This window comes from Streptomyces sp. LUP30 (genome assembly GCF_001746365.1).
Taxonomy (GTDB): Bacteria; Actinomycetota; Actinomycetes; order Streptomycetales; family Streptomycetaceae; genus Streptomyces.
The window spans coordinates 1-41,214 of the sequence record NZ_MJAJ01000070.1 but is presented as its reverse complement, the minus strand read 5'-3'; the positions used below and the strand labels follow the sequence as shown (position 1 = coordinate 41,214).

Here is a 41,214-nt window from a genome sequence, read left to right as displayed (position 1 = left end):
TCCCACGACCAGGCAGTGATGGCCCGTGCCCGGGCCGGTGGTGCCGACGGACGCGGCGCGCCCGATGAGCGAGTTGCGCAGTCCGCGCCCGCCGCTGCTCGGCACGCGCGCGTGCCTCGCGTTCCGTCCGCGCGGCCCGGTCCAGCGAGTCGGCCCGCCCGGCCAGCCCCCTGACCCGCTCCTCGTGGGTGCGGACCTGCAGCCGCGCCTCCATCTCGGTCTGCCGGGCGTTCGCCCCGTCCGCCGCGAGCCGGTCCCGCACGGAGGTGTCGGGCTCCTCCTCGACCGGCATCTCCTCGGCGACGGCCAGCCGTTCGGCCAGTTCCTCGGCCTCCTCGACGGCCCGTTCCAGCGCGTCCTGCGCCCGCGCCGCGGCCGCCGTGGACCGTTCGGCCTCACCGGCGGCGCCCCGCGCCTGTCCCGCCAGCCGCCCCAACTGCTGGGCCACGGACGACTTCTCCCGGTCGGCGGCCCGCCGCCGCTCCCCCAACTCCTCGACGAGCGCGGCGCACTCCTTGCGCCGCTCCCCGGCCGCGCTCTGCTCCCGCGCCAGCCGCTCACACCGCACCGCCAGCTCCTCCAGCTCGGCGGCGGCCTCGTCGACCGACGCCTGCACCTCCAGCAGACTGGGCGCCCCGGCCGACCCGCCGTGCGCGAAGTGCGCGCCCAGCAGATCACCCTCGGCCGTGACGGCGACCAGATCGGGACGGCCGTAGACGAGCTCCTCGGCGTCCTCCAGAGTGCCGACGACGACGATGCCGCGCAGCAGCCGGCGCACGGCGGGCATCAGCTCGGCGGGACCCCGGACCAGGTCGGCGGCGCGGGGCGGCCCGTCGCCGCGCTGTTCCCCGGAGGGAACCTCCGGAGCACCGCTCAGCAGCAGCGCGGCGCGGCCCGCGTCCTGCTTGCGCAGCAGGCGGATCGCCTCGGCCGCCGACGCGGGCGTCGTCACCGCGATCGCGTCCGCCGCCGCCCCGAAGGCCGCCGCGAGGGCGACCTCGTGTCCCGGGGTCACCGTGAGCAGCTCGGCGGCCGGGCCCAGCAGACCGCTCATGCGGTCGCGCGCGCCGAGCAACGCGCCGGTGCCGTCCTTGCGCCGCAGCCCCAGCGCCAGGGCGTCACGACGGGCCTGGGTCGCGGCGCGACTGCGTTCGGCCGCCGTGGTCGCCTCCCGGGCCGCGGTGAGGGCGGCCTCCGCCTCGGCGAGCTGCCGCCTGGCCGTCTCGTGCCGCTCCCCCAGTTCGTGATCGCCGGCGTCGAGGCCGTCGACCTCCGCCTTCAGCGTCTCGTACTCCTCCTGCGCGGCCACGGCGCGTTCCTGCGCCTCGTCCCGGGCCGCGGCCAGTCGGTCGATCTCGGCCTGGGCGGACGCGGCGCGCGAGCGGGCGGCGTTGACCTGCCCGTTCAACCGGGCCAGTCCCTCGCGGCGGTCGGCGATGGACCGGGCCACGTCCTTCAGACGGCGTTCCTCGACGGCGAGCTCCCGCTCCAGGTCGGCACGGTGGGCGACGGTGTCGTCCAGGGCGTGCTGGGCCGCTTCGAGGGCGGCCTCCAGCTCGGCCTCCTGCTCACGGACCCGGGCGGCCTCGCGCTCCATGTCCTCGGGGTCGCGACCGCGCCGCTCCTCGGGGGGCGCCGAGGTGGCGCTCTTCACCCGCGCGTCGGCGAGCGAGATCGTGCCGCGGACGCGTTCGGCGAGCTGGGACAGCTCGTACCAGGTCTGCTGGGCGCGCTGCAGCCGTGGCGTCAGCCGGCGGACCTCGTCCTCCAGGAGGGCCTCGCGCTGCAGCGCCTTGCGCAACTCCTGCTCCGCGGCCTCCTTGCGCTCCTTCAGGGCGGCCTCGTCGGCGATCTCGCCGCGCAGGGCCTCCCGCAGCCGTACGAGATCGTCGGCGAGGAGACGCAGCCGGGCGTCGCGCAGATCGGCCTGGATGACGGCGGCCCGGCGGGCGACGGCTGCCTGCCGGCCGAGGGGCTTGAGCTGACGCCGCAGTTCGTCGGTGAGGTCCTGCACGCGCGCGAGGTTGGCCTGCATCGCGTCCAGCTTGCGCAGCGCCTTCTCCTTGCGCTTGCGGTGCTTGAGGACGCCCGCGGCCTCCTCGATGAAGGCACGCCGTCCCATCGGGTCGGCGTGCAGGACGGAGTCGAGCTGGCCCTGGCCGACGATGACGTGCATCTCGCGGCCGATGCCGGAGTCGGACAGCAGGTCCTGGATGTCGAGAAGGCGGCAGGTGTCGCCGTTGATCTGGTATTCGCTGCCGCCGTTGCGGAACATGATCCGCGTGATGGTGACCTCGGCGTACTCGATGGGCAGCGCCCCGTCGGAGTTGTCGATGGTCAGGGACACCTCGGCGCGGCCCAGCGGCGGGCGCCCGGTGGTGCCCGCGAAGATGACGTCCTCCATCTTGCCGCCGCGCAGCGACTTGGCGCCCTGCTCCCCCATGACCCAGCTGAGCGCGTCCACCACATTGGACTTGCCCGAGCCGTTCGGACCGACCACGCAGGTGATGCCCGGTTCGAACCGGAGCGTGGTCGCCGAGGCGAACGACTTGAATCCCCGGAGGGTCAGGGCCTTGAGGTGCACGGCGCTGGACTCTACCTTCCGGGGGTGTCTCACTCCATGAACCCGCGGTTTCACCCATGAACGCGCAGGGCACACCAAACGTTAAGAGACTGAAAGGGTGCGTGGGGGAACCATCGGCGGGGGCCACGGAAGCGGCAGGAAAGAAAGAAGGGACGCCGAATCGGCGTCCCTTGCAAACTCTGACAACTTAGCGGTCCGACGCGGTTGGTGTGTGCCGCCCGACCACTGCGATGCCGTTGTACAGCGGTGCAGCGATCAGGTGAGCGCAGGCTCCGCCTGGCGTGCGTCGATGCTCTCCAGAAGCGATTCGTGAGAAGCGGCAGCCGTCAGCGCGTCGTTCTCGGCCTGGATCCGTCCGAGCTCGGATTCCAGATCTTGTACACGCTGCTGGAGCCGTCGCATCTCGGCGAGGAGCCGCGGGTCGGAGCCGCCGACGTAACCGAGAAGCGCCTTTGCCATGATGGATGGTCCTCCACAATGAGTGACCGACCGAAGCGGTGTGGGTCGTGAGGGATTCGCACCCGCGGTGCTTGGCGGGATCTTGTTCGTCCTGCTGTTCATCCATGCCAAACAGCTGAGGTGCGCGGGGTGCTTTCAGCGTCTCACCAAAAAGTTTGACGGTCAACACGATCACGCCCCGTATTGGCGGGCAACCCGGTGGCACGCGGCCGTCACGGCGGCGCTGCGGCTCCTGCGGGGCCCTGGAGGCGTGGCGATCATCCTTGCGTGCGGAGCCTGCCACTGCAAGCGATTCTTGGCAACCACCTGCCGCTTTCCCTTTCCGGCAACTGCCGGTGGCACATCCCCCCGCTTCCGCGGGCTGCCTCACGCGCATTCCTCAGCGGATCGCGAAGCCGTCGTAGCCGCCGCGCGGTGTGTCCCATATCTCGGTGACGCCGTCGACGCGCCCGGGCGTGTCGTCGCCGAGGAGCCAGCCGAGCAGTCCCTCGCAGCCCTCGCGGCGGCCCTCGGCGACCACCTGGACCCGTCCGTCGGCCAAATTGAGAGCAAAACCACTCAGGCCGCCGATCTCCAACGCCTTCGCCCGCGTGAACCAGCGGAATCCCACGCCCTGGACGTGTCCGCGCACCCAGGCGACCAGCCGTACATCCTCGCTCATGGGTGCAACCTAACCGGGCAAAGTCTCTCGGGGCACTTCCTCCCCGGGCGCCATGAGGTACCGTCCCCACCCAACGATTCTCAGATGAAACTCACTCGATCGGGTGAGTCCGGTCGACCAGAGGGAGCAGGAGGCGCGCGACGCCCCGGGCCCCGGCCGACCGTGGGGAAACACCGCTTGGACTGGAAGGCAAGGACATGGGACGCCACCGACGCTCCGCCGCCGGCCGCGCCGCCACGAGCCGCGCCACGGGGGTCACACAGACGCACGGCTCGCACGCGGACGGTCACACCCCGCAGGACCGTTACGGCAGCGACCGCCCCACGATGGGCATCGCGCCGTACCTGAACCCCGAGGCCTACGCCGACTCCGTGGCCCGCAGCCAGGAGTACCTGTTCGCCATGCACGACGAGCACGCGCGTGCCGACACCGCCGTGTTCCCGGCCGGCGGCTTCGCTCCCGGCGGCAGGGTCCCGCGCCCGGGTTCGGGCCGGGACGGCTCGGGCCGCCGTCGCAAGAAGCGGGTCGTCACGCCGGTGAAGACGGGCCTGCTCGGCGTGTCCGCCGCGGTCGCCCTGGGCACCGTCGCGGTGGCCACGGGCGTGGTGCCGGGTCTCGACAGCTACCGGCTCGGCGGCGGCAACGGCCCCGCCGACAAGGTGCAGGCCGCGGGCTCGCCGACCAACTCGGCCGCCGAGCAGGGCGGCACGTCCGGCTCCGCCGAGTCCGACCGCGGCTCCGCGTCGACCAGCCGTCACGCCGGCCGGCCCGCGTCGCCGTCCGCCTCCACGGCCTCCGCGTCCCCCTCCGCCTCCACCTCCGCGCCCTCGGCCTCGGCCTCGGCCTCGCCGAGCAAGACGGCCACCGAGAAGCCGCAGGCCACGCCCTCGAAGCCGGCGCAGAAGCCGCAGAGCACGCCGTCCAGGTCGAAGCCGGCCACCAAGGCGCCGCAGCGCGCCGAGACGCCGGTGACGGTCTCGGCCGAGACCCAGGCGGCGGCCGAGGTGCTGAGCCTCGTCAACGAGGAGCGGGCCAAGGTCGGCTGCAGCGCCCTCTCGGCGAACAGCGCGCTGTCGGACCTCGCCGAGAAGTTCAGCGACGACATGGCCGCGCGAGGCTTCTTCGACCACACCGACCCGGACGGGGCGAGCCCCTGGGACCGGGCGGCCAAGGCCGGCATATCCGACCTCGGCGGCGAGAACATAGCCCGCGGCCAGGCCGACGCGGCCGCGGTCATGGCGGCCTGGATGAACAGCCCCGGCCACAGGGCCAACATCCTGAACTGCGACTTCAAGACCCTCGGCGTCGGCGTCCACCTCGGCCCCGGCGGCCCCTGGTGGACGCAGGACTTCGGCTACTGAGGCTCCCGCCGCCCCGCGCCGGCCGGTTCTGCAGCAGAAACGATCAAGCGGCCTGGGTGCGGCCGGCCAGGAAGGTCCTCGCCGTCTCGGCGACCCTGCGGCCCAGGTGTTCCGCCGTCGCGACGTCGGCCTTGTGCACGGCGTCCGGACCCTCGTCGACGTTGGTCTGCGCGGCCGCGCCGAGGAACACGCCGAGTCGGTTGAGGTCGTTCTCGGAGCCGGTGGAGCTGTTCCAGCCGGGCAGCAGACCGAGGTTGACCCAGTGCATGCCGAGCTGTGCGGCCAGGATCTGGAAGAACTGCAGCGTGTGCAGCTTGTCCCCGCTCTTGGAACCGGAGTTGGTGAACCCGGCGGCCAGCTTGTCCTTCCAGGCCTGGGTGGCCCAGCGGGCGGAGGTCGCTTCCGCGAAGGCGTGGAACGCGCCCGACGCGGTGCCCATGTAGGTGGGCGAGCCGAAGACGATCGCGTCCGAGCCGTCGAGCCGGGTCCACTGCTCCTCGGTGATCTCGTCGACCTTGATCAGGTGCACCTCGGCGCCGGCGTCGACGGCTCCCGCGCGCACGGCCTCGGCGAGGACGGCGGTGTGGCCGTAGCCGGAGTGGTAGGCGACCGAGATGACAGGGACGGCCGGGACGGCAGAGGGGGACATGCTCACTCCTCGTGGACAGAGCTGCGAGCCAGCTCATGGGCAGTGACTGAAGGAAAGCACTAACTTCTAGTTAGTGCAACCTACCGGTTAGCGCTGCCTTGGAGTACGCTCCCGCTTATGACCATCACCCAGGTGGGCGCGGAGGACCGCGACCTCCCGTTCAACGTGTTCGCCAAGGCCTGCCCCTCGCGCGGCACGCTGGAGCACATCACCGGCCGTTGGGGCGGGCTCACGCTCGGCGCGCTGTACGAGGGCTCGCTCCGGTTCAACGAGCTGCGTCGCCGGGTCGACGGCGTGAGCGAGAAGATGCTGTCCCAGACGCTGCACGCCCTGGAACGCGACGGGCTGGTGCACCGCGAGGCGCAGCCCACCAACCCGCCCCGCGTGGACTACGAACTGACCCCGCTCGGGCGCGAGGTGGCCGAACGGCTGCTCAGTCTGATCCACCACCTGGAAGGGCGGATGGACGACGTCCTCGCGGCCCGCGAGCGTTACGACGGTATGCGCGGCGGCGTCTGACACTTCGGGCAGAAGTAGCTGGACCGGTTCATCCACGGACGCCGGCGCATGGGCGTGCCGCACCGCTTGCACGGCAGTCCCTCGCGCCCGTAGGCGTCCAGCGACCGGTCGAAGTAGCCGGATTCGCCGTTGACGTTGACGTACAGGCTGTCGAAGCTGGTGCCGCCGACGGCCAGCGCCGCGTTCATCACGTCCCGGACGTGGCCCAGGAGTTCGCGCGTGCGCGGACGGGTGAGGTTCCCCGTCGGGCGGTCGTAGTGCAGCCGGGCCCGCCACAGGGCCTCGTCCGCGTAGATGTTGCCGACGCCGCTGATCAGCGACTGGTCGAGCAGGGCCCGCTTGATCGTGGTGCGCTTGCGTCGCAGGGCCTGGTGGAACGCCTCGTCGTCGAACAGCGGGTCGAGGGGGTCGCGGGCGATGTGCGCGATGACGTCCGGCAGGCCGTCCGGGGTGGTGTCGTGCAGGGACAGGCCGCCGAAGGTGCGCTGGTCCACGAAGCGCAGCTCGGTGTCCACCTCGTCGGCGAACCGCACCCGGACGCGCAGATGCTTCTCGTCGGGGGCCTCGTGCGGCTGGACCAGAAGCTGACCGCTCATGCCGAGGTGGGCCAGCACCGCCAGGGGGGAGTCCTCCAGCGGCAGCCACAGGTACTTGCCGCGCCGGCTGGGGGTTCCGACGCGATGGCCCGTGAGGCGCTGCGCGAAGTCGTCGCCGCCGGCGATGTGCCGGCGCACGGCGCGCGGGTGCAGCACCTCGGCGTCGGCCACCGTGCGATGGGCGACCCACCGCTCCAGACCGCGCCGGACGACCTCGACCTCGGGCAACTCGGGCATGGGATCCCCCGTACGGAACGCCCGCCTCCCTGCGGGGGCGGGCGCTCGTCTCGTACTGCTGTTCTACTGTGTCGCTGCTGCTGTGCCGGTCAGGCGGAGGCGGACTCGGGGTCCGGCGTGCTGCCTTCGGCGGCCTGGACGGCCTGAGCCGTCTGCTCCGCCTTGGCGCGCTCGTCCGCCGCGGCCCGGATGGACCGCCACGCGGACTCGGCGGCCTGCTGCTCCGCCTCCTTCTTGCTGCGGCCGGTGCCGGTGCCGTACGAGACGCCTCCGACGCGGGCGGCAGCAGTGAAGGTCTTCTCGTGGTCGGGACCGGTCTCCGTGACCAGGTACTCGGGGACGCCGAGCCCTTCGGTCGCGGTGAGCTCCTGGAGACTGGTCTTCCAGTCCAGGCCGGCACCGAGGTTGGAGGACTTCTCGATCAGCGGGTCGAACAGGCGGTGCACCAGTTCGGAGGCCGCTTCGAGGCCCTGGTCGAGATAGACCGCGCCGATCACCGCTTCCAGGGTGTCGGCGAGGATGGACGCCTTGTCCCGGCCGCCCGTGCCCTCTTCGCCCCGGCCGAGCCGGATGAAGGAGCCCAGGTCGAGGCCACGGCCGACCTCCGCCAGCGCACGTGAGTTGACCACCGCGGCCCGAAGCTTGGCCAGCTGGCCTTCGGGCAGGTCGGGGTGGGTGCGGTACAGCGTGTCCGTGACGACGAGGCCGAGCACGGAGTCCCCGAGGAACTCCAGCCGCTCGTTCGTCGGCAGACCGCCGTTCTCGTACGCGTAGGAACGGTGGGTCAGTGCACGCACCAGAAGGGCGGACTCGAGCTGATAGCCGAGCCGCCCTTCCAGAAGCGTGTGGGACGAGGCTGTGGTGTCCGCCTTTTTCTTGGCGGTCGTGTCCGCCTTGGCGTCAGACATGGAGCCTCTCACCAGCCGCTCAGACCTCGAGGACCTGGCGCTTGTTGTAGGTGCCGCAAGACGGGCACGCAATGTGCTGCAGCTTGGGCTCGTGGCAGCGCTCGCACGCAACCAGGGTGGGGACCGCAGCCTTCCACTGCGACCGGCGGTGGCGCGTGTTGCTGCGCGACATCTTCCGCTTCGGAACAGCCACGGCTACTTCTCCTGCTTCTCGTCGGCGGGCGCTGATCGAGGCACGCCGCCGCTCATCTCGTCCTTCTCGCCGTCTTCGAGTGAACCGGCGAGTCCCTGCAGTGCCGCCCAACGGATGTCGGTGGCGTCATGGTTGTGCCCCGGGTCGTCCGCCAGCCGGGCTCCGCACTGGGAGCACAGGCCGGGGCAGTCGTCCTGGCACACCGGCTGCATCGGCAGTGCGAGCACCACCGCATCACGCAGCACGGGCTCGAGGTCGAACAGGCCGTCCTCGAGAAAGAGCCTGTCCTCGTCTTCCTCGGCGTCGTCGGCCGGCTCCGCTTTCACACGGCCCCGGTCGTCGGCGTCAGGGTACGAGAACATCTCCTGGAACTCCGCTTCGAGATCAAGCTCGAGCGGCTCCAGACACCTTACGCACTCCCCCTCGGCCTGTGCACGGGCGGTGCCTGTGACGAGCACCCCTTCCATGACCGACTCGAGTCGGAGTTCGAGCTCCACCGGAGCGCCTTCCGGCACGCCGATGACTCCCAGGATCCCGAGATCCTTGGGAGCGTCGATCTCACGGGTCAGGCGCTGCAGCGCGCCAGGACGCCGCCCCAGCTCGTGTGTGTCGAACACAAGAGGGTTGCGGTGGTCGAGGCGGGCGTTCAGGGCCATTCCTGCTTTCGATCTTCGAGCTCAATGAGGGCCGCTGCCCTCGGTGCTGCGGGCAGCGGCGATCGCGGGCGTATACGAAGACAGCGAAGCGCACACGCGACCGAAGAGCCAGGATACTAAAGCTTTCGTCCACAGCCCAATCGGGTGGGCGCGACGACGTTCCTCCAGGGTTCCTACAGGCCGCGTTCCTGCTCGTACGCGCGCAACTGCTCGGCGCTGATCATGCCGGTGTCGAAGAGGCTGGTCTCGTCCAGGGCGTACCCCTGCTGAGCCTGCTGCTGCGGCTGCTGCTGTGCCTGCTGGGTCTGCTGGGCGGCCTGGTGGGGGTCGTAGGGGGCCTGCGCGCTGTTGTCGTAGCCGTACGCGTAGGGGTCCGCCTGCTGGTAGCCGTAGGCGTCCTGCTGACCGTAGGTCTGCTGTTCCTGCTGCTGGTAGCCGTAGGGGTCCGTCGGCTGCGCGTAGCCGTCCGCCGCCTGCTGGTAGCCGTAGACCGGCTGCGGTTCCCGCTGTTCGTACGGCTGCTGGACGGGCTGTCCGGCGATCGCGTCCTGCTCCGCGAGGGCGGTCAGGTCGGCGAGGTAGTCGGCGTCGGAGGAGTGCTGGAACGTCGTCGTGTCGCCGGCGAGGGCGCCGAGGTCGTCCGTGGCGATGCGGCCGTGCAGCTTCTGGCGGCCGCGGCCGACCGCCTCCAGGGTCTTGGCGAGGACCGCCTCGAAGGCGCCCAGCTTGGTGTCGACGTAGGCGTCGGCGTCACGGCGCAGGGTGGCGGGGTCGTGGCTGCGCTCGGGGGCGTCCTCGTCCTCATAGCCGTTCTCGTCGACGCCCGGGCCGGTGCCGAGGAGCTTCTCGCGACCCCGGCCGACCGAGCCGAGCGTCTTGGTGAGGACGACCTCGAAGTTCGCGAGCTTGGAGTCGACGTAGTCGTCGGCCTCGGCGCGGACCTCCTCGGCCTCCTTGCGGGCCTCGGCGAGGATGCGGTCGGCCTCGGCCTGGGAGCGGCGGGCGATCTCGGTGTCGGAGATCAGGGAGCCGCGTTCGGCGTGCGCGGTGGAGATGATCCGCTCGGCCTCCTGGCGGGCCTGCTCGACCATCTGCTCACGGCCGCCGATCAGCTCCTCGGCCTGGGCCAGCGAGTCGGGCAGGGCCGCGCGCACCTCTTCGAGCAGGGCGAGCAGGTCCGCGCGGTTGACCACGCACGAGGCCGACATCGGCATCGACCGGGCACTGGAGACCGCCGTGACGATCTCGTCGAGCTTCTTCTGCACGTCCACCGGTTGCTCGCCACTCTCTACAGCTGGGTTGGAGACGGACGGGACGACTGTACGGCCACGGGGTGTCCGGCGGACACCGGATGACGGACCGTCAGGAGACCCCGTTCGACGTCAGTCCCGCCGAAGGCGCTCGCCGAGCGCCTCGAGGACCAGCGGGGGCACCAGGTGGGAGACGTCGCCGCCCCAGGTGGCGACCTCCTTGACCAGCGAGGAGGAGAGGAAGCTGTAGGTGGGGTTGGTCGGCACGAACAGCGTCTCGACGCCCGAGAGGCCGTTGTTCATCTGAGCCATCTGCAGCTCGTAGTCGAAGTCGCTGACCGCGCGCAGTCCCTTGACGATGGCCGGGATCTCGCGCTGCTTGCAGAAGTCGACGAGGAGGCCGTGGAAGGCCTCGACGCGGACGTTGCCGTACTCGGCCGTGACCCGGCGGATCAGGTCGATCCGCTCGTCGATCTCGAACAGGCCCTTCTTCGACTTGTTGATCATGACCGCGACATAGACCTCGTCGTACAGACGGGAGGCGCGGGAAATGATGTCGAGGTGTCCGTTGGTGATCGGGTCGAACGACCCGGGACAGACGGCACGGCGCACTTGTGTTCCCTCGCTCTCCGGTCCGGTCATCGCGCGTCTTCGCACGTAGAGGCGGCGCGACCGTACCAAAACGTTCCCTCGCCGTAACGACGGGCCCGGAGCGCTTCGAAGCCGTCCGGCCAGTGGAACTCCCCGCCTCTGGTGCTGCGCTCCACGGTGACGAGGGCATCGGCCGCTAGCCAGCCCCCCGAGCGGAGTGTGAGCAGAATCTCGCGAAGATCGTCGTCAGAGACGGCGTACGGGGGGTCGAGGAAGGCGAGGTCGTACGGTGCGGCGGGCTCGTCCTGGACGACCTGCCGGGCCTTGCCCGCGCGGACCTCCGCGCCGGGCAGGCCGAGGGCCTTCACGTTCTCCCGGATGGTGCGGGCGGCACGGGCGTCCGCCTCGACCAGGAGGGTGTGGCTCGCGCCGCGCGAGAGGGCCTCCAGACCGACGGCGCCGGAGCCGGCGTACAGATCGAGGACGCGCTCGCCGTCCAGGGGGCCGCCGAGAAGCGACTGCCAGGTGGAGAAGAGACCTTCGCGGGCGCGGTCGGAGGTGGGACGGGTGCCGTTCCCCGGCGGCACGGCCAGGCGACGTCCGCCTGCTGCGCCAGCGATCACGCGGGTCATCTCGGGTCCTTGTTCGGCAGCGGTTACGGGTCCAGTCTGGCAGGCGCGGGCGTGAGGGGCCGTGCCGGTCGTGGACGACCGCGGTCGCGCACCCTCGGGCCGGTCGCGACGGCGGCCGGGCGACGGACGCGGCCCTGCGGCCCCCGTCGGCCGCAGCCGTTCAGCCCTTCTCCAGGTATTGCTCCCTCTCCTCGTCCAGGAGGGCGTCCAGGGCCGTCCGCAGGCCCGGGTAGGCGCTGAGCTCCGGGTCCGCCGCGACCACCGCCACGGCCTCCTGCCTGGCCTCCGCGATGACCTCCTCGTCCTCGATCACGGCGAGCACGCGCAGCGAGGTGCGGGCGCCGGACTGGGCCTGGCCGAGGACGTCGCCCTCGCGGCGCTGTTCCAGGTCGATGCGGGAGAGCTCGAAGCCGTCGAGGGTGGTGGCGACGGCGGTGAGCCGCTGCCGGGCCGCGCTCGCCTCCGGCATCTCGCTGACCAGGAGGCACAGGCCCGGGGCCGAGCCACGGCCCACCCGGCCGCGCAGCTGGTGGAGCTGGGAGACGCCGAAGCGGTCGGCGTCCATGATCACCATCGCGGTGGCGTTGGGGACGTTGACGCCGACCTCGATGACGGTCGTGGCGACCAGGACGTCGGTGTCCCCGGCGGCGAAGCGGCGCATCACGGCGTCCTTGTCGTCGGGGTGCATCCGGCCGTGCAGCACTTCCACGGTCAGCCCGCTCAGCGGGCCCTTCGCCAGCTGCTCGGCCACCTCCAGGACCGCGAGCGGCGGGCGCTTCTCCGCCTCGTCCTCGGCGGACTTCCCGCGGCCGGCCTTCTTCGCGTCGGCCGGTTCGTCGCCGTCGTCGCCGATGCGCGGGCAGACGACGTAGGCCTGGTGGCCGGCCGCCACCTCCTCGCGCACGCGCTCCCACGCGCGCGCCAGGAAGTGGGGTTTGTCGGCGGCCGGGACGACATGGCTGGCGATGGGCGAGCGGCCGGCCGGGAGCTGGTCGAGGACGGAGGTCTCCAGGTCGCCGAAGACGGTCATGGCGACGGTGCGCGGGATGGGCGTGGCCGTCATGACGAGCAGGTGCGGGGGCTGTTTGCCCTTGCCTCGCAGGGCGTCGCGCTGTTCGACGCCGAAGCGGTGCTGCTCGTCGACCACGACCAGGCCGAGGTCGTGGAACTGGACCTTGTCCTCGATCAACGCGTGCGTGCCGATCACGATGCCGGCCTCCCCGGTGACCAGGTCCAGCAGGGCCTGGCGGCGGGCGGCCGCGCCCATCGAGCCGGTCAGCAGCACGACCTTGGTGGCCAGCTCCGAGCCGCCGAGCATGCCCCCCTCGGCGAGGTCGCCCATCATCTCGACGACGGAGCGGTGGTGCTGCTGGGCGAGGACCTCGGTGGGCGCGAGCAGGGCGGCCTGTCCGCCCGCGTCGACCACGGCGAGCATGGCGCGCAGGGCGACCAGGGTCTTGCCCGAACCCACCTCTCCCTGGAGCAGCCGGTGCATCGGGTGGTCCGTGGCCAGGTCGTCGAAGATCTCCTTGGAGACCTTCTGCTGCCCCTCGGTGAGGGTGAAGGGGAGGCGGGCGTCGAAGGCGGTGAGGAGGCCGTCGGGGGCGGGCCTGCGGGGGACGGCCGGGAGTTGGGCGTCGGCGTGCCGGCGGCGGGCCAGGGCGACCTGGAGGACGAACGCCTCGTCCCACTTCAGGCGGGCCCGGGCGTCGGCGATGTCGGCCTTGGTGTGCGGGCGGTGGATCTTCAGCAGGGCCTCGGGGAGGGAGACCAGGCCGCGGCCCTCGCGCAGGGAGTCGGGGAGGGGGTCGACGGCGTCCCGCGCGTCGGGCAGGACGGTCTGGATCGCCTTGCCGATCTTCCAGGACTCCATTTTGGCGGTGGCCGGGTAGAGCGGGATGAGGGCGCCGGCCCAGCTCTCGACGGACTCCTCGGTGTCGGCGCGCAGCAGTTCGTAGGCCGGGTGGGCCAGTTGGAGGCGGCGGTTGAAGACCGAGACCTTGCCCGAGAACATCGCGCGCGTGCCGGGCAGGAGCTCCTTGTGGGGCTTGTGCACGCCGCTGCCGAAGAAGACCAGCTGGAGGCGGCCGCTGCCGTCGGTGATGGTCACCTCCAGGCGCTGGCCCTTGCCCCGGGGGGCCTTGGCGGAGGCGAAGCTGTGCAGCCGGGCGTCGGCGACCTGGGCGACCACGGTGACGTGCTCGTCCATGGGGAGGTCGGCGAGGTGTGTGAGCTGACCGCGCTCCTCGTATCTGCGGGGGTAGTGGTGCAGGAGGTCGCCGACGGTGTGCAGGCCGAGGTGCTCGGCCATCACCTTCGCGGTGGCGGGGCCGAGCACTGACTTCAGCGGTCGTTCCAGTGGTTCGTTCAGCGCGGGCACGAGATCCATTGCACACCACGACACTGACATTGCCGTACAGGTGTCCCGAAACCCCTGGTCAGACGGCTCGTTCGGGCCCTAGGATGGCGCGCCCGGCCATCATCCGCGGTCACCGCCCCACCGGGACCGCCCGACCCCGCGCCGTGCTCCTTCCCCAGCCCGCGGCGCTGCAGCGATGGACTCCCAGACCTCACAGTCATCCCAGGCATCCCAGCAGCCTCATACGTTCCAGGTCGACCTGCGTGGCCTGGTGGACCTGCTGTCCCATCACCTCTACTCCAGTCCGAAGGTCTACCTGCGCGAGCTGCTGCAGAACGCGGTGGACGCCATCACCGCCCGGCGGGCCGAGGAGCCCGACGCCCCGGCGCGGGTGCGGCTGTTCGCGGCGGACGGCGGGCTCCGGGTGGAGGACTCCGGCGTCGGGCTCACCGAGGCCGACGTGCACAGCCTGCTGGCCACCATCGGGCGCAGCTCCAAGCGGGCCGAGGGTCTGCAGGACGTGCGTTCGGACTTCCTCGGGCAGTTCGGCATCGGGCTGCTGGCCTGTTTCGTGGTCGCCGAGCGGATCCGGGTGGTCAGCCGCAGCGCCCGTACGCCGGACGCGCCGCCCGTGGAGTGGACGGCGCGCGACGACGGCTCGTACACCGTGCGGACGCTGCCCCACGAGGAGCGCCCCGAGCCGGGCACCACCGTCCACCTGGTGGCACGGGCCGGCGCCGCGGAGTGGCTCGCCGAGCCGCGGGTGCTGGCGCTGGCCCGGGACTTCGGGTCGCTGCTGCCCTACGACGTCCGGGTCGGCGACGAGGCGGTCACCGATCTGCCCGCGCCCTGGGACCGCGCGTACCCCTCCCCCGCCAACCGGCGCGTGGCGCTGGCCCGGCACTGTCACGAGCTGTTCGGCTTCACACCGCTGGACGCGATCGAGCTGGACGTGCCGCTGGCGGGGATCCGCGGCGTGGCGTACGTGCTGCCGTCGGCGGTCAGCCCGGCGCAGCGCGGCGGTCACCGGGTGCATCTCAAGGGCATGCTGCTGACCGAGCGCGGCGAACAGCTCCTGCCCGACTGGGCGTTCTTCGTGCGCTGCGTGCTGGACACCGACAGCCTGCGCCCGACGGCCTCGCGGGAGTCGCTGTACGAGGACGAGACGCTGGCCGCCGTGCGCGAGGCGCTCGGCGGGCGGATCCGGTCCTGGCTGACGGGACTGGCCGCCGGCGATCCGGAGCGGCTCGCGGCCTTCCTGGCGGTGCACCACCTCGGTGTGAAGTCCCTGGCGCGGCACGACCAGGAGATGCTGCGCACGATGCTGCCGTGGCTGCCCTTCGAGACCACCGACGGGCGGCTGTCGCTGGAGGAGTTCGCCCAGCGCCACCCGGTGGTGCACTTCACCCGGACCGTGGAGGAGTACCGGCAGGTCGCGCCGATCGCGTCGGCGCAGGGCGTCGGGGTGGTCAACGGCGGTTACACGTACGACAGCGAGCTGGTGGAGGCGCTGCCCTCGGTGCGGCCGGGGACCGTGGTCGCCGAGCTGGACGCGGACACCGTGACCGCCCACCTGGACGGCGTCGACCCGGCCGACGAGCTGGCGCTGGCGGGTTTCCTGGCGGCCGCGCGGGCGAAACTGCACCCGCTGGGCTGCGACGTCGTCCTGCGGGCCTTCCACCCGCTGTCGGTGCCCGCGCTGCATCTCGACGATCGGGCGGCCCGGCACGAGCAGGCGCGCGCGCAGGCCGAGGAGCAGGCCGACGACCTGTGGGCGGGCATCCTGGGCTCGCTGCGCGGGAGCGCCCCGCGCGCGCGTCTGGTCCTCAACCATCTCAACCCGCTGATCCGGCGGATCGGTTCGCTGCACGATCCCGAGCTGATCGGCACGGCCACCGAGTCCCTGTACGGGCAGGCGCTGCTGATGGCGCAGCGGCCCCTGCGCCCGGCGGACTCGGCGCTGCTGAACCGGGCGTTCATCGGCCTTCTGGAATGGGCCACACATGGGGAGTCGGCCCAACGGGAGCCGACGGAGGGACGGGCGGCCGACGATGAGTGAGATCACCGACTTCGACTCCCTGCGCCGGGCGATGGCGGAGAACGGCGAGCAGCCGGAGGGGCCGGCCCGCAACGCGCGCGCGGAGCAGTTGCTGCTGGAGGCCGAGAAGCTGAAGATCCCGCTGGCCGTGATCGAGGCGCTCGGGCACCAGCTGAAGGTCTACAACTACAGCTCCGAGAAGGCGAAGATGTTCGTCCCGTTCGCGCGGCTGCTGCGCATGTGGGACGAGCGGCCCGAGGACTTCGACGCGTACGAGACGCATTCGCTGCACTGGGTCTTCAAGTGGATGTCGGCGGGGATGCTCGACCAGCCGCACGTGCCCTTGGCGTCGGTGGAGAAGTGGCTCGGCGAGATGGAGCACCGCTACCGCCTCGCCGGGCACTCCGAGCGGGCGGTGCGCAGCGCCGAGTTCAGCGTCGCCGCGCACGTGGGGGACGTGGAGCGGGCCGAGCGGGCTTTCGCCGCCTGGCTGGCCGCGGACCGGGACACCATGGCCGACTGCCACGCGTGCGAGCTGCACGGGCAGGGCTGGTGGGAGGCGGAGCGCGGCCGGGACGCCGAGGCGCTGAGGGTGTGGGCGCCGGTCCTGGAGGGCGAGTACTCGTGCGCGCACGAGCCGCACACCGTGCTCGCCTCGTCCCTGGTGCCGCTGTTGCGGCTGGGCCGCCCGGAGGAGGCCCGCGCCCACCATCTGCGCGGGTTCCGGCTGGTGCGGCCCATGGAGTCGATGCGGGGCGCCTACGCCGACCACGTCGAGTTCTGCGCGCTGACCGGTAACGAGGCGCGTGGTCTGGAACTGCTCGCGGAGCGGCCCGCGTACTTCACCGACGAGGGGCATCCGCGCAGCAAGCTGGAGTTCCTGAGCGTGGTGGTGCTGCTCATGGAGCGGCTGGCCGAGCTCGGGCTGGGCGGTCAGCGGGTGCCCGGGCCGGCCGGCCGGGAGTGGACCGCCGCCGAACTCGCGGACCATGCGCGCGCACAGGCGCTCGCGCTGGCCGCGCGCTTCGACGAGCGCAACGGCACGCGGCACGTCAGCGAGCGGGCACGCGCGCGGATGGCGCAGCGGCCCCTGGTGGAACGGCTTCCCCTGGGGGTACGGGCCGCGCGCCCGGTGTCCGCCGCGGCCGCGGCGACGCCCCCGGCGCAGGCTCCGGCTCCGGCTGTGGAGTCCGGTGAGCCGGAGCTGGCGGCTCTGCTGGTCGAGGCCCGGCGGCTGTCGGACACCCTCCAGCCGCACGCCGTAGAGGCATGGGCGCGGGTGGCCGAGGCGGCCGCGGGTTCGGAGGGCGTGGAGCTGGAGGCGCGTGACCGCGCGGAGATCGCCGACCACGAGGCGATCGGTCTCGGCGCGGAGGGCGCGGAGAGGTTCGAGCGGGCGGCCGAGCTGTACGCGCGGGCGGGCGACCCCGGGGAGGCTCTGGCGGCACGCGCGCGTGCCGCCTACGTGCGGGCGCTCGCCGGCGAGGTCGACGAGGCGGTCGCCGCGGTGGCCGGCCCCTACGACCGGGTCCTCGCCCTGTACGCCGACGGCGGCACGCAGGTGCCGCAGGCGGCAGGCGTGCTGATGGCGCGGGCCCGGATCCTGATGCGGCGCGTCCACGAGGCCGAGGGACCGGCGCAGGACGCCGTCCTGACGGCGGCGGAGGCGGCCGTGCGGGAGCTGCTGGCGCTGGTGGAGGGCCGGGCGGGAGACGACGTACGACTCGCCGCCCGGGTCGCCGAGGGCCACGCGATGCTCGCCGAGCTGGCGGTGCGGTCGGAGGATCCGGAAGAGGGCGTGGAGCTGTTCGCTCGGGCCGCGGACGAGTTCGTCGCGGCGGGCCTGCCGTGGTTCGCCGTGGAGTACGAGGCCCGGCTGGCCGGTATCGCCCACCAGCTGGACGACATGGTGGAGGCGGAGCGGGCGCTGCGGGCGGCGCTGGAGCACGGCGGACCGTTCCTGGAGGCGGTGGGCCGGGCTCAGCTGCATCTGCAGCTCGCCGAGGTGGTCGGGGGCCGGGGAGAGGCAGCCGAGGCCGCGGAACACGCCCTGGAGGCGGCGCACTGGGCCGACGAGGCGGGCGTGGGCCCGACCTTCGGCGCGTGGGCGCGGCACCAGCTCGGCGGATACCTGGTGCGGCAGGGCCGCTGGGCCGAGGCCGCGGAGGTGCTGGAGTCGGCGCTCGTGGACCTGAGCGCCGAGACGCACGGCGACGGCGCGGTCGTCCAGACGCAGTGGTGGCTGGGCGACTGTCTCAGCGAGCTCGGGGACCACCGGGACGCCGCGGAGCGGCGGCTGCAGGCCGCCGAGATCGCCCGGCACTGGCCCGAACAGCACGACCACGCGACCCTGGCGCACCTGGCCGCCGAGTCGCTCGGCCAGGCCGGCCTGCACGCCGAGGCGGACCGGGCCTACGCGCGCGCGGGCGCACTGTGGCGCGAGCTCGGCAACGTCCACGGCCTGGTCCGCTCGCTGCGGGCCCGCGCGTGGCTGGCGTTGCGCGCCGAGGACGGCACGGGCACGGCGCGCGACCTGATGGCGGCCGCCCTGGAGGAGTGCGCGGACGCGTTCGACGCGGCGCGCGACGACGAGGTGCGCCGGCGGCTCGTCGCCGAACTGGGGGACACCCACCGCCAGTTCGGGGATCTGCTGGCCCGCTCCGCCTCCGAGGATGCCGACGACGACTCGATCCGGGCCGCCCTGGACGAGGCGCTCTCCCAAATGGCCGAGGCCGTCGCGGTGTTCGTCGCCCTGGGCGACAGCGCCCTGCACGCCCGGACCGGCGCGGAGCTGGCGGCCGGTTGGCTGGAGAGCGACCTGGGGCGCCCGGCGGAGGCGGCGGCACGCGCGCGTGCGGTGCTGCGCTCCTACGCGGACGCGCAGACGCGCGCCGGGGCGGGCGCCGACGCCGAACACGGCCGGGACGGTGAACACGGTGAACTCGGTGAACTCGGTGGACACGGCGGCGACCGGGCCGGACAGGGCGAGGACGAGACGGCGCGGGCCCGGCGGGCCGAGGCGGAGCAGTTGTTGCAGGTGGCGGAGGAGCAGAAGGGCCACTGAAGGCCCCCCTGTCCCTCTGCCTCCCTGCCCCCTGCCCCCTGTCCCCCGTCCCCGTGGGCACCGGCTCGCGGGGCGGGCGGGGCTACTCGACGCCGATCAGCAGCAGGGCCCCCTGTCGGCCACCCCGGAACACCACCGTGTCCACCGCGAGGTACGCCTCCCGCACCCGTGCCTCCAGGTGCTCGGCGACGCCTTCGGGGGCCTCGTCGCCCAGCACGAGGGTGACGAGTTCGCCGCCGGCCGACAGCATGCGGTTCAGGACCGTCTCGGCGGTGGCGGTCACATCGGACCCGATGACGGCCACGTCGCCGTCGACGAGTCCGAGGACGTCGCCGGCCTGGCAGATGCCGGCCATGGTCCACGACTGGCGCTCGGCCACGACGATCTCTGCGTGGCGGGTCGCGCCGGCCGCCGAGGTCATCGAGACGACGTCCTCGTCGAAGCGGCGGTCGGGCTCGTGGACGGCGAGGGCGGCGATCCCCTGGACCGCCGAGCGGGTCGGGATCAGGGCGACCCGGATGCCCTCCGTGCGGGCCTGCTCGGCCGCCGCGGCGGCGGTGTGGCGCAGGTCGGCGTCGTTGGGCAGCAGGACGACCTCGCGCGCGTGGGCCCGCCGTACGGCCTGGACGAGCTCGCCGCTGGCGGGCGGCTCTCCGGGGCGCGCGAGCACGGTGGTCGCGCCCGCCTCGGCGTAGAGCCCGGCCAGGCCTTCGCCGGGCACGACGGCGACGACCGCGCGCTGGACGCGCTCGCGGGGCGGACGCTCGCTCCCGCGCGTGTGCGCGTCGCCGACGCCGAAGTGCGTGATGCGGATCCGGTAGGGCCGGCCCGCGTCGACGCCGGCCTCCACGGCGGCGCCCGCGTCGTCGACATGCACATGGACGTTCCACAGGCCGTCGCCGCCGACCACGACGAGCGAGTCGCCCAGGGCGTCCAGCCGTCGGCGCAGCCGCCCCACCGCGGCGTCCTCGGCCTCCAGCAGGTAGATCACCTCGAAGGCGGGACCGTCCCCGTCCTGCGGCCCGTCGCCGCAGTCCTCCGCGCGGCCCTCGCCGTCGCCGCCCGGGACCGTCCCCTCGCGCCCCTCGCGCGCGGGGCCCCCGGACGCGACCGCGGAGAACCCGGGCGCCTCCCCGGTGAACGTCTCCACCAGCGCCGCGAGCACCGCGACCAGTCCCCGGCCGCCCGCGTCGACGACCCCGGCGTGTTCCAGGACGGCCAGCTGGCCCGGGGTCGCGGCAAGCGCCGCGCAGGCTCCCTGGTAGGCGGCCCGGGCGACGATCCCGCAGTCGCCCTCCGTGCCCTGTGCTCCCACCGCCGTCTCGGCGGCGTCCGCGGCGGCCGAGGCGACCGACAGGACGGTGCCCTCGACGGGGTGGGCGACGGCCTGGCGGGCGGAGTCGGCCGCACGCCGAAGGGCCAGCCGCAGTCCACGTCCGTCGGTGTGAGAGGCCTCACCTTCGGCGGCGAGCACCTGGGCCATGCCGCGCAGCAGCTGGGCCAGGATCGTCCCCGAGTTGCCGCGCGCGCCTATGAGCGCGCCGTGCGCCATCGCGCGGGCGGCGTCGGCGAGGGCCGGCTTCCCGGCGGGCGCGGAACCGGCGCCCGCACCGGCCTCGTACCCGGCGAACACCGCCTCGACGGCGGTCGCCGCGGACTCGACGGTCAGATACAGGTTGGTGCCGGTGTCCCCGTCCGCGACCGGGTAGACGTTGATCGCGTCGATCTCCTCACGCGCCCGCCCCAGCGCCGCGAGGGCGAGGCCGCACCAGGTGCGCACCGCGAGAGCATCGAAGAATGTCTGCGGCACCTGCGCCACCTGCGCCTCCCTGGCTGCTGGACTGGACGCAGCGTAGACCCCGGGCGGGGGTCCGGCGGAAAGCGGGCCGGGCCGGTCCTGAGGGGACGGGGGCCGCACCGGGCGGGGGCCGGGCCCCTGAGCAGCCATGGTAGTTTCGTTGTACCGGCGCAGCCGTTGTATGCTGCTCCGGTTGCCCGATCCGCATCGGGCCGTCCCCCTGGCACCGCCACTCAGATCCTAGATCCTGATTCCGGCATGCCGGGATCATCCGTAAGTGCATCTGAAGTCTTTGGAGTGACCCGTGGCTGCCAACTGCGACGTCTGTGGCAAGGGGCCGAGCTTCGGCAACAACATCTCGTTTTCGCACCGCCGTACGTCCCGTCGCTGGAACCCCAACATCCAGCGCGTCCGTACCGTGGTCGGCGGGACGCCGAAGCGCGTGAACGCTTGCACCTCGTGCATCAAGGCCGGCAAGGTCTCGCGCTGACGCACATCCCCCTGCTCTCGAGTCCGCTCGAGCTGGGGGGACCCCCATCGCGCGCGGCCACTGCTGGTTCGCTGCATCGAGCCGGTCCACCTGGTGTGGGCCGGCTTTTTGCTGCGCTCGTGGTCTTCGTCGCGGTGCCCGGGATCTGCGCGCCTGCCAGACCCCGGTGAACGCGCTTCGGCATCCTGGGCGGCCTCGACCTCCGCACCGACGACGGCACGCCCGTCGCCCCGTCGCCCCGGCGGCCCGCGGCCCCGCGCCGCGAACACCTCGTCGAGGACGCGGCCCGGATGTCCGCCCCGCCGCTCGCGTCCTGATCGGGGCCGCGGCCGGGGGGCGCTGCTCGGGGACGCGGGCTACGGGGCCACGACGGGCGGCATGGGCACCGGGGTGGCGGTCGTCGGCGCGTATGTCCTGGCCGGTGAGCTCGCGCTGGCCGGCGGAGGTCACCGTACGGCGTTCGCCGCGTACGAGAACCGGATCCGGGACTTCGCCAGGGGCTGCCAGAAGACCTCGGGCGACGCGGGCCCGTTCCTCGCGCCGCCCACCGAGCGGCGGATCCGCAGCCGGGACCGGATGTACCGGCTGCTCGCCTCCCGCCCGATGTCGGCCTTCCTCAAGCGGATCACCGAGAGGTCGGCGACGAACATCACGCTGCCGCAGTACCCCGGGTGAGGGCCCAGCCGTGGTCCACGGGCCCGATGCCCTCGCCGAGCGCGAACCCGGCGGCGATGGCCCCGGTGACGTAGCTCTTCGCCGCCGTCACCGCCTCCGGCACGGACCGGCCCTTCGCGAGCTGCGCGGCGATGGCCGACGCGAGGGTGCAGCCGGTGCCGTGCGTGTGCCGGTTGTCGTGCCGGGGGGCGCGCAGCCAGTGCTCCTCGACGCCGTCGGTCAGCAGGTCCACGGCGTCGCCGGGCAGATGGCCGCCCTTGATCAGCGCCCAGCGCGGCCCGTACGCCAGCACCGCGGCCGCCGCGTCCCTGAGCTGTTCCTCCGACTCGACCCGCACGCCGGTCAGTTGGGCCACCTCGTCGAGGTTCGGGGTGGCGACGGTGGCCAGCGGGAGCAGCCTCGTCCGCACGCCGTCCAGCGCGGAGGACGCCAGCAGGGAGTCGCCGTGCTTGGAGACGCCGACCGGGTCGACGACGACGGGGGCGTCCGTCGCGGCCAGCAACTCGGCGACGGTCTCGACGAGTTCGGCGGAGGAGAGCATGCCCGTCTTGACCGCTTGGACGCCGACGTCGTCGACGACGCTGCGGTACTGGGCGCGGACCGCCTCCGCGGGCAGCTCCCAAGCCCCCTGCACGCCGAGGGAGTTCTGCGCGGTGACGGCCGTGACGACGCTCATGCCGTGCACACCGAGGGCGAGCATCGTCTTCAGGTCGGCCTGGATCCCGGCCCCGCCGCCGGAGTCGGAGCCGGCCACGGTCAGCACCCGGGGCGGGATCCCGCGGGCGGTCATGACTCCATGTCCCCGAAGTGGTCCCAGCCGCCCTTGCTGGTCCAGGGCGCCCCGTCGACCGTCACCTGGGGCAGCGCGGAGGGGTTGAGCACCTCGCCGATCACCTTCCAGCGGGCGGGGAGTTTCACGTCCGGCGGGAAGGTCGCCACGATGGCGTGGTCCTCGCCCCCGGTGAGCACCCACTGGATGGGGTCGACGCCGACGGCCTGCCCGATGTCGTGCATCTGCGTGGGGATGTCTATGGCGCCGGACCGGATGTCGATGCGGACCTTGCTGGCCTCGGCGATGTGCCCGAGGTCGGCGATCAGCCCGTCGCTGACGTCGCACATCGCCGTCGCGCCGAGAGCGGCGGCCGCCGGGCCCGCGTGGTAGGGCGGTTCGGGGCGGCGGTGGGCCTCCACGAAGGCGCGGGGCGAGCGGAAGCCGCGGGAGAGGACCGCGTACCCGGCGGCGGACCAGCCGAGCCAGCCGGTCACCGCGACGAGGTCGCCGGGCTGGGCGCCGCCCCGGGTGACGGGCTCCTGGTTGCGCAGATCGCCGAGCGCGGTGATCGACACCATGATCATGTCGCCCCGCACGACGTCGCCGCCGACCACGGAGGCGCCCGCCACCTGGCACTCGTCGCGCAGGCCGTCCATCATCTCCGACGGCCACGTCACGGGCAGTTCGGCGGGCACCACGAGGCCGAGCAGCAGGGCCGTCGGCACCGCGCCCATGGCGGCGATGTCGGCGAGGTTCTGCGCGGCGGCCTTGCGGCCCACGTCGTAGGCCGTCGACCAGTCGCGGCGGAAGTGCCGGCCCTCCAGCAGGATGTCGGTGCTGGCCACGACCCTGCGGTCGGGCGCGGCGACCACCGCGGCGTCGTCGCCGGGGCCGACCCGGACCGCGGGGGTGGTGGTGAGACGGGAGGTGAGCTCCCTGATGAGCCCGAACTCCCCGAGTTCACCAACAGTGCCCTTCATTTGCCCTTTGGCCCCTTCTGTACCTGTCCGTGCCCGGTCGCGCATACCCAGTGTCCTCGATACGGTCGAGACAGCCGTCGACTTCTGTCGTGCCCCCGCACCCCGGCGCGCGAGCCGTGGTCCTCGTAGGTCTCCCCGCGGCGCGCGGCGACGCGATACCGTGGCGTTCCTTTTCCCCACATGATCCTCGTGGCCGCCCTGGAGGTTCCGTGGTACAGGCGTACATCCTGATCCAGACGGACGTCGGCAAAGCGTCGACCGTCGCCGAGGAGATCGGCAAAATCCCTGGCGTGGTCCAGGCCGAGGACGTGACGGGACCCTATGACGTGATCGTGCGGGCCCAGGCGGACACGGTGGACGACCTCGGCCGCTTGGTGGTCGCCAAGGTCCAGCAGGTGGACGGGATCACCCGCACCCTGACCTGCCCGGTGGTCCATCTGTAGCCCCCGTCTAACCTTGGCCGGTGAACCTTTTCCGTCACCGGTACCGCCCTGTCCTCGGGCTGTGCGCCCTCGTCCTGCTGATCACGACCGCAGGCTGCTCCTCAGCAGACGACAGCGCGTCGACGGCGGTTCCCAGCCCCGGCGTGAACGCCACGCAGCTGTGCCGGAACCTGGACAAGGTACTGCCGTCGAAGGTGGACGGTGAGAGCCGCCACGATCCCGAGCCCGCCTCCGCGCTGACCGCGGGCTGGGGAGGCTCCGCGATCATACTGCGCTGCGGTGTCACGCGGCCGCCGAAGATGATCGACCCGAAGGTCCCGGAGGGGGCGGACCCGGACGCGGTGGCGGGCGGGGTGAACGGCGTCGACTGGCTGATGGAGAAGCGGGACGGTGGGGGAAACCGCTTCACCACGGCCGGTCGGAGCGCCTACGTCGAGGTGACGGTGGCGAAGGACGCCGACAACTCCTCGGTCCTGATCGAACTGGCCCCGGCCATCAAGAAGGCGATCCCCGAGGGGATCGCCGACTAGCGGGTGCTCCGGTTCATCCGGGGATCACCGCAGACCCGTGGACCTGCGCAGCGCGGCCTGCACCAGGCGGTCCACCAGCTCCGGGTAGCTGATCCCGGTCTCCTGCCACATCTTGGGGTACATCGAGATCGGCGTGAAGCCCGGCATCGTGTTGATCTCGTTGATGACGAACTCGCCGTCCTCCGTGAGGAAGAAGTCGGCGCGCACCAGGCCCTCGCAGGACGCCGCGTCGAAGGCGTCCACCGCCAGCCTGCGGACCTCCGCCGTCTCCTCGTCCGTCAGCGGGGCCGGGACGATCCCGGGGGTGGAGTCGATGTACTTGGCGTCGAAGTCGTAGTAGGCGTGCGCGTCCGGCGGCGGGATCTCGGCCGGGACGGAGGCGCGGGGACCGTCCTCGAACTCCAGGACGCCGCACTCGATCTCGCGGCCCCGCAGCGCCGCCTCGACCAGGATCTTCGGGTCGTGGCGCTGGGCCTCGGCGATCGCCTCGTCGAGTCCGGACAGGTCGTCGACCTTGGTGATGCCGATGGACGAACCCGCGCGCGCGGGCTTCACGAAGAGCGGCCAGCCGTGCTCACCGGCGAGGTCGATGATCTTCTTGCGGGCGCCCGGCTCGTCCTGTGCCCACTCACGCGGCCGGATCACCACGTAAGGGCCGACCTTGAGCCCGAAGGAGGTGAACACCCGCTTCATGTACTCCTTGTCCTGGCCGACGGCCGAGGCGAGCACGCCCGCACCCACGTACGGGACGCCGGAGAGCTCCAGCAGGCCCTGCAGGGTGCCGTCCTCGCCGTAGGGGCCGTGCAGCACCGGGAAGACGACGTCGACCTCGCCGAGCGCCTTGGGCACCGATCCCGGCTCGTAGTAGACGACTTCGCGGTTGGCGGGGTCGACGGAGAGCACCACTCCGCCGTCCCGCGACTCGGCGAGCTCGTCGACGTCGGGCGTACGGCGGTCGGTGATCGCCATGCGCTCGGGTTCGTCGGCGGTGAGGAACCAGCGGCCCTCCCGGGTGATGCCGATCGGCAGGACCTCGTACTTGGTCCGGTCGATGGCCCTGAGGACCGCGCCTGCGGTCACCACGGAGATCCCGTGCTCGGAGCTGCGGCCGCCGAAGACGACGGCCACCCGCGGCTTGCGGACGGGCTGCTGAGGGCTCTGGGGGAGGTTCTCGGTGCTCATATCGGCTTGAGAGTACCCGGTGGTAGGGCCGGGAGGCAGCGTCCGCCCACCGGGTTCGCTCAGCGTCGTTCTGGCTTCGCGCTGCGCGACATCAGCTCCCGCAGAGCGACCACCGGCGGCTTGCCCTCGTGCACGATGCCGACGACCGTCTCGGTGATCGGCATGTCGACGCCGTGCCTGCGGGCCAGATCCAGCACCGACTCACAGGACTTGACGCCCTCGGCGGTCTGCCGGGTGACCGCGATGGTCTCCTGCAGCGTCATGCCCTTGCCGAGGTTGGTGCCGAAGGTGTGGTTGCGGGACAGCGGCGAGGAGCAGGTCGCCACGAGGTCGCCCAGTCCGGCGAGTCCGGCGAAGGTGAGCGGGTCCGCGCCCATGACCAGGCCCAGCCGGGTGGTCTCGGCGAGCCCGCGGGTGATCAGCGAGCCCTTGGCGTTGTCGCCCAGGCCCATGCCGTCGGCGATGCCGACCGCGAGGCCGATGACGTTCTTCACCGCGCCGCCCAGCTCGCAGCCCACCACGTCGGTGTTGGTGTACGGGCGGAAGTACGGGGTGTGGCAGGCGGCCTGGAGCCTCTGGGCGACGGCCTCGTCGGTGCAGGCGACCACGGCCGCGGCCGGCCTGCGGGAGGCGATCTCCTTGGCGAGATTGGGCCCGGTGACCACGGCGATCCGGCCCGGGCCCACCTTGGCGACGTCCTCGATCACCTCGCTCATCCGCATGGTCGTGCCGAGCTCGACGCCCTTCATCAACGACACCAGGACGGTGTCCGGGGCCAGCAGGGGCGCCCAGTCGGCGAGGTTGGCGCGCAGCGTCTGCGAGGGGATCGCGAGGACGGCGAAGTCGGCGCCGTCGGCCGCCTCGGCCGGGTCGGCGGTGGCCCGCAGGTTCGCGGGGAGTTCGACGCCGGGAAGGTAGTCGGGGTTGGCGCGCGTGGAGTTGACCGCGTCGGCGAGCGCGGCGCGGCGCGCCCACAGCGTCACCTCGCAGCCCGCGTCGGCGAGGACGGAGCCGAAGGCGGTCCCCCATGATCCGGCGCCGAAGACGGCCGCCTTCACGGACTTGCTCACTTGCTGTTCTCCCCCTCGTGACGGGCTTGCGCGTGGTTCTCCGCACCGGTCTCCGCCTGGGTGCGGCGACGCTGCTCGATCCGCTCCCGGCGCGGGTCGTAGGGCCTCTCGGGCGCCTTCTCGCCGCGGATCTCCTCCAGCAGGGCGGTGACGGCCGCCATGATGACCTCCGTCGCCTCCTTCAGGAGCTCGGGCGTCATGTCGTGGCCGTAGAACCGGGTGAGGTCCACGGGCGGGCCCGCGAGCACATGGTGGGTCTTGCGCGGAAACAGGTTGGGCTTCTTGGCGTACGGCGGCAGCAACTCGTTGGCGCCCCACTGGGCGACGGGGATCACGGGGCACTTGGTCTGCAGGGCCACGCGCGCCGCGCCGGTCTTGGCGGTCATGGGCCAGCCGTCGGGGTCACGGGTGAGGGTGCCCTCGGGGTAGAACGCGACGCACTCACCGCGCTCCACGGCCTCGATCGCGGCCCGGAACGCGCTCAGCGCGTCCGTGCTCTCGCGGTAGACGGGGATCTGTCCAGTGCCGCGCATCGCGGCGCCGACGAATCCCTCCTTGAAAAGCCCGCTCTTCGCGAGGAATCGCGGCACCCGTCCGCTGTTGTACTGGAAATGGGCGTACGCGAAGGGGTCGACATGCGAATTGTGGTTCACCGCGGTGATAAATCCACCCTCGGCCGGAATGTGCTCCATTCCGCGCCAGTCCCGCTTGATCAGAACCACCAGCCAGGGTTTGCAGAGGACCGCTGCGAAGCGGTACCAGAAGCCGATTCTGCGGCGGGGCACGCGGACACCTTCCTCTAGGACTTCCCGAGGCCTGCTCCTGGACCCGGGGCCGCACAAGTGTCGCCCCGGGCCGCTGGTCTGTCGAGAACACCGTACGCCCGCCTCTCCGGCCTGCGGACGGGCCGGGTGACAATGGCCGCGACGAGAAGAGGGACGGTACGCCGGTGCAATGGAGCTTGGTCATACCCCTGAAGCCCTTGGCGCTGGCCAAGAGCAGGCTCGCGGACACCGCCGCCGACGGGCTGCGCCCAGGCCTCGCCCTGGCGTTCGCCGAGGACACCGTGGCCGCCGCGCTGGCCTCGCCCGCCGTGCGGGATGTGGCCGTCGTCACGGACGACGCCCTGGCCGCGCGCGCCCTGGCGGCGCTGGGGGCTCGGATCGTCCCGGACGAGCCGCGCGCGGGCCTCAACGCCGCGCTGACGCACGGGGCGGCCGCCGTACGGGCAATTCGCCCCGGTTCCCCGCTCGCGGCCCTCAACGCCGATCTGCCGGCGCTGCGCCCGTCGGAATTGGCGCGCGTACTGGACGCGGCCGCCGAATTCCCCCGCGCTTTCCTCCCGGACGCGGCCGCGATCGGCACGACTCTTCTCACCGCCGCTCCCGGCCGCGCATTGCAGCCCGCGTTCGGCACGGATTCACGCGCCCGCCATCGCGCCGCCGGAGCCGAGGAACTCCGTCTCGACGCGGTGGATTCCGTGCGCCAGGACGTGGACACGGGCGAGGATCTGCGCGCGGCGCTCGCCCTCGGGGTCGGGCCCCGGACGGCCGCGGCGACCGCGCGGCTGCTGATCCCGGGGCAGTAGGCTGCCGCCATGCAGGCGACCGCATACACGTACGACCCCGCCACGCGCAGCGGACAGGTGCTGCTGGACGACGGCACACCGATCCCCTTCGGCGCGTCGGCGTTCGACGCGGGCGGGCTGAGGCTGCTGCGGCCCGGTCAGCGGGTGCGCATCGAGACGGAGGAGCGCGGCGACGGCTCCGGTCCCCGGATCACGCTGGTGACGCTGCAGACCTTCTGAGCAGGCTTGGAACATGCCGCGGGCCGGGCTCCGAGAGGGAGTCCGGCCCGGCGTGTGAGTGCCCCAGTCGCCCTATGCCTTGCGGGCGGTGGCCTTCTTGGCGGTGGTCTTGCGCGCGGTCGACTTCTTGGCGGGGGCCTTGGTGGCCGTCGCCTTCTTCGCGGCCGGGGCCTTCTTGGCCGTCGTCTTCTTGGCGGTGGCCGACTTCGCGGTGGTGGTCTTCTTCGCGGCCGGCGTCGCCTTCTTGGCCGTGGCCTTCTTCGCGGTGGTCTTCTTGGCGGCGCCCGTGGTCTTCTTCGCCGTGGCCGTCGTCTTCTTCGCCGTGGCCGTGGTCTTCTTCGCGGCGCCGGCCCGCGTCGAGGGGGAGGCCTTCTTCGCGGCGGCCTTCTTGACCGTGGCGGAAGAACCGCCGGTCAGGCTGCCCTTGGGGGCCTTCTTGACGGCGACCTCGCCGCCGCGCGGGAGCTTCTTCGACCCGCTCACCAGGTCCTTGAAGCCCTGGCCTGCGCGGAAGCGCGGAACGGAGGTCTTCTTGACCCGCACCCGCTCGCCCGTCTGGGGGTTGCGGGCGTAGCGGGCCGGCCGGTCGACCTTCTCGAACGAACCGAAGCCGGTGACCGAGACCCGGTCGCCGGCGACCGTCGCGCGGACGATGGCGTCCAGGACCGCGTCGACCGCGTCGGCGGCCTGCTGGCGGCCGCCCACCTTGTCGGCAATCGCTTCTACGAGCTGCGCCTTGTTCACGTCTTCCCCTTCGGAGACATTAGCCGGAACGAAACTGTTCAAGCTTTTTCGCACGTTAGGCAGATATATACCGCAAATCAAACACGAAACGGGCTAATCACCCTTGTGCCGCAACGAAATCGGCTGCTCCGGAGGCGATCAACGCCCCTCTTCGGGCGTTCGCCCTTCGTCGAGGTCCGCCATGAACCGCTCCAGACGCCTTGTCGCATCGGCGAGATCGTGCTTGGCCGCGGCCGTAATGACCAGCAGCTTCCGGGTCAGCGCCATCCGTACGCCCTCCGGGACTTGCAGTGCGCGCACTCTCGCGTGCGCTTCCTTGAGTTGGTTCGCGACCGCCGTATAGAGCTCGAGTTGGCCGTCGTGTTCCATGCACAGATTGTGCCATCTGGGGCGAGTTGTCGCCCGCCCAGGGGGCAACTGCCGCCTCAGACGGCCGTCCGGGCACTTCCGGCGGTCACGTCCTCATCAGGCGCGTACCCCGGCAACACCCCTCCTAACGTGGGAAGTTGACAGCGGCGGCGAGAGCCCGCAGGGCCGAACGGGTGCAGACGCAGCCGTACCCCCGATCGGTGGGATCGGGGGTACGGCGGGGGTGTCGCGGTGGCCGAAACTCGACCTGCCCGGGGCTTCCCGGGCCTCGGGATCAGACCGGGAGCGTCCTCGGCTTGTACGACGGGCGCTTGGCCTCGTAGGCGGCGATGTCGCCCTCGTTCCGGAGGGTGATGGAGATGTCGTCCAGGCCGTTCAGCAGCCGCCAGCGGGAGTTCTCGTCCAGCTCGAAGGAGGCGGTGATCCCCTCGGCGCGCACCTCACGGGCCTCCAGGTCGACCGTGATCTCGGCCTGCGGGTCCTTCTCGCTCAGGTCCTGCAGCGCCTCCACGGTCTTCTGGTCCAGAACGACCGTGAGCAGGCCGTTCTTGAGCGAGTTGCCCCGGAAGATGTCGGCGAAGCGGGAGGAGATCACGGTTTTGAAGCCGTAGTTCTGCAGCGCCCAGACGGCGTGCTCACGGGAGGAGCCGGTGCCGAAGTCGGGGCCGGCGACCAGAACGCTCGCGCCCTGCCGCTCGGGGCGGTTGAGGATGAACTCCGCGTCCTTGCGCCAGGCCTCGAACAGCCCGTCCTCGAAACCGTCCCGCGTGACCTTCTTGAGCCAGTGAGCAGGGATGATCTGGTCGGTGTCGACGTTGGAGCGGCGCAGCGGGACGGCCCGGCCGGTGTGCGTGGTGAATGCTTCCATGACTGATCAGACTCCAGCGGGCGTACGGGTCTCGGCGTCGGACAGGTCGGCCGGGGAGGCCAGGTGGCCCAGGACGGCCGTAGCGGCCGCGACCTGCGGCGACACCAGGTGGGTGCGACCGCCCTTGCCCTGTCGGCCCTCGAAGTTGCGGTTGGAGGTGGACGCGGAGCGCTCACCCGGCGCCAGCTGGTCGGGGTTCATGCCGAGGCACATCGAGCAGCCCGCGTGCCGCCATTCGGCGCCGGCCTCCTTGAAGACGACGTCCAGGCCCTCGGAGACGGCCTGCAGACCGACCCGCGCGGAGCCGGGGACGACCAGCATCCGCACGCCGTCGGCGACTTTGCGGCCCTCGACGATGGCCGCGGCGGCCCGCAGGTCCTCGATGCGGCCGTTGGTGCAGGAACCTACGAAGACGGTGTCCACGTTGATGGAGCGCAGCGGCTGTCCGGCCTCCAACCCCATGTACTCCAGGGCCTTTTCGGCGGCGAGGCGCTCCGAAGCGTCTTCGTACGAAGCGGGGTCGGGGACGTGGGCCGAAAGCGGCGCGCCCTGGCCCGGGTTGGTGCCCCAGGTGACGAACGGCGACAGCGCGGCGGCGTCGATGACGACCTCGGCGTCGAACTCGGCGTCGTCGTCCGTCCTCAGCGTCTTCCAGTAGGCGACGGCGGCGTCCCAGTCCTCGCCCTCGGGCGCGTGGGCGCGGCCCTCGAGGTACGCGAAGGTGGTCTCGTCGGGGGCGATCATGCCCGCGCGGGCGCCGGCCTCGATCGACATGTTGCAGATGGTCATCCGGGCCTCCATCGAGAGCTTCTCGATGGCGGAGCCGCGGTACTCCAGGATGTAGCCCTGGCCGCCGCCGGTGCCGATCCTGGCGATGATCGCCAGGATCAGGTCCTTGGCGGTGACGCCGTCGGGCAGCTCGCCCTCGACGGTGATCGCCATGGTCTTGGGGCGGGCCAGCGGCAGCGTCTGGGTGGCCAGCACGTGCTCGACCTGCGAGGTGCCGATGCCGAACGCCAGCGCGCCGAAGGCGCCGTGCGTGGAGGTGTGCGAGTCGCCGCAGACGACGGTCATGCCGGGCTGGGTCAGACCCAACTGCGGGCCCACGACGTGCACCACGCCCTGCTCGACGTCGCCGAGCGGGTGGAGCCGGACGCCGAACTCGGCGCAGTTCTTGCGCAGCGTCTCCAGTTGGGCGCGGGAGACCGGGTCGGCGATCGGCTTGTCGATGTCGATCGTCGGGGTGTTGTGGTCCTCGGTCGCGATGGTGAGGTCGAGACGGCGCACCGGGCGGCCGTTCTGACGGAGGCCGTCGAAGGCCTGGGGGCTGGTCACCTCGTGCAGCAGGTGCAGATCGATGAAGAGGAGGTCGGGCTCGCCCTCGGCGCGCCGGACGACGTGGTCGTCCCAGACCTTCTCCGCGAGTGTCCTACCCATCGCTTTCCCTCCGGCCGGCAAAGGAGCACCGGCCCAACTAGAGATCTTGTGGAGGCGACGCCCTCGCCCCTGTAAGCCGGGCACCCGCCGCCAGGCCCGTTGGTCTGCGGGCCGCCATGTCTCCAAGGGTTGCGCGTCTCACGGAAAAATGAACTTGCGTTTCACAGAGTGAGACGGGAGTATCGTTTCATGGACAACAGTAGCGGCGTCGGCGTCCTGGACAAGGCAGCCCTTGTCCTGAGCGCCCTGGAGTCCGGTCCGGCCACCCTCGCAGGCTTGGTCGCTGCCACCGGACTCGCACGACCCACGGCCCACCGCCTGGCCGTGGCATTGGAACACCACCGTATGGTGGCGCGGGACATGCAGGGGCGCTTCATCCTTGGCCCCCGGCTCGCCGAGCTGGCCGCGGCCGCCGGCGAGGACCGCCTGCTGGCCACGGCTGGCCCGGTGCTCACCCACCTGCGCGACATCACGGGCGAGAGCGCGCAGCTCTACCGCCGCCAGGGCGACATGCGCATCTGCGTGGCCGCGGCGGAACGCCTGTCCGGTCTTCGGGACACGGTCCCGGTGGGCTCCACGCTCACGATGAAGGCCGGCTCCTCGGCGCAGATCCTCATGGCCTGGGAGGAGCCCGAGCGCCTGCACCGCGGTCTGCAGGGCGCCCGCTTCACGGCGACGGCCCTGTCGGGCGTGCGGCGCCGCGGCTGGGCCCAGTCCATCGGCGAGCGCGAGCCGGGCGTCGCCTCGGTGTCGGCTCCCGTGCGCGGGCCCTCCAACCGCGTGGTGGCCGCCGTCTCCGTCTCGGGTCCCATCGAGCGCCTGACCCGTCACCCCGGCCGTATGCACGCCCAGGCCGTCATCGACGCGGCGGGCCGCCTCTCGGAGGCCCTGCGCAGGACCGGCTGACGCCGGGGCGGAAGAGCGGGCCTCAACGCCGCGGCACGCTCTTTCCCCCACGGCAGGACAGCCCCACCTCGGGGGCGCGGACCGTGTCCCTGTGCGACATCGCCGCGGGCCCGCGTCCGGCGCACGGCAGAACCGCTACGGCGTGGACCGGTGGGCGAACCGGTCCTTCGCATACCGCCCGCGCTCCCCCAACGGGACCTGCCCGTGCGCGGCCGCGAGGCCGAACGCCGGCATGTCCCCGTAGATCGCCTCGTACGAGCCCTCCGGCACGACGTACGTCTCGTGCCAGATCCCCACGTGACCACGGACCTTCCCGCGCCGCTCCAGGCGGTTGATCTTCGCCCACGCCTCGTGGTGGAAGGCGTCGGGCGCGCTCGCGTAGGCGTACAGCTTCTCCTTGGACTCCCAGTACTGGACGACGTAGTACGTCCGGGGCGAGGCCGTCAGCAGCACCCGGGAGAGCAGTCCGCGCCCCGGGTCCTTCTTCAGCTCCGCCAGCATGCGGAACATGGCCAGCATGACCGGCCCCCATTGATGCACGGCCCAGAAGTGGTTGACGCGCATGCCGATCAGCAGGACGACCACGTCTCCCCGGGCGTCCGCGGTGGTGCGAGTGGCTTCGACAGACATGCTTGGATAGTGGCGCTGCCCAAGGAGAGACGCAAGACATGCGACTGGCCGAACTGAGCGAACGCAGCGGTGTGTCCACCGCGACGATCAAGTACTACCTGCGTGAGGGCCTGTTGCCGCCGGGCCGCCAGGTCAACCGGACCACTTCGGAGTACGACGAGGAGCACCTGCGCCGACTGCGGCTGGTGCGCGCGATGATCCAGGTGGGCCGGCTGCCGGTGACCACGGTCCGCGAGGTCCTCGGCCATGTCGACGACGACTCCCTGGGCCGCACGATGCGGCTCGGCGCGGCCCTGTGGGCGCTGCCCCAGGTCCCCGAGCCGGACGCGGAGGACGAGTACGTGCGCGCCGCACAGCTGGAGGCGGACGACCTGCTGGGGACGTTGGGCTGGGCGAACGCCCGGCTGCTGACGTCCCTCTCCCCCGCCTATCGTTCGCTGGTGGTGTCGGTGGCGGCGCTGCGGCGGCTCGGCTACGAGTGGGACGCCGAACTGCTCGTGTCCTACGCCCGGTTGATGCACCGGGCGGCCTCGCTCGATCTCGACTTCGTGGAGAAGCGGGAGTCGGAGGCGGAGCGGGTCGAGACGGCGGTGCTCGGCGCGATCCTCGTCGAGCCCATGCTGCAGGCGCTGCACCGCCTGGCCCAGGAGGAGGAGTCGGCCCGGCGGTACGGCTTCGAGTAGCGGGGACACGACGAAGGCCCCCCACCGAAGTGGAGGGCCTTGCCTGCCATGTACCCCCGACCGGATTCGAACCGGCGCTACCGCCTTGAGAGGGCGGCGTGCTAGGCCGCTACACAACGGGGGCGAGGATCTTGCGTTTCCGCAGATCCGAGCTGGTCTACCAGGACTCGAACCTAGACTAACTGAACCAGAATCAGTCGTGCTGCCAATTACACCATAGACCAATGTGGTTTAGACCAGTTTGTACCCCCGACCGGATTCGAACCGGCGCTACCGCCTTGAGAGGGCGGCGTGCTAGGCCGCTACACAACGGGGGCCCTAGCGATCCTGCATCGAGGCGAGCGGGAGCTACCCGAACTCCCCCCGCGGGAAGGATCTGTACCCCCGACCGGATTCGAACCGGCGCTACCGCCTTGAGAGGGCGGCGTGCTAGGCCGCTACACAACGGGGGCGTTGTGGAGATGATCTCCACGTGCGCAGATGAGCTCTGCGAGCTGGCCTACCTGGACTCGAACCAAGACTAACTGAACCAGAATCAGTCGTGCTGCCAATTACACCATAGGCCACTGGAACGCAAGCCCCGAGGGGGATCTCGTTCTAGTTTCGCTCCCCCGGTTCCGGCCTTTCGGCCCGCTCTCCGGCGGCGCAGGAAGAACATTACCCGAAGGTGGACTGCGCTCCAAAACGGGTATCCGAGCCGAGGAGCGCGGGAAGTTCGGCGAGGCTGACGATGCGGTGCCGGCCGGACGGGAGCTCGACGGTGGCCCCGCCTCCGTAGCGGTCGATCCACACCGAGAGAAGACCGGCGTCGGCGGCGCCCCGCCCGTCGATCTCCGGATGGTCGCCGACGTAGGCCACCTCGTGCGGCGGCAGGGAGAGGGCCTCGCAGGCCGCAAGGAAGGCGCCGGCCTCCGGCTTGGAGACGCCGAGTTCCGCGGCGCACAGGATGACCTCGAAGCGGTCGTGGACGCCGAGGACGCGCAGCTTGTGGTCCTGGACGTGGATGCTGGAGTTCGACAGCACGGCATGGCGGTGGCTGCCGGCGAGGGCGTCGAGCACCGGCAGGACGTCGGGGAACAGCGACCAGGCGGCCTCGTAGTGCGTGATGTACCGACGGAACCAGGCGTCCGCCTCCGCGTCGGTCAGCTCCGGCCGCTCCAGGAACGCCCGCACCCGGTCGCGGCGCTGGTCCTCGAAGGTCATCCCGCCCGCGGAGAACCGCGCCCACTGCTGGTCGGTCACCTCCCGCCAGCGCGCGAGGGCCTCCTCCGCGGTGCCGAAACGGTCGAGCAGCCGCTCGGTGGTGAGATAGGACCGCATGCCCTCGCGGTCGGCGGTCGTGTAGTCGAAGAGGGTGTCGTCAACGTCCCAGACCACGGCGCGAATGCTCATGCCCCGACCGTAGCGCGGGCCGGCACACCGAGGACATGGGCGAGTGCCGAGTCCGGTTCACCGGCCCACCTGGACAGCGCCGTGCGGGTACCGGCGCGGGATCCGTATCCGGTCGACGAGAGCGACGCCGACCGAACGTGTGAGGGGCGGCCCCCGGGAATCCGGGAGCCGCCCCTCACACGTGTACCGGCGTTACGCCGCGAGCTTCGCCAGGGCCGCGTCGATGCGGGCCAGCGTCCTGTCCTTGCCCAGGATCTCCAGGGACTCGAAGAGGGGCAGGCCGACCGTGCGGCCGGTGACGGCGACGCGGACGGGGGCCTGGGCCTTGCCGAGCTTGAGGCCGTGGGCCTCGCCGGCGGCCAGGACGGCCTCCTTCAGGGACTCGGCCGAGCTCCAGTCGGCCGACTCCAGCTTCTCCCTGGCCGTGGCCAGCAGGGCGTCACTGCCCTCCTTCATCGCCTTCGTCCAGGACGCCTCGTCGAAGACCGGCTCCGGCAGGAAGAGGAAGTCGACGTTGTCGGTGATCTCGGACAGGACCTTCAGCCGCGTCTGGGCGTGCGGGGCGATCGCCTGCCACTTCGCCTCGTCGAAGTCCTCCGGCGCCCAGGGGGCGACCGGGGCCTTCAGCCAGGGGGCACAGCGCTCGGTGAAGTCCTTCACGTCCAGCAGACGGATGTGGTCTGCGTTGATCGCCTCGCACTTCTTCAGGTCGAAGCGCGCCGGGTTGGGGTTGACGTCCGCGATCTCGAAGGCCGCGGTCATCTCGTCCATCGTGAAGATGTCCTGGTCGGCCGAGAGCGACCAGCCGAGCAGCGAGAGGTAGTTGAGCAGGCCCTCGGGGAGGAAGCCGCGCTCGCGGTAGAGGTTGAGCGAGGACTCCGGGTCCCGCTTCGACAGCTTCTTGTTGCCCTCGCCCATCACGTACGGCAGGTGGCCGAAGTGCGGGGCCCCCTGGGCGATGCCCAGTTCGGTCAGCGCCTTGTAGAGCGCGATCTGGCGGGGGGTGGAGGAGAGCAGGTCCTCGCCGCGCAGGACGTGCGTGATCTCCATCAGCGCGTCGTCCACCGGGTTGACCAGCGTGTACAGCGGGGCGCCGTTCGCACGGACGATGCCGTAGTCGGGCACGTTCTCCGGGGTGAAGGTCAGCTCGCCGCGGACCAGGTCCGTGAAGGTGATCGTCTCGTCGGGCATGCGGAAGCGGACGATGGGGGCACGGCCCTGGGCCGTGTACTCCTCGACCTGCTGCGCGCTCAGGTCGCGGCAGTGACCGTCGTAGCCGGACGGCCTGCCGGCGGCGCGGGCGGCCTCACGGCGGGTGTCCAGCTCCTCCTGGGAGCAGTAGCAGCGGTACGCGTGACCGGCGTCCAGGAGCTTCTGGGCGACGTCCTTGTAGGTGTCCATCCGCTGCGACTGGCGGTACGGCGCGTGCGGGCCGCCGACCTCGGGGCCCTCGTCCCAGTCGAAGCCCAGCCAGCGCAGCGAGTCCAGGAGCTGCTGGTAGGACTCCTCGGAGTCACGGGCCGCGTCGGTGTCCTCGATGCGGAAGACCAGCGTGCCCTGGTGGTGCTTGGCGAACGCCCAGTTGAACAGGGCGGTGCGGACCAGGCCCACGTGGGGGTTACCGGTGGGCGAGGGACAGAAACGGACGCGTACGGGGGAGCCGGGTGCGCTAGCCACGCTTGACAACCTTGTTGGTGAGAGTGCCGATGCCTTCGATGGTGACGGCGACCTCGTCGCCGACGACCAGGGGGCCGACCCCTGCCGGGGTGCCCGTGAGGATCACGTCGCCGGGGAGCAGCGTCATGGCCTCGGAGATGTTGACGATCAGATCCTCGATGGAGTGGATCATCTCGCTGGTGCGGCCGAGCTGGCGCTGGGCGCCGTTGACCGTGAGCTGGACGGTGAGGTCGCTCGCGGTCTTCAGGTCCAGGCCGGTCTCCACCCAGGGGCCCAGGGGGCAGGAGGTGTCGAAGCCCTTGGCCCGGGCCCACTGCTTCTCGCGCTTCTGCACGTCGCGGGCGGTGACGTCGTTGGCGCAGGTGTAGCCGAAGATCACGTCCTTGACGCGCTCGCGGGGGACCTCGCGGCACAGTCGGCCGATGACCACGGCGAGCTCGGCCTCGTGGTGGACCTCCGCGGAGAAGGACGGGTACTGGATGGCGTCGCCGTCGCCGATCACCGAGGTGGACGGCTTGAAGAAGGCGAACGGGGCGTCCGGGACCTCGTTGCCCAGCTCGCGCGCGTGTTCGGCGTAGTTGCGGCCGAAGGCCACGACCTTGTTGGGCAGCACGGGCGGGAGCAGCCGGACCTTGCTCAGCGGCACCTTGGTGCCGGAGAGCTCGAAGTCCGTGAACGGGATGCCCTTGATGATGTCGAGGACGAGCTCGTCCGGCTTGTCGCCCTCGACCGCGCCGAAGGCGACGTTCCCGTCGATGGAGAACCTGGCGATGCGCACGGGTTGGTTGGCCCCTTGACTGAGCTGGCTGGAGTGTGACGCTCCAGGCTAACGCGGAAGGGCGTCCCCGGCCGGGGACGCCCTTGACATCGGCGGACGGCCGCCTTGAGCATTCGGCGGCCGGTGTCCGTATCCCTCCACGAAGATCGGTGAGGATCGTGTGGAGCCACGGGGTGGGTCTACTGCACGACGGAGGCCGCGACCGGGATCTCCATGAGGATGGTGCGCTTGGGGTTGGCAGTCTGGGCCGGGAGGTCGACGGAGTGCTCCGGCTGCTCGGGGAGCTGCAGTTCGTCGGCGTCCGCGAGGTGCGCCAGCGTCGTGCGCCGCGGGTTGGCGATCTTGTGGAACATCGTCGTCGTCTTCACTGTTGTAGTCGACCCTGTCGTTTCCGGGCGCCGGAGGGCCCCTCAAGGGCCCGTTCGCAGGCGCTGCTTGTCGGATTTGCCATCCCTGTAAAACGTCAGGCTAAACACGTGAATCCCGCGGAACGCGTGAAGGTCGCATGATCGGCGTGTGAGTTTGCTCACGAATCCATGGGCAAAACGGTCAATTCAGACCAGCAATCGACCGCAACGAAACGGACATTGACCACCTGAAGCCCATATTCCGCTCCTGATCATCGCGACTGGGACACCACCCGCACCCTGCGGCTTCGCCCACTTATGTCCGCCTTATGTGGGATGGGTTTCTACATCCCGTAACTTGACCCTCACTTCGTGTCACGGATGTCACAGCCTGGCCAACGGGCCTTGTTGGAGATCCTGCACTGTGCTGGAATTCCTCGGACCGCCGCGGGATCGAGCCGGCGCACAGAGGGCGCGTCAGAGCGCCCGGTGGCGGCGAGGTTAGGGGGAGCCGGCGCCGGTACTCACGACCATTCGGGGGGCGTAATTCAGGACGCCCCTCAACACGCCGACACCGTCCTTCCGTTCACGCGGAGGGGCGCCTGGTCCAGAGGTTGCGACGCTAGTGCAGGGACGTTTCAAGAGGGATGGCAGCGCTTCGGCCGAGCCGGAGCCGCACGGCGGGACTGGCCCGATGGCAGTCGGCTCCTCGCCCCAGCACGCCCAGAACCCGGGCCCGGCCGCGTCCGGCGACGGCGGTGAGCGCCCCGGGCGCCCCGGCGCGTCCGCGTCGCCGAGTTCTCCTCCCCCGACTCCGACGGTCAAGCCGCCGACCGGTCCCCCCGGTCCCGGCCCGCGCGTGGCGCTGCGCAACTGGCGCATCTCCACGCGTCTGGTGGCGCTGCTGACGCTGCCGGTGGTCGCGGCCACCACGCTGGGCGCGGTGCGCATCAACCAGTCCATGGACGACATCAAGCAGCTCGACAACATGAAGCTGCTGACGGACATGACCAAGCAGGCCACCGAACTGGCCGTGCAGCTGCAGAACGAGCGCGACCGCTCCGCCGGCCCGCTGGCGCACGGCGGCAAGCCGACCGAGTTCGGCGTCAAGGGCTACCGGGACAAGACCGACAAGGCGCTCATCGCCTTCCAGGACGCCTCGGAGGAGATCGACACCGCCAGCGCGGACGGCAACCTGCAGGGTGTCCGCGACAGCCTCGTGGGTCTCCTCAGCGACCTCGGCAACCTCGCCAAGATCCGCAACACGGCGTACGTCGAGAAGACCAACTCCACCCAGACGGTCGAGGCCTACCACCGTCTGATCACCAGCCTGCTCGACCTGTCCCAGGACATGGCCCAGGCCACGAGCAACCCGGAGATGATCCAGCGCACGCGTGCGCTGGCCGCCTTCTCCTCCGCCAAGGAGTACGCCTCGGTCCAGCGCGCTTCCCTCGCGGCCGCGCTGCCGAAGACCAACCTCGTCTACGGCCAGATCACCGAGAACGACCGGCAGTACGCCGAGGCCGCGCTCGAGAACCAGGACTCCGAGCTCGCGAGCTTCCGCAGCATCTACGGCGACGACGGCGCCGAGGAACTGCTGAAGCCCATCGAGCAGGGCAACCCAGTCATCGAGGAAGCCGACACCTACGCCACCCGCGCGCTCAGCTCCCCGACCGGTCTGCAGTCCCTGGACAAGCGGTCGTACCAGGACTGGATCGACGACAGCACGACCAAGATCTCGCAGATGAACAACATCGAGCACACGCTGCTCGAGGACATGGAGCAGAAGGCGCGCGAGCTGCGCGCCGCGTCCGAGCGCGAGGCGATCATCTCCGGCGCGCTCATCCTGCTGGTGCTGGGCGTGTCGCTGGTCGGCGCGTTCGTCGTCGCCCGGTCCATGATCCGCTCGCTGCGCCGTCTGCAGGAGACCGCCACCAAGGTCGCCCAGGACCGGCTGCCCGAGCTGGTCAAGCAGCTGTCCGAGTCCGACCCGCAGGACGTCGACACGTCCGTGGAGTCGGTCGGTGTGCACTCCCGGGACGAGATCGGCCAGGTGGCCGCGGCCTTCGACGACGTGCACCGCGAGGCCGTCCGCCTCGCCGCCGAGCAGGCCCTGCTGCGGGGCAACGTCAACGCGATGTTCACCAACCTCTCGCGCCGCTCCCAGGGCCTCATCCAGCGTCAGCTCTCGCTCATCTCCGAACTGGAGTCCCGCGAGGCCGACCCGGACCAGCTGTCCTCGCTCTTCAAGCTCGACCACCTCGCGACCCGCATGCGCCGTAACGGTGAGAACCTCCTCGTCCTCGCCGGTGAGGAGCCCGGCCGACGCTGGACCCGTCCGGTCCCGCTGGTCGACGTCCTGCGCGCCGCCGCCTCCGAGGTGGAGCAGTACGAGCGCATCGAGCTGTCCTCCGTGCCGACCACCGAAGTGGCCGGCCGGGTCGTCAACGACCTCGTGCACCTGCTCGCCGAGCTGCTGGAGAACGCCACGTCGTTCTCCTCTCCGCAGACCAAGGTCAAGGTCACCGGTCACGCGCTGCCCGACGGCCGGGTGCTGATCGAGATCCACGACACCGGCATCGGTCTGTCCCCCGAGGACCTCGCCGCGATCAACGAGCGGCTCGCCTCGCCGCCGACCGTGGACGTGTCGGTCTCCCGGCGCATGGGCCTGTTCGTGGTCGGCCGGCTGTCGCAGCGCCACGGCATCCGCATCCAGCTGCGCCCCTCCGACTCCGGTGGCACGACCGCGCTGGTCATGCTGCCCGTGGACGTCGCCCAGGGCGGCAAGAAGCCCCAGCCCAAGCCCGGCCAGCGCGGCGCCAGAACGGCCAGCAGGGCGGCGCCCTCGGCGCCGGCGCCCCGAACGGAGGCGGCGCTCT

General features: G+C 71.6%; 39 protein-coding genes, 5 tRNA genes and 1 pseudogene. 13 read left to right on the top strand and 32 right to left on the bottom strand.

Annotated elements, in window-relative coordinates; all coding sequences use genetic code 11:
* The 3 genes from smc to BG482_RS36500 all read right to left on the bottom strand — a co-directional run.
* Positions 1-2,584, bottom strand: a 2,584-nt coding sequence (smc, locus tag BG482_RS36510; RefSeq protein WP_256096594.1) for a chromosome segregation protein SMC, incomplete at its 3' end; no start/stop codon positions are given.
* A gap of 255 nt (positions 2,585-2,839) precedes the next feature.
* Positions 2,840-3,043, bottom strand: a complete 204-nt coding sequence (locus BG482_RS36505; protein WP_020128723.1) for a hypothetical protein — start codon at positions 3,041-3,043, stop codon at positions 2,840-2,842.
* Between the two features lie 379 nt (positions 3,044-3,422).
* Positions 3,423-3,704, bottom strand: coding sequence for an acylphosphatase (locus BG482_RS36500; RefSeq protein WP_069773514.1), 282 nt, complete (start codon positions 3,702-3,704; stop codon positions 3,423-3,425).
* Positions 3,705-3,901: 197 nt separating this feature from the next.
* Between BG482_RS36500 and BG482_RS36495 the strand changes: the two genes are divergently transcribed.
* The gene (locus tag BG482_RS36495; protein ID WP_069773513.1) at positions 3,902-5,065 is read left to right on the top strand and encodes a CAP domain-containing protein; all 1,164 of its coding nucleotides are present in this window, start codon (positions 3,902-3,904) and stop codon (positions 5,063-5,065) included.
* 43 nt (positions 5,066-5,108) lie between these two features.
* On the opposite strand, the gene BG482_RS36490 is transcribed toward BG482_RS36495, so the two are convergent.
* Positions 5,109-5,714, bottom strand: a complete 606-nt coding sequence (locus BG482_RS36490; protein WP_069773512.1) for a flavodoxin family protein — start codon at positions 5,712-5,714, stop codon at positions 5,109-5,111.
* 117 nt (positions 5,715-5,831) lie between these two features.
* Between BG482_RS36490 and BG482_RS36485 the strand changes: the two genes are divergently transcribed.
* A complete protein-coding gene (locus BG482_RS36485; RefSeq protein WP_069773511.1) occupies positions 5,832-6,233 on the top strand; it encodes a helix-turn-helix domain-containing protein in 402 nt (133 codons plus the stop codon).
* Here BG482_RS36485 and mutM read toward each other — a convergent pair.
* From mutM to recG, 8 genes are all read right to left on the bottom strand, one after another.
* Positions 6,206-7,066 (bottom strand): bifunctional DNA-formamidopyrimidine glycosylase/DNA-(apurinic or apyrimidinic site) lyase, encoded by an 861-nt coding sequence (mutM, locus tag BG482_RS36480; protein WP_069773510.1) that lies wholly within the window; start codon positions 7,064-7,066, stop codon positions 6,206-6,208. The two genes, BG482_RS36485 and mutM, sit on opposite strands and share 28 nt — an antisense overlap.
* Positions 7,067-7,155: 89 nt before the next feature.
* Positions 7,156-7,974: a ribonuclease III gene (rnc, locus tag BG482_RS36475; RefSeq protein ID WP_069773509.1), complete on the bottom strand. Its 819-nt coding sequence runs from the start codon at positions 7,972-7,974 to the stop codon at positions 7,156-7,158.
* A 19-nt stretch (positions 7,975-7,993) separates the two neighbouring features.
* On the bottom strand, positions 7,994-8,167 hold the full coding sequence (gene rpmF / locus BG482_RS36470) for a 50S ribosomal protein L32 (protein WP_007493396.1): 174 nt from the start codon (positions 8,165-8,167) through the stop codon (positions 7,994-7,996).
* Positions 8,168-8,169: 2 nt separating this feature from the next.
* On the bottom strand, positions 8,170-8,823 hold the full coding sequence (locus tag BG482_RS36465) for a DUF177 domain-containing protein (protein ID WP_069773508.1): 654 nt from the start codon (positions 8,821-8,823) through the stop codon (positions 8,170-8,172).
* Between the two features lie 173 nt (positions 8,824-8,996).
* Complete coding sequence (locus tag BG482_RS36460; RefSeq protein WP_069773507.1) at positions 8,997-10,094, bottom strand: ATP synthase F0 subunit B; 1,098 nt, start codon at positions 10,092-10,094, stop codon at positions 8,997-8,999.
* Between the two features lie 111 nt (positions 10,095-10,205).
* On the bottom strand, positions 10,206-10,685 hold the full coding sequence (coaD, locus tag BG482_RS36455) for a pantetheine-phosphate adenylyltransferase (protein ID WP_069773506.1): 480 nt from the start codon (positions 10,683-10,685) through the stop codon (positions 10,206-10,208).
* Positions 10,686-10,711: 26 nt separating this feature from the next.
* Positions 10,712-11,296, bottom strand: a complete 585-nt coding sequence (gene rsmD, locus BG482_RS36450) for a 16S rRNA (guanine(966)-N(2))-methyltransferase RsmD (protein ID WP_069773505.1) — start codon at positions 11,294-11,296, stop codon at positions 10,712-10,714.
* A 160-nt stretch (positions 11,297-11,456) separates the two neighbouring features.
* Positions 11,457-13,685: an ATP-dependent DNA helicase RecG gene (gene recG, locus BG482_RS36445; protein WP_069773504.1), complete on the bottom strand. Its 2,229-nt coding sequence runs from the start codon at positions 13,683-13,685 to the stop codon at positions 11,457-11,459.
* A 166-nt stretch (positions 13,686-13,851) separates the two neighbouring features.
* Between recG and BG482_RS36440 the strand changes: the two genes are divergently transcribed.
* Together BG482_RS36440 and BG482_RS36435 are read left to right on the top strand one after the other, a co-directional pair.
* Positions 13,852-15,714, top strand: coding sequence for an HSP90 family protein (locus tag BG482_RS36440; RefSeq protein ID WP_079142598.1), 1,863 nt, complete (start codon positions 13,852-13,854; stop codon positions 15,712-15,714).
* Complete coding sequence (locus BG482_RS36435) at positions 15,707-18,757, top strand: hypothetical protein (RefSeq protein ID WP_069773502.1); 3,051 nt, start codon at positions 15,707-15,709, stop codon at positions 18,755-18,757. Before BG482_RS36440 ends, BG482_RS36435 begins: the two co-directional genes overlap by 8 nt.
* 82 nt (positions 18,758-18,839) lie before the next feature.
* Here the strand turns inward: BG482_RS36435 and BG482_RS36430 are convergent, their stop codons facing one another.
* The gene (locus BG482_RS36430; protein WP_069773501.1) at positions 18,840-20,576 is read right to left on the bottom strand and encodes a DAK2 domain-containing protein; all 1,737 of its coding nucleotides are present in this window, start codon (positions 20,574-20,576) and stop codon (positions 18,840-18,842) included.
* Between the two features lie 283 nt (positions 20,577-20,859).
* Between BG482_RS36430 and rpmB the strand changes: the two genes are divergently transcribed.
* Entirely contained in the window at positions 20,860-21,045 is a 186-nt protein-coding gene (rpmB, locus tag BG482_RS41920; RefSeq protein WP_079041368.1) for a 50S ribosomal protein L28, read from the top strand.
* A 324-nt stretch (positions 21,046-21,369) separates the two neighbouring features.
* Positions 21,370-21,720: pseudogene (locus BG482_RS36420) on the top strand (FAD-dependent oxidoreductase); the annotation flags it as partial.
* Here the strand turns inward: BG482_RS36420 and thiD are convergent.
* Complete coding sequence (thiD, locus tag BG482_RS36415; protein ID WP_069773499.1) at positions 21,695-22,510, bottom strand: bifunctional hydroxymethylpyrimidine kinase/phosphomethylpyrimidine kinase; 816 nt, start codon at positions 22,508-22,510, stop codon at positions 21,695-21,697. The pseudogene BG482_RS36420 and the gene thiD overlap by 26 nt on opposite strands.
* Complete coding sequence (locus tag BG482_RS36410; RefSeq protein WP_069773498.1) at positions 22,507-23,472, bottom strand: thiamine-phosphate kinase; 966 nt, start codon at positions 23,470-23,472, stop codon at positions 22,507-22,509. The genes thiD and BG482_RS36410 overlap by 4 nt, the downstream gene beginning before the upstream one ends.
* Before the next feature lie 209 nt (positions 23,473-23,681).
* Between BG482_RS36410 and BG482_RS36405 the strand changes: the two genes are divergently transcribed.
* Entirely contained in the window at positions 23,682-23,915 is a 234-nt protein-coding gene (locus BG482_RS36405) for an Lrp/AsnC family transcriptional regulator (RefSeq protein WP_069773497.1), read from the top strand.
* 20 nt (positions 23,916-23,935) lie between these two features.
* The gene (locus tag BG482_RS36400) at positions 23,936-24,445 is read left to right on the top strand and encodes a DUF3515 domain-containing protein (RefSeq protein ID WP_069773496.1); all 510 of its coding nucleotides are present in this window, start codon (positions 23,936-23,938) and stop codon (positions 24,443-24,445) included.
* A gap of 24 nt (positions 24,446-24,469) precedes the next feature.
* On the opposite strand, the gene BG482_RS36395 is transcribed toward BG482_RS36400, so the two are convergent.
* Genes BG482_RS36395 through BG482_RS36385 form a run of 3 tightly spaced genes read right to left on the bottom strand, consistent with a single transcriptional unit; the run spans position 24,470 to position 27,482 of the window.
* On the bottom strand, positions 24,470-25,627 hold the full coding sequence (locus BG482_RS36395; protein ID WP_069773495.1) for a D-alanine--D-alanine ligase family protein: 1,158 nt from the start codon (positions 25,625-25,627) through the stop codon (positions 24,470-24,472).
* Between the two features lie 59 nt (positions 25,628-25,686).
* The gene (locus BG482_RS36390; RefSeq protein ID WP_069773494.1) at positions 25,687-26,697 is read right to left on the bottom strand and encodes an NAD(P)H-dependent glycerol-3-phosphate dehydrogenase; all 1,011 of its coding nucleotides are present in this window, start codon (positions 26,695-26,697) and stop codon (positions 25,687-25,689) included.
* Positions 26,694-27,482, bottom strand: a complete 789-nt coding sequence (locus BG482_RS36385; protein WP_069773493.1) for a 1-acyl-sn-glycerol-3-phosphate acyltransferase — start codon at positions 27,480-27,482, stop codon at positions 26,694-26,696. The genes BG482_RS36390 and BG482_RS36385 overlap by 4 nt, the downstream gene beginning before the upstream one ends.
* A 164-nt stretch (positions 27,483-27,646) precedes the next feature.
* On the opposite strand from BG482_RS36385, the gene cofC reads away from it, so the two are divergent.
* Positions 27,647-28,285 (top strand): 2-phospho-L-lactate guanylyltransferase, encoded by a 639-nt coding sequence (gene cofC / locus BG482_RS36380; protein WP_069773492.1) that lies wholly within the window; start codon positions 27,647-27,649, stop codon positions 28,283-28,285.
* A gap of 9 nt (positions 28,286-28,294) precedes the next feature.
* Positions 28,295-28,504, top strand: coding sequence for a hypothetical protein (locus BG482_RS36375; protein WP_069773491.1), 210 nt, complete (start codon positions 28,295-28,297; stop codon positions 28,502-28,504).
* 72 nt (positions 28,505-28,576) lie between these two features.
* On the opposite strand, the gene BG482_RS36370 is transcribed toward BG482_RS36375, so the two are convergent.
* The 4 genes from BG482_RS36370 to leuC form a co-directional block, all read right to left on the bottom strand.
* Positions 28,577-29,248, bottom strand: coding sequence for an HU family DNA-binding protein (locus tag BG482_RS36370; protein WP_069773490.1), 672 nt, complete (start codon positions 29,246-29,248; stop codon positions 28,577-28,579).
* Between the two features lie 138 nt (positions 29,249-29,386).
* A complete protein-coding gene (locus tag BG482_RS36365) occupies positions 29,387-29,617 on the bottom strand; it encodes a hypothetical protein (protein WP_069773489.1) in 231 nt (76 codons plus the stop codon).
* 274 nt (positions 29,618-29,891) lie between these two features.
* Complete coding sequence (leuD, locus tag BG482_RS36360) at positions 29,892-30,485, bottom strand: 3-isopropylmalate dehydratase small subunit (RefSeq protein ID WP_069773488.1); 594 nt, start codon at positions 30,483-30,485, stop codon at positions 29,892-29,894.
* A gap of 6 nt (positions 30,486-30,491) precedes the next feature.
* The gene (leuC, locus tag BG482_RS36355) at positions 30,492-31,922 is read right to left on the bottom strand and encodes a 3-isopropylmalate dehydratase large subunit (protein WP_069773487.1); all 1,431 of its coding nucleotides are present in this window, start codon (positions 31,920-31,922) and stop codon (positions 30,492-30,494) included.
* A 189-nt stretch (positions 31,923-32,111) separates the two neighbouring features.
* Here leuC and ndgR point away from each other — a divergent pair, with 189 nt between their 5' ends.
* Complete coding sequence (ndgR, locus tag BG482_RS36350) at positions 32,112-32,828, top strand: IclR family transcriptional regulator NdgR (RefSeq protein WP_028806673.1); 717 nt, start codon at positions 32,112-32,114, stop codon at positions 32,826-32,828.
* Positions 32,829-32,963: 135 nt separating this feature from the next.
* Here the strand turns inward: ndgR and BG482_RS36345 are convergent, their stop codons facing one another.
* A complete protein-coding gene (locus BG482_RS36345; protein ID WP_069773486.1) occupies positions 32,964-33,458 on the bottom strand; it encodes a DUF4188 domain-containing protein in 495 nt (164 codons plus the stop codon).
* Between the two features lie 38 nt (positions 33,459-33,496).
* Between BG482_RS36345 and BG482_RS36340 the strand changes: the two genes are divergently transcribed.
* Positions 33,497-34,141, top strand: coding sequence for a MerR family transcriptional regulator (locus BG482_RS36340; protein WP_069773485.1), 645 nt, complete (start codon positions 33,497-33,499; stop codon positions 34,139-34,141).
* A 51-nt stretch (positions 34,142-34,192) separates the two neighbouring features.
* Here BG482_RS36340 and BG482_RS36335 read toward each other — a convergent pair.
* From BG482_RS36335 to BG482_RS36295, 9 genes are all read right to left on the bottom strand, one after another.
* Positions 34,193-34,265: transfer RNA gene (locus BG482_RS36335), tRNA-Glu, on the bottom strand.
* Between the two features lie 28 nt (positions 34,266-34,293).
* Positions 34,294-34,365, bottom strand: a tRNA-Gln gene (locus BG482_RS36330).
* Positions 34,366-34,385: 20 nt separating this feature from the next.
* Positions 34,386-34,458 (bottom strand) — tRNA-Glu (locus BG482_RS36325).
* A gap of 62 nt (positions 34,459-34,520) precedes the next feature.
* Positions 34,521-34,593: transfer RNA gene (locus BG482_RS36320), tRNA-Glu, on the bottom strand.
* Positions 34,594-34,635: 42 nt separating this feature from the next.
* Positions 34,636-34,707: transfer RNA gene (locus BG482_RS36315), tRNA-Gln, on the bottom strand.
* Between the two features lie 91 nt (positions 34,708-34,798).
* Positions 34,799-35,533, bottom strand: a complete 735-nt coding sequence (locus tag BG482_RS36310) for an HAD family hydrolase (protein WP_069773484.1) — start codon at positions 35,531-35,533, stop codon at positions 34,799-34,801.
* Between the two features lie 192 nt (positions 35,534-35,725).
* Positions 35,726-37,210, bottom strand: coding sequence for a glutamate--tRNA ligase (gene gltX, locus BG482_RS36305; protein WP_079142596.1), 1,485 nt, complete (start codon positions 37,208-37,210; stop codon positions 35,726-35,728).
* Positions 37,203-37,988 carry a fumarylacetoacetate hydrolase family protein gene (locus BG482_RS36300; RefSeq protein WP_069773482.1) on the bottom strand — a complete coding sequence of 262 codons (786 nt, stop codon included), beginning with the start codon at positions 37,986-37,988 and terminating at the stop codon, positions 37,203-37,205. The genes gltX and BG482_RS36300 overlap by 8 nt, the downstream gene beginning before the upstream one ends.
* Positions 37,989-38,167: 179 nt before the next feature.
* The gene (locus tag BG482_RS36295) at positions 38,168-38,356 is read right to left on the bottom strand and encodes a hypothetical protein (RefSeq protein WP_069773481.1); all 189 of its coding nucleotides are present in this window, start codon (positions 38,354-38,356) and stop codon (positions 38,168-38,170) included.
* Positions 38,357-38,960: 604 nt separating this feature from the next.
* Between BG482_RS36295 and BG482_RS36290 the strand changes: the two genes are divergently transcribed.
* Positions 38,961-41,214, top strand: a 2,254-nt coding sequence (locus BG482_RS36290) for a nitrate- and nitrite sensing domain-containing protein (protein ID WP_141746702.1), incomplete at its 3' end; no start/stop codon positions are given.

Excerpts from the sequence above, each read along its gene's own strand:
- BG482_RS36505 (WP_020128723.1), bottom strand. The coding sequence starts at position 3,043 with ATGGCAAAGGCGCTTCTCGGTTACGTCGGCGGCTCCGACCCGCGGCTC.
- BG482_RS36500 (WP_069773514.1), bottom strand. The coding sequence starts at position 3,704 with ATGAGCGAGGATGTACGGCTGGTCGCCTGGGTGCGCGGACACGTCCAG.
- BG482_RS36495 (WP_069773513.1), top strand. The coding sequence starts at position 3,902 with ATGGGACGCCACCGACGCTCCGCCGCCGGCCGCGCCGCCACGAGCCGC.
- BG482_RS36490 (WP_069773512.1), bottom strand. The coding sequence starts at position 5,714 with ATGTCCCCCTCTGCCGTCCCGGCCGTCCCTGTCATCTCGGTCGCCTAC.
- BG482_RS36485 (WP_069773511.1), top strand. The coding sequence starts at position 5,832 with ATGACCATCACCCAGGTGGGCGCGGAGGACCGCGACCTCCCGTTCAAC.
- mutM (WP_069773510.1), bottom strand. The coding sequence starts at position 7,066 with ATGCCCGAGTTGCCCGAGGTCGAGGTCGTCCGGCGCGGTCTGGAGCGG.
- rnc (WP_069773509.1), bottom strand. The coding sequence starts at position 7,974 with ATGTCTGACGCCAAGGCGGACACGACCGCCAAGAAAAAGGCGGACACC.
- BG482_RS36465 (WP_069773508.1), bottom strand. The coding sequence starts at position 8,823 with ATGGCCCTGAACGCCCGCCTCGACCACCGCAACCCTCTTGTGTTCGAC.
- rsmD (WP_069773505.1), bottom strand. The coding sequence starts at position 11,296 with ATGACCCGCGTGATCGCTGGCGCAGCAGGCGGACGTCGCCTGGCCGTG.
- recG (WP_069773504.1), bottom strand. The coding sequence starts at position 13,685 with ATGGATCTCGTGCCCGCGCTGAACGAACCACTGGAACGACCGCTGAAG.
- BG482_RS36440 (WP_079142598.1), top strand. The coding sequence starts at position 13,852 with ATGGACTCCCAGACCTCACAGTCATCCCAGGCATCCCAGCAGCCTCAT.
- BG482_RS36435 (WP_069773502.1), top strand. The coding sequence starts at position 15,707 with ATGAGTGAGATCACCGACTTCGACTCCCTGCGCCGGGCGATGGCGGAG.
- thiD (WP_069773499.1), bottom strand. The coding sequence starts at position 22,510 with ATGACCGCCCGCGGGATCCCGCCCCGGGTGCTGACCGTGGCCGGCTCC.
- BG482_RS36410 (WP_069773498.1), bottom strand. The coding sequence starts at position 23,472 with ATGAAGGGCACTGTTGGTGAACTCGGGGAGTTCGGGCTCATCAGGGAG.
- BG482_RS36395 (WP_069773495.1), bottom strand. The coding sequence starts at position 25,627 with ATGAGCACCGAGAACCTCCCCCAGAGCCCTCAGCAGCCCGTCCGCAAG.
- BG482_RS36375 (WP_069773491.1), top strand. The coding sequence starts at position 28,295 with ATGCAGGCGACCGCATACACGTACGACCCCGCCACGCGCAGCGGACAG.
- BG482_RS36365 (WP_069773489.1), bottom strand. The coding sequence starts at position 29,617 with ATGGAACACGACGGCCAACTCGAGCTCTATACGGCGGTCGCGAACCAA.
- leuD (WP_069773488.1), bottom strand. The coding sequence starts at position 30,485 with ATGGAAGCATTCACCACGCACACCGGCCGGGCCGTCCCGCTGCGCCGC.
- leuC (WP_069773487.1), bottom strand. The coding sequence starts at position 31,922 with ATGGGTAGGACACTCGCGGAGAAGGTCTGGGACGACCACGTCGTCCGG.
- ndgR (WP_028806673.1), top strand. The coding sequence starts at position 32,112 with ATGGACAACAGTAGCGGCGTCGGCGTCCTGGACAAGGCAGCCCTTGTC.
- BG482_RS36345 (WP_069773486.1), bottom strand. The coding sequence starts at position 33,458 with ATGTCTGTCGAAGCCACTCGCACCACCGCGGACGCCCGGGGAGACGTG.
- BG482_RS36340 (WP_069773485.1), top strand. The coding sequence starts at position 33,497 with ATGCGACTGGCCGAACTGAGCGAACGCAGCGGTGTGTCCACCGCGACG.
- BG482_RS36310 (WP_069773484.1), bottom strand. The coding sequence starts at position 35,533 with ATGAGCATTCGCGCCGTGGTCTGGGACGTTGACGACACCCTCTTCGAC.